Source organism: Geosporobacter subterraneus DSM 17957 (genome assembly GCF_900142145.1).
Classification (GTDB): Bacteria; Bacillota; Clostridia; order Peptostreptococcales; family Thermotaleaceae; genus Geosporobacter; species Geosporobacter subterraneus.
In genome coordinates this window covers 1-41,850 of the sequence record NZ_FQZV01000036.1, presented here as the reverse complement: position 1 = coordinate 41,850, position 41,850 = coordinate 1, and the positions used below count along the sequence as shown (strand labels likewise).

Below are 41,850 nucleotides of genomic sequence, written 5' to 3'. Positions count from 1 at the left end.
AGTGACCTGCATCGTTGGCATATACATCACCGAAGGTTCTGTCTAATTCTTTTAATGCTACTTCTACTGCTCTTCTTGCATCGGATACGTCTTCTGCTCCAAATAGGATTAAGCAGCCATGGCCTGCGCCGCCCTTTGTATCTCTTGCCAATTCAATTTTGATGATCTCTGTGTTTGTAGCTTTTACTGCCTCATCAGCAGCCATGATATGAGGACCTGCTCCTGTACGGGCACCAATAATTCCGATAGAACGATATTTCTTATCTAAACCCATGGCTTCATGTACTTGATTATCCACGTTTGCAATTACCAATCCAATTGTATCGCCAATAGCTGTACCTACAAATTCAGTTAATGAACAAGTTTTCATTTCACACTTCACCTCTTTTTTCTCTTCTACTTTAGCACTATCTACCTTTTTCATTACTTCTTCCATGATCTTTTCGATTAATTGCTCTTTCATCAGCCTACACCTCCTTCAGAAAATCGTTTATTATGCTTTAGGTAATATTTTTTCTACGTCAGTGTGAGGTCTTGGGATGACGTGTACGGATACAACTTGACCAACCTTTTCAGCAGCAGCTGCACCGGCATCTGTAGCAGCCTTCACAGCCCCTACATCCCCTCTTACCATGATTGTGATCAGACCGGAACCTATTTTCTCGTAACCTACTAAGACTACATTTGCAGCCTTAACCATTGCGTCTGCTGCTTCGATGGCACCTACGAGTCCCTTTGTCTCAATCATTCCTAATGCTTCCTTCATCATGTTGAAATCCTCCTTTATCATTTATTATTAAAAGCATATTTTGCTTTTAAATGACTATATCTGGGCGGGCATACGCATTTTCAGCAAGCGTTTTCCATCTGATGTAAAAAAATGCATCCAGCCTTTCTTTCTGATGCAGCGATCTGTAGTTTAAATATATCATCCTTCACCCTTTTTTCACTGACACTATCTTGTGAAGCTGTTATAAATACGTGACATTCCATCAGAGAATAATTTGCAGGATATTATATGAGGAAATATCATTTTTAAAAAAAATTATAATCCGATGAGACTTTTTTGATTTCGAATGATATTTTTTATATATTCTAACAATTTAAAAAAGTCCAACTGTTTTTCACAGTTAGACCTTCGAAGAGTAATTATTTGCTATTTACCGTAGGCCTCTTGGAGGATTTTCACGAAATCTCCCTTTGAAGCTCTTCTTGGATTGTTGATCGTGCACATATCTGCCGAGGCATTGCTTGCCATTTCTAATAAATGCTTTTCAAATACATCGTTAGCGATGTTTGCCTCCGCAATTGTTAAGGGAATGACTAGCTGTCTGTTTAAAAACTTTACTGCTTCTATCAAGCTTGCGATGCCCTCTTCAATATTGGATGCTGGTAGCCCTAGCCCTTTAGCCAAAGCTGCATATTTTTGTTCAACGCCGTGATTTACGGCATTAATCGTTCCTAACCCCGCATTAAAGCGAATGACATAAGGTAAAAATATTGCATTGCTCCTGCCGTGGGACAAGTGGAATTTTGCTCCTAAGGTATGGGCCAAGCTGTGATTTATCCCTAATGATGCGTTGGTAAAAGCGATTCCAGCCATACAGGAAGCACTATGTAACTTTTGTCTTGCCTCCATATCATTTCCATCCTTATATGCTCTTAACAGGTAGCGAAATACGTGGTGAATGGCTTTCTCTGCGTAAATATCTGTAAAGTCATTAGCCAATGATGAAGCATAGGCCTCTATGGCGTGGGTTAATACATCCATCCCCGTATCTGCGGTCACATGGGGTGGTACCGTTTTTGTCAAGGCACAATCCAACAGAGCCACGTCAGGCATCATGAGATCTTCGCTCAATGGAATTTTCAAATCCTTTTCACGATCGGTGATCACTGCATAGGAGGTAACCTCAGACCCAGTTCCGCTGGTAGTAGGTATGGCCACAAAGCAGGGTTTTTTAATGTTTTCAATATCTATGAACTTTTCCTTGGTGTGGATGCACAGCATCATAATAGCCTTCGCCGCGTCAATGGATGAGCCACCTCCAATAGCAATCATGACGTCAGGCTTCATTTTCAAAATGCACATGAGTCCCTTTTTTACGGTCTGTAAGGATGGATCCGGTTCAACCTCTGAAAATATCTCATAGGCTACCCTATTTTCATCTAATAACTGGGTGACTTTATCAACTAATCCCAGCTTCACCATAAATGGGTCCGTTACGATAAAGGCCCTCTTTCCATTGATTTTGCGCAAATAATTTATCGAGTTTTCTCCGAAATAAATCTCCGGTCTAACCACAAATTTTTTCATACATATCCTCCTAACTCTATCTCCTTTATAGTATCTATTGATTTATACCAATATGCTTGTCCTGGTGCTATAGATAGGCTCACCTGCATATCTATAAATGCTTATTCGCCATTCCTTATCTTTAGCCTTGATAAGAATTTGTTTGCTGATGACAATATTTTGTGGTGTATAATAGGAAGAGTACGACGTAAGGCGGAACCCCGGGGGCGTGGTTCCCTACCATTGAAATATGTCATTCATGCGTAGTGGCGGGTTTCCATGCCCGCCATTGGGTTTTCAACCCGGTTGGTCACGGAGACCCAACCCTACTTTATCATCCTCATAAAGTTGTCACCCTGAGCGGAGCGAACGGGTCTAGAATTTTAAAGGTCAGATCCTTCACTCCGTTCAGGATGACAAATCATAAAGCGGGTTGCAGGAATCTTGCTGCCCGGGTGGACAGGGTCCTCCACCCCTACAACCTAATTCCAATACATATTTGGACGGGTGCACACTGTTCGCCCCTACATCCCTCACTATCATAGAGATGTCATCCTGAACGCAGTGAAGGATCTTTGGTTTCTGTTTTAAAGATCCTTCGTTTTACTCAGGATGACAACCATATAGAACCGTACTATGACGCATTTTTCTGCATATATGGAATAAAAAAGACCCACTGCCTGTGCTTCGCTAGGGGAACCTAGTTCCCCTTCGACGGCTGCAAAGCAGCCTAAGCACCCCTCTTACTACGGCAGGGGATTTCATCCCCTACAACCCCTGCTTTTTTCTACCATTGCTCCTGATTTCTTCTATCATAATGTTTATATTTGTCTTAACCGATTGATGTTGATTTCCGATACCCATAGGTTGTCAGATAATGCTGCCTCTGCAATAGTTTGGGCCACATCCTGCGGCTTCATGAATGCTTCAATATTATACCCGGACCTGCTATCATTCCAGAAGGATGTTTTCATGCCCCCAGGATAGATGTTGATAATATCTATATTGGTATGGGTTAATTCATCCTTTAAGAATTCCAGAAATCCCCTGGCGGCCATTTTACCGCGTTATAAATAGTCTCATTTTTCTTACCTTTTAGTGCCGCTGTCGATAATACGCTGACGATTCTTTTTTTCATTTTTATGGTTTATATTTCTGAATGATCTTCTCTGCTGCCTTTATGCCATCTACAGCTGCCGATACGATTCCTCCTGCGTATCCCCCGCCTTCTCCTACGGGATAGAGTCCTGCCACATTTAAACTCTCCATGGATTCCTCGAAGCGTTCTATGCGTATGGGAGCTGAGCTTCTTGTTTCTACCCCGGTCATTAACGCATCAGCTAGTGCAAAACCCTTCAGTTTTTTATCCATCTCAGGGATAGCCTCTTTCATAGCTTCTATTACAAAATCCGGCAGACATTTGCTAAGATTTGTAGGAGTAATTCCTGGCAGATAAGAAGGCTTTACTGCTCCAATTTGCGAACTAGGAATACCCTCTAGGAAATCACCTACCCGCTGGACCGGGGCGTAATAATTGCTTCCTCCCAGTTTGAATGCCTCCTGTTCCCATTTCCGTTGAAATTCTACTCCCTGCAGAGGGTGATCCCCGCCAAAATCTGCTGTATTGACCTGAACCAAAAGAGCACTATTGGCATTTTCCCGATCTCTAGCATACTCACTCATCCCATTGGTTACCACCATTCCCGCTTCAGAGCTTGCCGCTACCACCATACCCCCGGGACACATGCAAAAAGTATATACTGCTCTCTCCTTTGTACTTTGATAGGTTAAGCGATAATCTGCAGCCCCCAGCCTTGGATGTCCTGCAAACTTTTTATACTGGGACTGATCGATCAATTCCTGGGGGTGCTCAATACGCACGCCAATGGAAAAGGGCTTTTGTCTGATCTGTACACCCCGTCGATAAAGCATTTCATAGGTGTCCCTTGCGCTGTGACCGATGGCCAGTATTACATTCTCTGTGTGAATCCATTCCTGTTGGTTTACTTCCACTGCTTTAATTTTTCCATTTTCAATCTGCATATCTGTGACCAAGGTGTCAAAACAGATATTTCCTCCATACTTCTCTATCTCCAATCGGATATTCTTCACTACATCCTTTAAAATATCGGTTCCGATGTGGGGCTTATAGGAGTATAAAATCTCCTCCGGTGCACCCGCTGCTACAAACTCCTCCAGGACCTTTCTAACCCGTATATCCTTGATTCGTGTGGTAAGCTTGCCATCAGAAAAGGTGCCTGCCCCGCCCTCTCCAAACTGTACATTAGATTCCGGCTGGAATTTTCCTTTTGTCCAAAAATCCTCTACATCTTTGCTTCTTCTATCCACATCCCGGCCTCTTTCCAGAAGAATGGGTTTATATCCACGCTGGGCTAGTATCAAACCGGCAAACATGCCTGCAGGCCCTGTACCGATCACAATTGGCCTATTTTCCAGTTTTTTTTCGCCCCTTGGGATTTCCCGATACTCTGCGGCTGGGGCAGAAGTAAGGTTCTTATGCTTTTTTAAGACCTGGGCCTCATTTTTTAAAGCAACATCGACTGTATATACAAAAAATATTGCATCTCCTTTTCTTGCATCAATAGATTCCCGGTAAATCCTATAGTCCACCAGTTCCTGAGGCTGTATTCTAAGCTTTTTGATGATTTTTTCCCTGATACTATTTAGATCCTCATGGATGGATAATTTAATTTCGTTGATCCGAATCATTTGCTATACTTCCCTTCTTGTTATCCTCCACCCTATTATACCACAGGGAAGAAGAAAAAAATCCAGAGAAAAAGAGCAGCCTGGAAGACTGCTCTTAGATATCTTACATAATAGATCTAATAAATACTATGAGGATAGCCACTGGTGCCACATACTTGATTAGGAAACTCCAGAAACCGGCTAATCCAAACTGAATTCTTCCATTGTTCGTAGCTTCTGCAAGGGCTTTATCAATTCCCCAGAACCAACCTACTACAAGGCTCAGCATCAAGCCCCCTAGAGGAAGAAAAATATTGCTGGCAATAAAGTCATAGGTATCAAAGAAACCTCTTTCCCCTAAAACTTGAATGTGTGCCCAAGGGCCGTTAGACAGAGATGCAGGAATACCCATCAAGAATATAACTGCAGCCAGGGTAATAGTTGTAATCTTACGGTTCCACTTCCACTCATCTACTACATAAGCAACACATACTTCTAATAGAGAAATTGATGAAGTTAATGCGGCAAATAATACTAGTATAAAGAAAAGGATTTCAAATAATCTGCCAAGAGGCATTTGTGCAAAAACCGCCGGCAGTGTCACAAACATTAATCCGGGTCCTTGTCCAGGCTCGAATCCGAAAGCAAATACTGCAGGCAGGATAGCCAAGCCAGCCAACAATGCAACCCCAGTGTCTACCAATGGGATAACGATGGCACTTTGTGGAATATTTTCTTCCTTGCTAAGGTAGCTTCCATAGGTAATCATACAGCCCATCCCTAAGCTTAGAGAGAAAAATACTTGTCCCAAAGCATTTAATATTACTTCCATATTTATTTTTGAGAAGTCCGGTGACAGCAAGAATCGTACGCCTTCAGATGCACCTTCAAAGGTTAGGGATCTGATGGCAAGTATGATCATCATAACAAATAGGGCTGGCATCATGATCTTGCTGGCTTTTTCTATACCTCCGCTGATTCCTCCGAATACAATAGCCAAGGTTAAAAACATAAATACTCCGTGATATGCAATCGGTTCTACTGTTCCTCCCACCAACTGGCCAAACATATTTCCAAGGGCAGCTGTATCCGCAGTATGAAGAGCCCCAGTAGCCGACTTAACTACATAGTTGATTACCCAACCGCCGACTACACTATAGAAGGATAAAATCAAAAACCCTGCCAAAACCCCAAGTACACCTACCCAGGTAAAGGCTTTGCTGATCTTTCTATAAGCACCAATGGCATTTAGCTGCGTATGTCGCCCTAACACCAGCTCTGCTAACATCAAAGTAAATCCAACTAGGAACAAAATGACAAAGTACACTAAAACAAAGGCTCCTCCTCCATTTTTACCTGCCATGTAAGGAAACTTCCACAGATTCCCCAATCCTACCGCCGACCCTGCTGCAGCAAGGATGAAGCCAATTTTAGAGCCCCACTGCTCTCTTTGGCCGTTTACTTGATTAGAATTCATCCAATCGACCTCCTCTTAGATTTTTGGTTTTAGGATCAATACGCGTATGTTCTGATATAATATCATAAAATTCTCATAATTCCTATATATTTTTTGAAAATCATATGTAAAAAATGTATGAATTATATTAAATATTTTGTATATATAATAGTCATCCCCCCATAAAAGGGATGACTATTATATATATCCATATTAAAGAAATCTTTATTTAAAAACCTCTGCCAGCACCTCCGCCGCCAGAACGGCCTCCCCCACCGGAGCTTCCACCGCCAAAGCCTCCGCCTCCACGGCCTCCACGGCCTCCAAAGAGGATCATGCGGAAGAACATTCCTAGGAAGAATCCGCCCAAAAATCGATGATCCAGCCAAAGCAAAAGCAGTATAAACAGTATTCCCATAATGCGAAAGATCGCAGGTACACCCCGGTTTTCAGGAATCCTTTGCCCTGCAGCTCCCTGATTGATTTCCGTTGGTGGATAGGTACCTAAAATCGCACCGTTCTCATAACCATACTCCTTATTGGTCTCCTGACTGAGAAGATAAAAGGCTCTTAGTAAACCTTCTGAATAATTGCCTTGGGATAGAGCGGGCACGGCTGCGTCTAGTATTTCTCCTGCTTTCCCGTCGGGAATGGCACCTTCCAAACCGTAGCCTACTTCGATCCATACACGGCGCTCTTCTAAGGCCAAGAGCAATAGTACGCCATTATCATAGCTCTTATTACCGATGGCCCATTTCTCAAAAAGACCTACAGCATACTGATTGATTTCTAAATCTTGTAGGTTTGGGACGGTTGCCACTACAATCTGAGGCCGTTCTTTCGTTTTTTCATAATTCAGATTGGCTCTAAGAATGGCATTCCTCACCTCTTGAGACAATACACCAGCAAAATCTGCCACATAAAACTCCCGTGTAGGCTCCGGATATGCCACATCTGCAAAAACAAACATTCCGTTGAATAAAATCATCATTAACAGCAGTCCGCTTAACCATTTCATTTTTTTCATGAATTCACCGCCTTCCGGGAGTTTTAGTATCTTCTTGTATTGGTTTTCTGCAAGATCCCAACATTTACCGGAAGGGCACAAGGAGAGATCTCTGAAAAAGTCCTGGTTTTTGTCATTCTGAATGAAACGAAGTGAAATGAAGAATCTTTGAAGTGGCTTAAATGCTCAGATTCTTTGCTGCGCTCAGAATGACAATCCTGTAGATACAACGTATTATTTGACTTTTTCAGTGACCTCCACAGGGGCCCTACCCTACGTCCTCATATCTTTTAATGAATCCACCTCAATATCTATCTCTTTTTTCAAACTGATTAATTGGAAAAATTCACCTGTGGTGCCTGCTGCGCCCCTTCTGCCGCCTCAAAGTACCGTCTCGGCTCAAAGCCCATCATCCCTGCAAATAGGTTTCTTGGGAAGGTTCTAATCGTTTGATTGTAGCCTCTAACTGCTTCATTATACCTGTTTCTCTCTACATTGATTCGATTTTCAGTGCCTGCAAGCTCATCCATTAGTCGGGTTACATTTTCTGCTGATCTCAGCTGCGGGTAGTTTTCCATCACTACCAACAGTCTCCCCAGTGCCCCTTCTAATGCATTGGATGCAGCAACCCGTTCATCTACGGTAGTAGCCCCAGCCATTCTTGCTCTAGCATCGGCGATGCGACCGAAGACCTCTTGCTCCTGAGCCATAGCACCCTTTACAGTTTCCACCAAATTGGGGATCAGGTCAAATCTGCGCTGAAGACTGCTTTCTACAACAGCCCACTGGGCATCCACCTGTTCTGACCTTGCAACCAGCGTGTTATAAGTACTGCCAAATAACCCTCCTAATACTAAGAGGATAGCAACTACTGCTATAATAACTTTTAACGTTCCCTTCAAGTTCATCCCTCCTAAAAAGTCTGTTGTCATTTATTTTTAGAATACTCATAATATTATTCTACTAGACTTCTAATTATTCATCAACCTCAGAGGCTATGGCAGCATAGAGGACATAGCGGAAAATTCCACTATGTCCTCTATGCTGCCTGCTCATCTTCTATATCTCTCGTCGATTTCGCACATTAGTTCAACCTTTGGCGTTGAACCTCCCCCTTGAAATTCCGATGCCAGCCATGCATCCACCAGTTTCTTAGCCAATGCCACACCTACAATCTCGGCGCCCATGGTCATGACCTGAGCATTGTTGCTTTTTCTAGCTCTTTCTGCAGAATATACATCATGACAAACTGCAGCCCTTACCCCTGGAACCTTGTTGGCGGTGATAGCCATGCCGATTCCGGTTCCACAAAGGATAATTGCCCGTTCATAAGTCCCTTTTGATACCTCTTCTGCAATTTTTAGCGCCACATTTGGATATAATACAGACTCTCCTTCATGGCTGCCAAAATCATCATAGGCAATACCCATGTCATCAAGATGCCTCATGATTTCAACCTTAAGTGCATAGGCATTCTGGTCGCATCCAATTGCAATTTTCATCTATTTTCCCTCCTTTAGTTACATTTATTATCCATAGTTGTTTTAACGATTTGATAAAAGTTTTCTGAGCTTAAGCCAAATCTTCCGACAAACAGTCCATCTACATTTTCCTGCTTTGTCAGCGGCCCGGTATTATCAGGACTTACAGAGCCACCATAAATGATGCGGATCTCTTGGGCTACATCCTTGCCATATTCCTTTTCCACAATAGAACGGATATATCCATGGATATTTTCCACATAATCTGCACTGGCCGCTTCTGCCTGTCCAATGGCCCATACCGGTTCATAGGCTAAGATAATTTTTTTCATTTCCTCAATCTGCAGGCCATTTAGAGCCCATAGGATCTGGGTATGCACTCTCACATTTCCTACATGCTCCCGCTTATCCTCTTCTGTTTCACCGATGCAGATTACCGGAGTCATATCATATTCTAAGGAAAGTCTTATTTTTTTATATACATCCTTATCGGTCTCACCAAACATGGCTCTTCTCTCTGCATGGCCGATCTCAATATAGCTGCAGCCAAGCTCCTTTAGAGACAACGGTGGTACCTCCCCCGTAAAAGCACCGCTTTCCGCTATGCAAATATTTTGCGCTCCCCATTTAATATTTCCCGATTTAAGCTTGTTTGCAACCTTAGAAATCAGAGGGAAGGTAGGTAGTACAAACATATCCACCGCTTCTATATGACCTACAGACCGATGCATGGCTTCGGCTAATGCTTCCCCCCTGTAAATAGAGTGAATATGCATTTTCCAACTGGTACCCACGAGTGGTTTTCTCATAAAATTCTTCCCCTTTACAGGAACAATCACTGGCCGAAAGGACAGTGATTGTTCCACCATAGACTCACTATTATGGCATATTTTTATAAAACATTTCCAAAATGATACAGCTTGACGCCGCCCCCGGATCTACATGACCAATGGCCCTTTCCCCTAATCGCATTGCTCTGCCTTTTTTAGCGATCAGCGGAATGGTAGAATCTCTTCCAGACTTGGCACTGTCCAGCATTTTTTCAAAGGCGGTTTTCGGTTCCACGCCTTCTTCTATCGCCCCTGCTAAAGTATCCAAGGCAGGTCTTAAAGCATCTACCATAGTCTTTTCCCCGACAACAGCCTTACCGCGCATTTCAACAGCTTCTATGCCTACCTTTAGCATATTGTAGAATTCATTGAAGTCTACAGCATCTTTTCCTGCTGCAGGCTCACCCATTTTCATAAATAAGCTGCCGTATAAAGGACCGGCAGACCCGCCGACTTTTCCAAGCAACGCCATGCCGATCTTTTTCATGAGGATCGTCAGGTTTTCCTTCTGCCACTCGCCAAGGTTTTTGGTTACTTCTCTAAAGCCGATACTTAGGTTTAAGCCGTGGTCCCCATCTCCTATGGCAGAATCCAATCCTGTCAAATAGTCTCTCTGCTCTTCTACTATGGCAGCCAAGTCTGCAATGACTTTTACAAAATATGCTTTGTCCAGTACATAGTTTTCGTACATTGACAGTCCCTCCCTTGCTGAGTATTCTTGCCTTATATTATTATTTATTTTTGAACAAAATATGGTGTATCACAAGGATAATCTAACAGTTCCTTTAACTCATCATCTAATTTAAGCAGTGTAACAGACATACCTGCCATGTCCATAGAAGTTGCAAATGGTCCTACAAAAGCCTTATGAACCTTAATGCCCTTTTCTTTCAGAATTTGAGCTACTCTTCTGTAGCAAATATGTAAATCCAAAAGTGGAGTGGCACCTAAGCTGTTCACCAGTACACTCACCTCATCACCTGACTCATAAGGCAGGTCAGGCAGAATATGCTCCATGATCTGATCAATCACTTTATCAGCTGGCTCAATTTTACCTCTTCTTACTCCAGGCTCTCCATGAATACCCATACCAATTTCCATATCTTCTTCACCCATCTCGAAAATTGGCTTTCCGGTAGATGGCAATGTGGCAGAAGATAATGCAACACCCATAGATCTTGTATTGGCATTTGCTTTCTCAGCAGCCGCTTTTACCTCATCCAGGTCTGCTCCAAGTGCAGCTTTTGCAGCAGCAATCTTAAATACATAGAAGTCTCCTGCAACCCCTCTTCTGTCCTTGATTTCTTTAGAAGAAACTACATCATCTGTAACCAATACGGTTTCAACTCTAATTCCGTCCATAGATGCCATTTCTGCACCCATATCAAAGTTCAAAACGTCACCGGCATAGTTTCCATACATGTATAAGCAGCCTTTTCCAGCATCAACTGCTTTTACAGCATTGTAGCATGGCTCTGGAGATGGGGATGTGTTGATGTTTCCGATAACGGCGGCATCTGCAAATCCTTCCCCTACATAGCCTAGGAACAGCGGCTCATGGCCGGATCCTCCACCAATAATAATACCTACTTTGTTTTCAACAGGTGCCTTCTTGCTAACAACCACACGTCCGTCATGCTCTAACAGCTTTACATATTGCTCGTGGGCTTTTACATACCCTTCCAGCATTTCCTCTACCACGTCATATGGATCGTTGATCAGTCTTTTCATTCTTTTTCCCCCTTTTTCTTATTTCACACAGTTTCACTTAAACCTACAGCATCATCAAGAAGCAAGCTATCACAACTATAATCCATTTTATTGTTATGAATTATAGATTGTATCTTTTATAGGATAAAGGATAATATTAGAGCTCCCAATGTACCCCCAATCACTGCCGAAATAAGTGTAGGCATTGCTTTGCTTAAGCTGGCTCCTGAATAAACGGCTCCTGCCAACAGACCAAAAGCTGCTGCCCATGCCATATCAATCCATGCCCCACCGCTCTGATGAATCAGACCTACACCGTGATTTAACGTCCAAGTGGTACCAACGATAAATGCGGCTGCCAACCATCCTCCGGCAGGTCCAAAGGCATCTACCAGCCTCCCCCAACACATGCTGATCATAAATGGGAATATGAACCCTCCCACGAAGGTTGCAATCATTAATCCAGGCGTCATCGATTCTCCCCCTTTCATATCCTTCTAATCAATCGTCTATGCTTCCTGTTTGGACTCCTCCGCTTGTTTTGCCAGGTCATTTTGAAACATCACTGCCACTACACCGCCGGTCATACCTCCTAAAATCACAATTACAAGGGTTGGTATGGATTCTATCAGTGGTTTAATAGAGCCTGCAGAAAAAACAGGTCTTAAAGTCCCACAGATAGCAATACCCAAAGCCATATCTACAAAAGCCCCTGGATTATCAATAATTCCGATAAAGTGATTTAAGAACCACATGATGCTAATGATTGCAAGAGCAGCAAACCATCCCCCGATTAGTCCATAAGCACCTGCTAAAGCTCCCCACACGCTCATAACGAACATACCTGCGATGGCAAATCCTACAATTGAACGAAACATTTTCATCTTGTCCCCTCCCTTCATTTATTAATATTTTCAAGATTAGTATTTCATGCGCTTTTCTTTTTAAAATCCAATAATTTATTAATGCAATCATTATGCCAAGCAATCGGATTTACATTTCCACGATTGCTTGGGGATTTTCCTGAATTTTCAGTATTCGTTCCCATTAGCTATTGGGGAATTTTTACCCATGGGGAATTTTTCCCAAAATCAACTTTCCCAATGATGCAAACTTTACAGTATTCCTAGTAACTCCTCAAGAGCCTGGGCTTCATCCTCTCCATCAATAGATAAAATCATCGTTTCTCCCTTACTCAAGGCAAGACTCATCAAATTCAGGATGCTTTTAGCAGATATAAGTTTTTCGTTTTTCTTAATATAAATATTGCTCTTATACTTGTTGGCCACTTTCACAAACTCACTTGCCGGCCTAGCATGAAATCCATCTTCTCTTTGAATAGCAACTTCCATCTCTATCACCTAGTATCCCTCCTCAAGGGCTGTTAGATTTTATTTAAGTCTTTGCTTGCTACAGCAGTTCGAATTATATCCTCAACATCATCTGAAATTGTAGCTTGTATAACGGCGGCAATAACACCTTCTACCAGAGGAGCATTCACGATAGTAATTTGCTTCTTGATTTCGTTATCCACTAGATCAATGGCCAATTCTGCATTCATAATGGCACTTCCCAGATCTGCAAAAACAAGTACCGGTCCTTGATCATAGGCCTCTTCGATAGCAGCCTGTATTTTCAGAGGATTCGTTCCAATCCTGTCTTCATCAACGCCACCGGCTTCAACAATTTTTACCATTCCATTATTCATTTGCTCCGCAATGTCTTTAACTCCCTGGGCAACCTTCTGGCTGTGAGAAACCACAACAAGACCTAACACTTTCAGCACCCCCTTTATTATTTATTCATCTACTATCTTTTCATCATTTCACTTAGTTATATGCAAGCATCGTGCCATTGAAAACAGTTATAAAGCTCGGTTTGTTCCGAGCTTTAAATCAAATTATATTTTCGTGCCTTTGCTGCAACTGTCTTGTGATTAATGCCCAGGGCTTTACCTGCACGATGAAAACTCTTATGCTTTTTTAGCGCCAGAGCTAGTAAAGATTTCTCTACTTCCTCCAGGGTAGGTATTTTATCTCCATCTTCCCCAATTGTAACGGCTGTTTCCCTAAAGCCTGCTTCTCCCTTCTCTATACCTATATAAGTGGGGAGATCCCCTACAGTAATCATCTCGTCTCTTGTGAGAGTTAATCCTCTTTCTATTATATTTTCCAGCTCTCGAACATTGCCGGGCCAGTCGTAGGCTTCCATACAGGCAAGGGCTTCCTTGCTGATACGTTTTTGGCTGATCCCATATTTGCTGCATATTTTATGAATAAAGTGCTCTACGATGATTGGGATATCCCCTTTACGAAGACGCAGGGGCGGAAGCATGACAGGTATGACATTAAGACGATAGTACAGATCACTGCGAAAGGTTCCCTGCTCAACCATTTCTTCAAGATTGCGGTTAGTAGCCGCAATTACACGCACGGATATCGGAATTGTTTTTGTACCGCCTATCCGCTCCAATTCTCTCTCCTGCAGCACACGTAAAAGCTTAGCCTGCATTTCTTTATCCATGTCCCCAATCTCGTCTAAAAAAATCGTTCCTTCATCTGCTAATTCGAACTTCCCAAGTTTTTGTTTAATCGCACCGGTAAAGGCCCCCTTTTCATATCCAAATAACTCACTCTCCAGTAGATTATGAGGAATAGCCGAACAGTTTACACGAATAAAAGGTCTGTTTTTTCTGCTGCTGGCATAATGAATGCCCTTGGCAACCAGTTCTTTTCCTGTGCCGCTCTCTCCGCGAATCAATACGGTGGCATCAGTCTCTGAAGCCTTAGAAGCAATAGATAGTGCCTCCAAAAGTACTCCGCTTTTTCCCACAATGATATCAAAGGATTTATTAATCTCATGCTTTTTACTGAGTTCTTCCTGTAGATATTTGGTTTTAGCCGATAATTCCTCTATCTTTTCTGCCAGTCTTTTGATTTCTGTTATTTCCTTCGACAGGGATACCACCCCGTTCATTTCACCATCAATAATAATGGGACTGACATTGGCAATTATTTCAGTACCATTTTCTTTGCGTATGATCTTGCCATATTGAGGGGTTTTTTCCTTTAATACCTGCATCCGTATCCCTGTAGGCGATACTTCACGGATATGCTTATTGACCACTTCTTCCTGCTGAATCTTCATAATCCTTTCATAGGCGGGATTGACATAGGTTATCACCCCGTTCCTATCCAGCATGCAAATGGCATCATCAACATTTTCCAATATATGCTGAAATCTTTGCTGGAGGTCCTGTACACTGCGAAGCTCCGAGGACAGGGATTCTAGCTCAGAGATATCCTGAAAAGTAGCAACAGCTCCAATAATTTTCCCATCGGCAATAATAGGCGTCCGATTGGTCACAATGGTGCTGCTCCCAATTCTCTGTTTGAATGCAATCTGCTCAATACCTGTCTCTAATACTTCATAGAGCTTAGAGTTGTCGATAATATCATTAGCTTCCTTCCCTAAAGCCTCCTTAGCTGTTATACCGGTAATCCGCTCCGCTGCTTTGTTAAATACGCTGATTACATTGTTATGATCTACTACAATCAAACCGTTAACAATACTGTCAAATACTTTTTCACTGGCAAGGGTATTGTGTTGAATAATATTGTCAATCTCATCAAGATTGCACTGCTCCAACTGAAAGGACCCGCCTAAAAAAGCAGCAAAGGCCTCAACGGCTTCTTCTGTCCGGTCCTGATCACTAAATACATAAATAATTTCTCCTTCTGTAATTTTCATAGAAACCAAAGCCAGCATGCTGTTTCCCGGTATCACGCTATTATCTCTTTCTCTTCTTATAAATAATCTGCATTGATATTTTTTCATAAGTTCTTGGCATTTCTGCACAATCATTGCAGCAACTCTCGTATGAATTCCCTTACTATAGGTAATTTTGACTTGAATTTCTTTTCCCATAATGTCCGCCCCCGATTAAATACAAATGGTTTTTATTAAATATTCTATCTTTTCATACTTTTTCCTTGTCTACCGCTGCCTTTTAATAGAATTTTCTGTGAATGCATACTAAACCAAAGCTTTAGACATGCTATTTATTAGATAAAATAAATGAATAACCATAAGGAGATGATGAAATGCAATATGAGCGAGCACAACAAATACTGAGCTCTGAAAAAACTATCCCTGTATTCTATGAGGGCAGCCCCATTTGGATTGAGAAATTAAATGCACAGGATCAAACGGCTGTAGTAACCTTAGAATCCGGTCAAATCACTGTTCCAGTAAGAAGTTTGGAGGAAGGTCATCTTTCCTAGTATAAAAAAACACTGATTGCTCAGTGTTTTTTTATTGGATAAGAAAATATAAATTTATTTGTGCTTCAATAAAAGTAATTTCAAGACTTAATGCGTTTTATAGCATTATTAAGACAATAAAAAAAGCAGGGGTTATAGGGGATAAAATCCCCTGCCGTAGTAAAAGGGGTGCTCAGGCTGCTTTGCAGCCGTCGAAGGGGAGCTAGGTTCCCCTAGAGAAGCACACGCAGTGTGCCTTTTTATAGCTTATTAATCATGCTGGCCATGTAGCCTGCACCAAATCCATTATCGATATTCATCACCGCTACACCGCTGGCACAGCTGTTCAGCATACAAAGCAGGGCTGAAAGTCCATTAAAATTGGCTCCATAGCCAACACTGGTAGGCACCGCTAAAACGGGCTTATCTACTAAGCCCCCCACCACACTGGCTAAGGCGCCTTCCATCCCTGCTACTGCAATGATCACCTTGGCGCCAGTTACACGGTCCAGGTTTCCTAGAAGCCGGTGAAGTCCAGCTACTCCTACATCATAAATCCGCTCTACGCGATTACCTAAAAACTCTGCTGTTATCGCAGCCTCTTCAGCTACTGGTATATCGGAAGTTCCTCCCGTCACAACAGATATATAGGTTTCAGGCAGTTGAATTTCCTTTCTCTTAATTGTAATTATTCTAGCTAGCTTATGATATACTGCGTCTTCACATACCTCTTTTACCGCTTCATATACTTCCGGATTGGCTCTTGTGGCCAATATATTGTTATTTCTTTTGAGCATTTCTACAATGATATGCTGGATATGCTCTAGCTGCTTCCCCTCGCAGTAAATTACCTCTGGATAGCCGTTTCTCAGCTCTCGATGATGATCGACTTTAGCGATCCCGATATCTTTGTAAGGAAGCTCCTTCAATGCCCCCATCGCCTCTTCAACACTAAGGCTTCCATTCTTTACCTTCTCTAAAAGTCTTTTAATCTCTTGCATAATACAGCTTCACCTCACTATTCCATCGTTCATTTTACCGGTTCTATAGCCTTCCAAATCTAAAGCTGCGTATTGAAAGCCCAGTTCTTTAAAAACCTGGTTGATTTGCTCCAGCTTGTGTATTTTAAGGATCTCTGCAAATTCCTCCTTAGCCACCTCTATACGGCCCATGTTTCCATGCAGTCTTACTCTAACCTGTCGGAAGCCTAAACTCATCAAGTAGGATTCTGCCTGATCAACCCGCTGGAGATCTTCCTCCTTGATCTCCTGACCGTAGGGAATTCGTGTCAACAGACATGCATAGGGTGGTTTATCCCAAGTGGTAAGTCCCATTTTCTCGGACAACTCTCGAATCTCCTGCTTCGTCATACCAGCTTCCAGTAAAGGGCTTCTTATGTTTAATTCTCTTAAAGCCTGCATTCCAGGGCGATAGTCTGCAGCATCGTCCTGATTGGTACCATCAGCCACCCACTGGTATCCATTTCTTGCTGCGTAGTCCTGTATATCGCTAAAAACATCTTTTTTGCAGAGATAACACCGATTGACCGGATTATACTTTAACGCCCCATTTTCTAAGGTTTTTGGCAGCATGATATGCTTTGCCCCAATTTTAACTGCCAGTTCCCTGGCTTCCGTCTCCTCCCATTTGGCGTGAAAAGGCGAAGTAATGGTTACGGCAATCACCCGATCCCCCAAAGTATCCTGAGCAACTTTTAGCAAGAGCGTGCTGTCTACGCCTCCTGAAAAAGCAACTACTACACTTTCCATATCTTTGATGATCTCAACTAATCGATTGTATTTCTTCTGCATATAAACTATTTCCTTCCATTTTTTTTAATCATAATGGCCTCTAATACACCACCTGCTATATTCCTTGCCTTATCTGAAATACTATTAACATATTCGAAATTTCCCCTGGGGTCCACATCACCTATCTTCATACCGGATTTCACGTATATACCTTCATGGATCAATCCCCGTATCAGGCCTTCTATTCCTGCCTGAACTGGCTGTTCGCCCACAAAGGAAATCACCTCTGAAACAGAAACCCTATCCCCTATGTTTTTCATATGTCGGATAAAACCCTCTTGGGGAGCCCGGAGTACTCTCTCCTGAGTATATCCATCTATATCCCCCGGAATACCAGTGTCTGCTTCAGCACTTCCCTCAAAATATATTCTCCCTAGGTTATGGCCTCTGTTGGTTTCAACAACAATATCCACATCCTCACCTGCCGTAAAGCCCGGTCCTAATCCAATAACTACCTGGGCATCCTCCTTTTTAGTTCCAGTGTTTTTCTTTGCCAATATGGCATCTACAAGGTAGGGCGCCTGCAAGCTGACCTGTATGCTGCACTGGGGATCAATGATAATAGGTATTCTTCCCTTACCTAATATCTGCATGGTTTCTTCCAAGGATTCACCAGCCTCCGCAGTAATCCCTTCTACACTCCATGTTTTCTCATAGATTGCACTGGCAAAGGATACTTGCCGCCGCACACAGGTAGGCTGTGAAACTTCTGTCATGATGACAGAAAATCCGGATCGAAAAAGCTTATGTCCTACGGCCGTTGCCAAATCCCCTGCCCCTTTTATGATAACCAGTTCTTTAACTCTCATGTTCATTATCCTCAATCCTATTTAAGACTTTTTATATGTTCCAGTTTTCCCTGATGTCAGGTCAACTGTATTTCAGCCAGAATGCTAAAGGCAATATCCATAGGCGTCTCTCCTCCCAATTTGAGCCCGCCTGGTGCGTATACAGATCCTAAAACTTCTTTAGAAATGCCTTTTTGCTGAAGATTGGTCATTACATGCTCCTTTTTATTTTTGCTGCCTACCATGCCAATTTAGGCAGCCCCCGATTGATCACGGCCTCTAAGGCAATCTCATCTTTATCCTCTCCCAAATGAACAATTTGGATAATGACAAGGCTCACATCTTCTACACAGGCCTCCATTAGCCAGCCTGATAATATCTTCCTTACGAATTTTTTCGCCTGCGGCTACCCTTGGATACACCAAATCCAGTATTGTTACCTTTGCGTACATTCCACAGGCAGGTATACCAATCACGGGTGTGTCATCTTTCATATAAGCCATGAGAAACATGGCCCCAGGCAGCACTGGAGACCCATATTTGATAACCTCCGATACAGAGGCAATGGCTTTTGGCGTCACATCATCAGCATCTACAGCCATTCCGCCTGAAACTAATACTACATCGCATTCCGCTGCCGCTTCCAGGATTTTGCTTTTAATCACTTCTTCATCATCGGGAACAAAGCTAACGAAGGTTACTGTTCCGCCTAGCCTCTCTATCTTTTCCGTCAATACAGGACGGAAAGCATCTTTGATCAAGCCTTTATAAACTTCGGTTCCCGTAATAACCAGTCCGGCCTTTAAGGGTTTAAAAGGAAGAACCGAGACAATTTCTCCAGCTTCCCTTCTGATTTTATCTGCTTCTTTCAGAATATTCCCTTTTACCGTCAGCGGGGTTACCTTTGTCCCGGCAATCATCTCTCCCTTGCCTACAATGGTGTAGTTCGGCAGAGTAGATGCAACTACATCATCCAAGGTGTTCAATGCAATCAAAGCATCTACATTTACCTTTAGCAATCCATTGACTGTAGAAAATAGGTTTACTCTGCTTTCTGAAGGCTCTGAGGCTTCTACATTCCTTCCAGCTAATATCTTGCCTAGAAATATACCTGCTTCATCCTCATGGACATCATCCTTGTCCATATCGATCACCTGCAGATGGTTTTTGCCAAGCCTTCTAAGTTTATCTATGTCCTCTGCAGTAACTTTATGCCCTTTTTTAAATGCTCTGCCTTTCTTTTCTCCCGGCACAATCTCCGTAATGTCATGACATAGTATTGTCCCAACGGCATCCTCAACTTTTACCTTCTTACTCTTCACTGGACTACCCCTTTCACCAAACCCCTTACTTCAATACCTGCTCTTTATACGCATAAATCATGGGTTTTTCATATGTATTACCTATCATTACTCCTTTCAACATTGCTCCTGCCCCTTCCAGCAATAGGTCTCCAATCATTTTCGCTTGTTCCAGATTCTCTTCTGTTACTTTGTTTAGAAAAAGAGTTTTGGAAATAGCTTTAGGCAGCTTCCCGACCAATCCTTTGGGATGGAATAATATTTCTACCCGCTCCTGAAGGGAATAGGAGCTTATATCTGGAAAGGATTTTTGCAGAAGGAAATAACGATGCGCTTTTTCTGCAATCCTGCTGCAGGTAAAGGCATCCATTCCTGTTAATATGATTATCCTATCCGCTTCAAAAGGAAGACAGGGCTCATGGTCATCATAGAGCTTAATAGATTGTCCACGACAGCCATCGGCTTCCACAAAGATACCATAGTCGGAACATACTTGCTTCAGCATTGGGAACCATCCTATGGGAAGCCCCAGCAGTTTGCATTCATCTTCTAAGGTATATGCCGCTGCCGCTGTAATCAAAGCATCTCCTGCCTTTCGAAGATCTTCTGCCAACCTATGCAGATCAGAACCCAGAATAATCTTTCTTCCTTCTGGTGGGTAGATTTTTGTCGTTGTTGTGTGCAGTACCGGCAGGCCTTTATCCATCCATTCTGTAATAATCCCTTCGATCAGAGAAGTTTTTCCTCCACATCCTACGAAAGCAATCACTTCACCGACTTTAGGCGGGAAAAAGTCAATAAATTTATACAAAATCGCATTTCACATCTCTTTCTTAGACGTTCTTTTCTTTATTATATCTTTTTTTCATTCTAAATGAAATCTGTAATCATAATATATAAGAATATAACCCCTGATTATAGTTTTTTCTACGAGAAACATTTCCGCATCCTATAATTCCAAATTTATAAACTTTCTCGGTCTTAATCAATACACCCAAACCTCCCCAATTTTAATCACGCCTATTATTTTATTGCCCCATCAGCAGTTTGGGTACAAATAACGTCAGCTGTTTTCTCCTCAAATATCACTGACAAGATTCATCACAAAAAACTTCTTCCTGATCCAGTTGGATCCCTATGTGCTTTGCACTGGAATAACACACAGGGATTTTGGGAAAATAATTTTTCTTGTACATAGCTTTCACAACATATGTAAAATGAACTATGTTCCATAGTTCATTTTACATAATCTATTAACATAACTCCATTATGGATAGGTCATGCTCTTCTATTTTCCAAGCTGCTCTAGATGCCTCCCAATATGCTTTCTCAAAGCTTCATCATATTCTGCTTCATGCTGTTCAAGTGTATAAAAAAAGTCCTCGCGGAATAAATATTGCCCTGATGCATCCTTCGCCTGAAGCAGTATCCCATAGGTTATATGCAAGAGCTGTCGTGCGTTGTTTTCATTCATATATTGACTCAGTTCATGATCATTTACTTTTTCCAAAGGAACAATCCCCTCAATATCTGTAGTCACATGATAATAAGCCCTTGCCTCGTCAAAATGTTCCAAGGCATATTGATGCATTTTTCTATAGAGATTTGGATTTTTCTCTGCAACTACCCTCACGGCCTCCAGCCAATTGGTACCCGCAGTCTTCACATGAAATCTGCCCTCGGTGTATCTGCCTATAGTCTGAAATACAGAGAACTTATCACTTCCGGAATGGATGCTGATCTTATATCCAAAATGGTCAGCAATCTCTGCATGCACCTGGAATTCCTTTTCAAATTGATGTATGTCACCGATATAGTCTATACCCTTTTGGAATTCACCGCAGAATCTTGGAGCCATGCTATTGATATCCACCTGCCGGTCATAGATTTCCCTGGCCACAAAGTAATGGGCCTCCGGTGTAGTAGGCGTTACCGTTTCATCGATTGATACTTCAAAATCTATTTTTTGATCTCTGTGTTTGATTTGTTTTTCATAGATTGCTACAATAAAATCAGCAGCAGCACCGTAAATCAATACATTTTTCATTAAGTTTTCTTTACTGAAGCAGATTTTGCTGTTCCTAAGTTCGAAGCATTTATCTAAGTATCTGGTTTCATATCGCTCTCGAACTGATTGAGGCAACTGATAATATTTTTCTTCAACCTCAGTATCTGTTAGTTTATCTATGGTATTATCTATCATTTCTGAGCAGTCAAGGGTGATCATGGTAAAACCTAAATCTAACGCACTTTGAATATCCTCTTCTGTCTTCAGATGATCACCATCTGCGCCAAAACCATCCTTATAACCCTCTTGGAAAACAGCAAAACAGGCAGCATCCAATACATTTCTATAGGTTCTGTTAGTTAAATTTAACTCCCGTATACTCTGCTGGGCTAAGATTGGCCTTATTTCCCTTCCTTTCACTGCTTGAATATGGCCAGGTGACGCAATCCCGAGGCGGTCTCCCAGTCCAATCGTTGCAATCTCCTTTCCAAAAGCACTTGGTTTCGTATAAGGAAGATATTTATTTAATACTACCCGATTTAGATGACTGCAATTACAAACCTTGTAATCATCATAGGCTTCTCCCTCTAGCTCCTGGAAAAGGGGCCCGCTCCCTTGGGCTAAGATTACTTTTTTTTCTGCAGCTTTTACCATAATCATCTTAACCATATCCACTTCAACATAGGATTGAGGGTAAATTTTCACCCCATCCAGTTGAATGTTATGTCGATTATCTTTCAGGGCAGCTGCAATTTTTTCATAAATATCCATTTTTTCTTCCTCCTTCGGTTTAATTTGCATGTAAACATATTGTATTTCTCGTATTGTTAACGTGTGCATTTCTTGTTGAATTTTTCCGGTTCAGAAAAATATATTCAGTACATTTTCTTCTTTTGTGCTAATCATATCACAGAGATGCACACGTTAACAACACTTTTTGTATTTTCGGGCAATTTATCAAAAAATCTTGAGGATGCCCCCAAGACTTTTTATCTGTTTATTCTATTTAAAATCCTCTCGCTGAGGGGTAAATGCATCTACGGCAACTGCATCCTCCAATGCTGTCACACTGTGAGGCATATTGCTGGGTATGTATATGCTGTCTCCCTGTTTGACTACCTTGGTCTCTTCTCCCAAAGTAAATTCAAAACTCCCTTTTGCAATATAAGTAATTTGCTCATGAACATGGGCATGTACAGGCAAGCTTACCCCTTTTTCAAAGGTCACCTCTGTCATCATTAAGCCGCCGCCATAGCTAACCACCTTCAACACAACACCTTCAGCAGGCTTTCTGATCAATGCTTCCTCATTTCTAAAAAACATGTGAGTCCCTCCTTTTTCCTGTAATAATGTATATCTCAGAGTAAATATATCAGATTTTTACTATCTTGCATAGGGTCTTTAAACAAAGATAAAATCCCCCTTCTGCCAGTTGAAGGGGGTATTTAGGGGAGGAGCTTGAGGTGGAAAACGCTCCTTGTTCCTGATTAGTAAAGAGGCTCTGGTCTTTGAATAAAATGGAGGATATTTCCTTCAATATCTCTAAAGAACACTGTCCCAACACCATTGGGGTTGATCTTTAATTCCTCAACAATCTCCACCTGATGCCTTTGAAGATTTTGGTATTCCTTTTCTATATCATTGGTACCAAAAGCCAGGTGTCTGACGCCTTGGTGTTTATTTGTTCCCTGTTCTGTCGAATGTTCAGCAGGGTATATTTCAATCATGCTCTGATCCTCTAAGAGCAGGAAGAATGTCGGCATTTCCTTTTGATTGTTATATACAATCTTAAAGTCAAATACTTTTACGTACCAATCCTTTAATTTCACTGTATCTTTAGCACAGATACCCACATGTTCTAAAGTTAGCATCTTCTCATCCCTTTTCCGATGAATTATTATCGCTGCACTCTTCCGGAAGCATCGCCCTTCATCAGAGTCTCTACTTCTTCTATGGATACTAGATTGAAGTCTCCCTCAATCGTATGCTTTAAGCAAGAAGCTGCAACTGCATATTCCAAAGCATCCTGATTGCTCATGCCGGAAGACAATCCATAGATTAGACCTGCACCAAAGGAGTCTCCTCCTCCTACACGGTCTACAATACGAACATCATATCTTTTTGATTTATAGAATTCTTTCGTATCATACATCATGGCAGACCAACCATTGTCAGAAGCTGAGAAGCTCTCTCTTAAGGTAATGGCCACATATTTTAATCCAAAACGATCTGCCAGTTCCTGGGCAACTTTTTTGTATCCTTCATCACTTAAATGTCCACTGGTAATATTTGTTTCTTCCGCTTTGATACCAAATACTTTTTCAGCGTCTTCTTCATTGGCAATCACCACGTCACAATATTTTACGATTTCTCCCATAACCTTGCCGGCCTTTTCTGTGGACCAAAGCTTTTTTCTATAATTTAAATCAACGCTTACGGTTACGCCGGCTTCCTTTGCAGCTTTTACTGCTTCAAGGGTAATCTCAGCACAATTATCGGATAAAGCTGGTGTAATTCCTGTAAAATGGAACCACTCCGCTCCTTCAAAAATTTCTTCCCAGTTGAAATCTTCTTTTTTCGCTTCTGCAATCGCTGAATGCGCTCTATCGTAGATTACTTTAGAGGGTCTTTGGGATGCTCCCTTTTCACAGAAATAAATCCCTACACGGTCTCCACCTCTAGTAATCAAGCTGGTGTTTACACCATATCTTCTAAGTTCATTTACTGCAGATTGGCCAATTTCATGCTTTGGCAGTTTGGTTACAAAATATGCATCTTTACCATAGTTTGCTAAAGATACAGCAACATTGGCCTCTCCGCCTCCATATACTACGCCAAACTCTTTGGACTGCACAAATCTGTCGTAGCCTATAGGTGCCAATCTCAACATGATTTCTCCGAAAGTAACAAATTTACCCATTCTAATTTCCTCCTTATTTTCCTCTTGCCTTTTTAACTTCTTCTACAAACTTCGCAGCCGTCTCTGTTACTAATTCATAATTTCCTGTTTTTGCACCTTTTGTTAAATCACCGCCAGTACCTACTGCTACAGCACCAGCCTTAATCCAATCCTTAACATTGTCCAGGTTTACTCCGCCTGTAGGCATGAAGTTGCCCTGTGGAAGAGGTCCTTTGAACGCACTGATAATAGAAGGTCCGAATGCACTGCCAGGGAATACCTTAACGATCTCTGCCCCTAGCTCCAATGCTTCTACAGCTTCCTTAACTGTCATGATTCCAGGCATTACAGGTACTCTATAGCGATTGCACAGTTTTACTGTCTCAGGATTTAAGCTTGGACTTACAATATATTCAGCCCCTGCCAAAATACAAGCTCTCGCAGTTTCAGGGTCTAGTACTGTACCGGCACCAATAATCACATCTTCATCCTTATAGGCCTGTGAAAGCTCTTTGATTATATCCACTGCCCCCGGTACTGTCATCGTAATTTCTAAGGCCTTAATACCGCCGTTCTTCACAGCTTCTACGATTTTCATACCCTCTTCTTTCGATTCAGCTCTGATTACAGCAACTACGCCACATTCTACGATTTTTTTGATCGTTTCAATTCTTTTCATATACTACACCTCCATATAATTTCCGGGAGAAAACGTTGTCTGATGTCTTATGGCTTTATTGTATCGAAAAACACTCCAAAATGCAATAGGTTTTTGTATGAATTATTATTTTTTTCTTCTGTCAATTATTGTTTTCGCTAGGGAAACTTATAGTTCCCTTCGACGGCTGCAAGTCAGCCTGAGCACCCTCCTTAAACCAGCAAAGGGGCTTCCCCTTTGCAAACCCCATTGTCTAGGGAATTTACTGTTTTATAAATGATCTGCAATTATAAAACAGTAAATTCCCTAGACAAAAAAAGGTGCTGATCAGCACCTTTTTTTATTGGATAACTTATTCAATTTGTTACTATAGCATTCATCTAAAGGAACAGTATCTACTTGGCAATTTTCTACTTTCTCGATATTTGCTCCATACCATTTAAGATATGTTCACGCATATAATGTTTGGCCTGTTGAGGGGATTTTTGGAGAATGGCCTCCAATACTTTCTCATGGTATATAATTACCTTTTCTCCGCTTTCCGGAATATCCTTAGTCTCCTGGTAGCCTTCTTTAATGGAATCGTTAATAATCGGTACAATTCTTTGAATAATAGGATTTTGCGTACTCTTCGCAATAATGTTGTGAAAGCTTATATCCGTTTCTGTATGATCTTTACCTTGCAGGATTTCTTCTTTCATTTTGTGGAATACCGTCTGCAGCCTGTCCAGATTCTTTTGTGAAGCCCGTTCAGCAGCCAGCGCTGCCATCTCAGGCTCAATAATCAGCCTGGTTTCAAACAGGTACAGGAGCAGATCCTTCTTATTCATGAAGGTAACCCCTAATGGATCGGCTGCAATCCCAGGCTTTTCACAAACAAAAGTACCCTTTCCTCTACGGATCTCTAAAATATTCATAGAAATAAGAATTTTGATCGCCTCTCGAATAGTAGATCTGCTAACATTGAGCTTTTCTGCTAAATCTATCTCATTTGGCAGCTTATCACCGGGCTTTAGTTCATGATCGATAATCATCTTCTTTATATTATTCGCTACTTTCTCTGACAGTAGTACTTTTTCGAACATAGTTTTTATACACTCCCTGCATGCTTTACTCTATAGGTAGTATATCATAAATTAGCAGGCATGCATGCATTTCTTTCGTGTAGAATCATGGTGACTTCTAATCATTTCCGTAATAATATGCTAAAAGACTGCAGATTTTACTTTTTCTGCAGCCTTTTTTTACAACTCTTATTGGGCTATGTTCCCATACATTTCTACAATCTCCCCATAATATAAGGTATGATAGGTTTTTTCAGCTACATCCTTTGGATAGTGGGCTGCCAATATAGATGGATCTAATGCCTCTGGATTCATTTCCTGTTTATATACAACCTTACATTCCATATGTAGAAAGGCTTCTTCAATGACAGGAGAATCTACAGCCTTTGCTTTGATAGGTGTCAAATTTGTCTCTTTAAACTTGTCATAGTCACGACCTGATTTTGTTCCACAAAAGCCCATAGCTTTGTTGTATCCTTCATCGAAGAAATTTACTGTGAAATGATTGCTCTCCTCTAAGAGCTTATAGGTATGTCTGGAATCTCTGACCATCGCCACAAATATAGGTTTACCCCATGCAAACATGATGCTGCCCCATGCAATGGTCATGGGGTTAGGCTTCCCTTCATGTCCCTGTGCTACTAGCAGTACCCGGCCGCTTTTTAGAACTTCCAATAACTTCTCTGCGTGCTGCGGAAACTCAATTATTCTCTTTTCCAAAATCCCTCAACTCCTTTATATATTCATAGGACAAGTCCTGTATTTATCTATATTCATTAGACTCGTCATATTCATTTCTACCCGAAAAATCCCAAGATATATCTTAATTTATTCTTCCTAATAAGAACTTCTTTGCATAGGTTGTCCAAAACACTGGCAATGCTTCCTTTAAAACCAGTATACCCATACCAAAAAATAAAAGTCCCGCCACTGTATGAAGTATAGGAATTGGTACATATCTAGTGATGTAGTTACCGAAGTATGCAGCAATAAATGTTACCAGCGTCAAAGCCAGAGATGCACCTATAAAAATCGGCAAGGGCTGCTTATGCTGGGTCGTCAGGGTAAATACAGCTAACTGTGTCTTATCTCCCAGTTCAGCTAAAAAAAGCATTGTAAAGGCCACAAAAGAAAGCTTCCAGTTCATGTAACATACCTCCAGTATTGTTGATTTCTTTTAAAAATGATATTTCTGATAAAGATACAAGAAAAGACCCTTAACCTGAGGCAAAAAATAATGCACTCACGTTAAAGGTCTCGCATCCATCCAGTGGGATAAAGCCAGGCACATCGCCAGCATGTTGACTTTATCTAGTGAAAATCACTTGCTACTCCCCTTTATCGTCCAATCGGTTGTATTATATCATAGGCTTCCCTGTTTTGCAATGGATGCTGAAATGGATATTTCTTTTATAGTGTTTCTAATATGGATTCATATAAATCCTCTGGAGAATCGGCTTGTACCATTTCATCATCTACAAAAACATAAGGCCCCGAGGCACAATCGTCACAGTATCCCCAGCAGGCCGCTACTTCAATCTCAATCTCAGGTCTTTCATCTTTAATCTTTTCAATTACTTCATTCGTGTCATAGCCATAATTATTTTGACACACTTTAATCTTTGTCATTATTTTCTCTCCTTTTTAATGAAGCTTATTCTATAAATATTATTGTGTGTAGGGCAGTTATTATACAAGGTTCATGAATTAAATTCTTATACTTAATCTTTTCCCATGAACACAACAAAGCACTTTTAACTTGGAGTATGAACTTCTGTCTTTTACATTTCAAGTAATTACTTGAACAACATTTAAAAAAATACTAGTTCAAAAGCTGACTTCAAAAGTAAAAGCTTTTAAACCAGTATTTTTTTCTTATGCTTCTTATGCTAGATCTCAGGTTCTATTGGGTTTAACATCACCTCGATCAGTTCCTGGGCCCTACACAAATCACCTTCTCGTACATATATTTCTACATTATTCGATACTCCCGTTACGATTTGTAGATAAGAGTCAATTCCTCGCTGTTTTGTGAAAGGAGGTATGTTATTGTCACTTAACAGGCTAACCATCAAACTCGCTTCTACTCCATGGGCTGTAGTTAACAAAACCCAGTTCCCGTTCCTAGTCGGCGTAGACTCTTTTTTTATTATTGGCTCATCCTGCACCAGTGACACCTTACAATCATGACATTTCTCATACCCATTACGGTACTCGGTACTACACTTCGGACACCAAGGCATAGGCCTTTCCTCCTCTCCGTTTACAATACCTTAAGCGGATTTTTTAGTTGCTGCAGACAGAAATTCTTTGCTTTTTAAGATATTTACCCTGGGATACTCATGTCAATCGTAAATGGGATAACTTATATGGCCTATGCTTTTATAAGTATTAGGTTCTACCTAGAAATGTACATGCACCAGCCAAAATTTGATTCCTTTATCGCTCCACCCCAAATCCCATGGAACTCTATACCTGTCTGTATTATGAGAATTAACCAGTACAGAGCCTTTTGTATCCGCTCCTGATATTACAGAGATATGTATTACTTTTCCACCTTTCTCATAGGCTACAAAATCTCCAGGCTTTAACTGATAGGCTGCCTTATAGACTTTTTCATAAGTACCATGGGCAACCAAGGATGCTCTTCCGCTGTAAAGCATGTAGTTTTTGAATGCCTCCGCGTTCACCCAGGCCTTACTGCCGCCTTTCTCATAATTCCAGGCAGAGGTTTTCTTAAATTTTCCTCCTTCATATAGAATTTGGGAGGCATAGTTGGCACAGTCTCCGCCGTAGGGATTATAATTTTTATATTTTTTATTATATCCAAAATCACTTTCCTTTGCTGCCCCTGCGTATTGGTCCGCATAAGTCATAGCATTAGCTCTTCTTTCCATTAAAGGCGTCGGATCTGGTTTTTGTGCAAGGATATACTCACGTATATTCTCCCTTTTTTCTTGCGCTAAATACAATGAATTGGAAAAGGGATCAGAATACCATTCTTTTCGAATAAGCCATTGCTGGTTCTCATTTTTAATCATATCCAGCGAATGATAGGTGCCAATTCGAAAAGTGTTTACAGTTAAAGGATCATCCACATATACATATTGATAGGTTGTAGACACTAAAAGATTGCACTTGTATATGGATTCTTTTTCTTTGACACTTCTGAGAACTGTCTTCGCTCCGATATTAACAAATCTCACACCCTGCTTATCAGCCCAGTCGTGAAGATACTTCATCTTTTTCTTTTCAAATTCCAGTGCCCATATGCCAAGCTTCGTATCCTGGTCATATAGGGTTTCTAGAGCAGTTTGATCTTTTTGAAGCATAGCCTGACTTCTTCGAATGAAAATCTGCATAATTACATCTTCCAACTCTTCTTCTACTTCAGCAGATACCGCCTGTGTGAGCCTATTTAGATAGTATCCCCCTGATGTCAACACTGCTAAGACAGTGAAAATAAGCAGCAGCCGAGCTAACGGTTTTTTTCTGTATATTGATAAGTACACTACATTCCCTCCTTTGAATCCCTATAAGATTATATGTGGAGATTCATCAGGCTAGGATAAAAATTAAAAGTTTCTGTAAATCTTTACAGAAACTTTATTCAAAGAGTTCTATTCCCAGCGTATTATAAAATTCTTCATCAATATCATAGCTTTCCTGCATTCTATTGTCTTTCCTGAATTTCTTAACTAGCTCTTTCATATTCTCCCCGTATATCCCGTCAATCTCATGGGGATAATAACCTGCTTGCTTCATCTGTTTTTGTACTGCATATACATCGGCACCGCGATCGCCCGGTTTTATTGTACGGAAGCCATGATCAAAGGGACCGAACACACCACCATGAACAAAAACAGTAGTACCTACCTTAATCATACTGTACAGTTCTTCTACATCTGCGTTGCCCATTTGAATACATCCACTGGCAATCACGATACCATCGTCGGATGCATTGGTAAGACCATGTATTCCATAATTACCCCAGGGTACATTTAGGCCCATCCACCTTGGGCCGAATCCATCTTTCCATTTACCTTTTGCTTCTACTTGCCACGTTCCGATCGGTAGTGCAGCGGAATTGCTGTCAATGGCTATATCGTATTCTCTTAAGATCTCGTTTTTCTCATAGTCAAATAGAGTCAGCGTGTTTTCATAAATATCCACGAATATTGCTAGAGCATTATAATCGGGATTATCACGTATAACCTGTTCTTCCCAAGCTACATATTCATTTTCTTGAGAGATTCGAATAGGAATATTCAGCTTTACTTTATTCCCTGTATATGTAAAAAACTTGCCACTGTATAATAACAATGTTACACAGGTCAGACAAATCATTGTCCACAAGAACCACTTTTTCAATTGAATCCCTCCTCTGCATATTTCATTATATGCGAAGGAATTCTATTGCTATTACTATGAATTCTGTGCTACAGGCATGTGCTCTCTATTCGATAGATTTACCATGCAGTTGGATACATTTTGAAGTTAACATCATATATCCATTAGACTCTTGATATTAGGCTAGTTCACAGCTGTTCGATATAATAGAATGGACGTTTATGCAGTTATAAAAAGTAAATGATCAGCCATCATATTTATTATTCTGCCCTGTAACTGCGACATTTAATGGGAATAATGCGGCATTAGCGGTCGGACCGGGTCCACCGACCCTACAGACCAGCAGAATAGCAGGGTTCTGATGTAGGGTTGGGTCTCCGTGCCCAACCGAATAGATAAAACCTTGATGGCGGGCATGGAAACCCGCCACTACCCATAAATGACATATTTCAACGGTAGGGAACCACGCCTCCGTGGTTCAGCCTTATGACGCACAAATAACTAGAAGCACTTTTTTCATCATTGCACCCTGCAAAATAAGGATAATTCTTATTACACAAAATTCTATTCTTTATTATTTTTTGATCTAGAATTTGCCACATTGGCAATAAAAATGGTAATCATAGCATAGAACAGCATAACAGCACTTCCGATTGGCATTGCCCTAACACTTGAAAATAAAAGGTTTATGAAAGCAAAATTCCTCCCGCAAGGATTCGTCCTATGATTATTACAATAAAGAAGTGACAGAAAACCTTCATTCATTCCTGTCTAGCTTTTTATCAATTTGATTTAACTTAAGTTCAATTTCCTGAAGATGCAATTTTAATAGGTCAACTTTATCTTCAAGTTTTTTAATATCTTTAGGCACTCCGAAGGCCACCTTATAAATCAGATAACCTATGCCGATTATGATTAAGAATATCTCTGCCATCTCAATCTCTCCTCATCCGTGGCTTATTCTGCTGTTGTCTAGTACAGGATACAATTAAAAACTCCGGTATATCAACTTTTAAGTTTGATTCCCTTTTCCTATTTCTTGATAAAGCTTTAGGAGCATATTTGTTGGGAACAAACGCTGTTCAAACAGAACAATTATCGATAAAACAGCTTCTATTACCCCGATGATAAAGAATAATGCATGCAGAAAATGGACTCCCTTCAGCATGATACATTGGACAACAATCCAAATGACTAAAGCCCAGCTGAAAATACTGCTTATATAGCCTTGAAAACCTGATCTAAAAAGCATTGTTAATGCACTGCCGATATTTCCAAGGCCAATAATCGTAAATAAAATAATTCCCGGTATTAAATAATCGGTAAAAGGCACATTTTTCAAAGCCTCAACCGGCATTCCCAGCGGCTCCTGAGGATTAAGAATAGCAGCCATACCCCCAAATAGGGCTCCTACTCCTACAAATATATGTAACGCAAACAGCAAAGGATATACCAGCTTCATCTCTATTCTCTCCCTCCATTGCCAAGCTTAGAGCACAAGATCCTTAGGATTAGTCGTCTCTTGACTCAATTCCTTAAAAAAATTACTGTAAATACTGGTTACCTGTCCTAAGACTTCTAAAGTTATGTACGAATATAAGTTTGTAAAAATTGATCTCAGTACTTGGGGAAGAAAACCTAAGGAAGACCATCACGAGGTAATTGAAAGGCACGCCAGGGAGGGTTGGCGTCTGGTTCAGGTATTTGCGCCTGCTACATCCGGCTATGGTGCAGCAAACCATTGTGAATTGATATTTGAAAAACAAAATAATATCTATTTCGCTGGCATATGATCTAAAAAATAGCTTTAGATTCCCATGCCTTAGCTAGAATCCTTTTGTGTCTTTTTTCTTAAGAAAACCTGCTAAACCACTGCCTAGCAACGTTAATACAGAATAAATAAAAACCCATATTAAAAAAGTCTCATTAAACACTAAAAAAGTTGCCATTAGCCATCCTAAAAAGCTTATACATACCGGGATATAGATTTTTCTTGTCAGTATTTGACCTATGATTCCAAATATAAAAGATAAGACAGGAAAGATCAGCATCACCATCAAAAACTCCATTTCATATCACCTCATAAATTGATATTGCTTGTTTCTCTTGCAGTACCTAAAAAATACAATCAAATATATTATCGATAAATTTCTCAATTTTTTCTCTATTGGCAAAATCTATACCCGTGTGTTTTTTTATCACATTATTTCTCAAAAATGCGACCTGCATTGAAGACATGAGCATATGCATAATCATATAGATTTCTTGATCAGTCTTAGATTCACCATAGGCCTCTTTTAGGATTTTCAAATATACCTTGGCTGCCTGATCGCTATTATCTCCAATAAAACCTGCCGTTAAATCATTTATCATTGAAATTCTAGATATTCCTGGATTTTCTACGATAAACGAAGCCGCTGATTTGAAAATACATCTCAACCTTTCAATGGGTTCCATATCCAGGCTATGGGATAAGGGTTCAAACTGATCTATCAACTGGTTTACAATTCGTTGTACACAGAGCTCTATAAGCTTTTCCTTCGTTTGAAAATGATAATTGATCAATCCGATGCCGACTCCTGACTGCTCAGCTATATCGCGGATTGTAATTTTGCTGATATCTCCATACTGTTTAATAAGCTCTGTGGTGACTGCAATCATTTTTTCCCTTGCTTCTAATTCACTTTTTGCCATAAATACCCTCCTGTGTGAAGATGTTCAGTATCCTTTGAGGCGAGCTTTTGTTTTAAAGCAGATCTTCCTCTATGAAGCCTGTTTTTTACAACAGACAGTGAGCAATTTAAAGTTCTGGAAATCTCATGATAGGACAATGCATGGATATCCCGCATAATAATAATATTACGCTGATCCGTCGGAAGTTCTTTTATTGCATCTATTACGATGCTCCCTAGCTCCTTGACATCCATCACTTCTTCAGGAGTTTTGGACGGATCCATAATCTCTATTTTAGTGCATCCTCCTGTAGTTTCTAATTCTCTGTCTAAATAGTAATACTTATGCCTTCCTTTCTTTCGGATGAAATCTATACAGGCATTGACCGTAATACGACAAACCCATGTAGCGAAAACAGCGCTTCCCTTAAAACCTACTGCGGATTTGTAGACTTTTATAAATACCTCTTGTGTTATATCTAAAGCGTCATCTCGATCACCCAACATACTGTAGGCAATATGATAAATCTTCTTTTCATATAGTTTTACCAGCTTTTCAAAAGCTACAGGATCACCGTTTCTATAACCTTTCATCAATTCCTGTTCATCTCTATTCACAACCAATGCCCCCTTGTCTGCTTTATACCACCTACATCTCTCTCATATCTTATGATGCAGTAAAAACACCTGTCTTTATCTCTTGTCTCAAAACTGAACAATGTACAAAACACCGTTCAGTAAAATGATATCATCATCCTGTATAGCAGTCAATAGGTTGCAGCTCCACAATATTATCTAAATCAAATAATTTAACCTCTCTTTATCCTAAATCTCTAAATTATTTTTTTGTAAATGAATAAACTTCTATTATCTGGCCAAAATATAGTTAGTGAGAATATAGTGATGAGGCATTTTAGTCCCCCTTTAGTGCCACAAAGTCACTGTATTCTCATTTTTATTGTGTTCAAATCAATCAGGCTGAGCAGTCTGTTCAAAGGATTGCTTCACTAAAACCATCTTTAGCAATATTGAGCCATGGTCTTCCCATGAAAGGAGAAGCGCTCGGCCGTCACCTGGAGATGCTGGTGCATCACTTTAGAGAGATGGCAATCCAAGAGCATGGCCGTTTTGTAGACAAACAATAACCCATGTATAAAGTATCACTGAACATTATTTCCTAAGCTCTGGGCAGATAGGGTTTTTATGAAATTTAAAAAGAGAAACGGCAATCTTTATAAAACAAAGGGAACTCTAAGATGAATTCCCTCTGTTTTATCTATGAGGCAGCAAGCTCTCTAAAAAATAACTAAAGCACACTGCCTTCATTTTATGAATATTTGTCTCCATCTATACATCTTTTTTATATTTAATCTCTCCGTTTATAATAGTCATCAATACCTCTACATCCTTAAGCTGATCAGGATCAATCGTGAAAATGTCTTCTGATAAAACGGTGAAGTCCGCTGCCTTTCCAAGTGATATTGAACCCTTGAAATCCTCTTCGAAGGAAGCATAGGCTGCTCCCATTGTAAAGCCGTGGAGTGCCTGTTGAACCGTCAGACGCTGCTCCGGCATCCACCCAGAGGGTGGATATCCGTTCAGATCCTTTCGTGTTACTGCAGCATAGATACCAGGCATCACATCTAAAGGCTCTACGGGACAATCAGAGCCACAGGCAACATAAACACCCTTTTCCACCATGGTTCTCCAATTATAGGAAGTCTTTGCCCTTTCTTTTCCAATCCGCTGTTCTACCATATGCAGATCATAATGTATAAAAATGGGCTGTATGTGTGCAATTACTTCTAGTTCTTTATATCTGTTTAGCAGTACTTCATCGGTAATCTGGCAGTGTATGATGCCATGCCGGGTGTTCTTCCTAGGATTGATCTTCTGTGCTTTTTCGATGCTATTGAAAGCCATATCCATAACCCTGTCTCCGATACAGTGGATGGCTACCTGAAGCCCTGCATTATGCGCAATCAGTACCAGTTGATCCAGTTCATCCTGAGTATAAACACTGATTCCGCAGGTTTCAGGAGCATCGGCATAGGGTTCTCTTAAATAGGCAGTCCTAGCACCCAAAGAGCCGTCACACAGCAGTTTTAGAGGACCAATTTTAAAAAACTCATCTCCTTTTCCCGTACAATACCCCAGCTTCAGGAATCTCTTCAAGTCCTCAAGATTTGGCAGCAAGCACTGCTCGTATATTCTTATTGGCAGCCTTCCTTCTGCTTGCAATGCTTTATAAGCTTGTATAACCTTTTCAAAGTCCTTTGCTGCAAGAGCACCAAAATCATCGGTTTGAACAGAGGTAATTCCCTGCTTCAGGGCTAGGGCTGCAGCATCCAAAATCATTTGCTTAATATCCTCAAGCTTTGGCTCCGGTATATGTGCATCAATCAATTGCAGCGCATTTTCTCTAAAAATCCCTAGGGGTTCCCCGGATTCATCCACATCAAAATGACCTCCCAGGATTTGAGGTGTATCCTTTGTGATACCCATGACTTCTAATGCTGTGCTGTTCACGATGGCCACGTGTCCACAGACTCTGGCCAGTCGGATCGGATATTCAGTGCTGATCTGATCTAAATCATATCGTGTGGGGAATCTGTGGTTCGTAAAATAATCCTGATTCCAACCTCTTCCCTCCATCCATCTATTAAGACTAAAGCTTTTTCCTTCTGCGAAATCTCTGCATCTCTGAAGGATGTCCTCTATGGATGCTGTGCCTGAAAGGTCTATTTGCTGCAAACTCGCTCCAAAATGCAGCAAGTGCATATGACTATCGTTAAATCCCGGTACCATCATTTTATTTTCTAAATTGACCATCTCTGTGTGCTGATCTTTTAACGCCATTACATCTACACTCTTTCCAAGCATTACAATCCTGCCATTCTGTACTGCTACTGCTTCTACCTTTGGATTTTCTTCATCCATGGTTACAATATTGCCGTTATAAAAAATCCGATCCATGCTTCACCTCCTATTCTGAATTTCTACGTACTCCTATCATACCTATAGAAAGAAAGATTTACAAGGCATAGATGTCAGAGAATTCTATATCTATTCTTTCTACATTGATCTCCTGCACTACAGCAGCCTCAGCTTCTCCATTATCCTCTCTTGTGATCAGTACTGCCGGGAGTCGGATGATAAATTCACTGCCTTTACCCACAATGCTCTTAACTGCGACAGTTCCCCCATGAAGCTCCACCAGAGATTTCACAAGGGATAGCCCAATTCCGCTGCCTTCCTTTTCCCGGCGCAAAGACCCATCTGCCTGTCGGAATCTTTCGAAAATGATATCCTGCTTATCTTGAGGAATCCCTATTCCCGTATCCTTTACGGTAATCACGACCCAATCATCGCTATCATGAACCACCACTTCTATTTGCCCCCCTGAGGGAGTAAATTTAATAGCATTGGATAACAAATTCATCATAACCCTTTCCAGCTTATCGCCGTCACAGGCAATAATTTTTTCTTCGATATCCGTGTCAAAGATTAGGGTAATCCCCTTTGTTTCCACAAAGTCAGCAATGGATAGCGTGATATCTTCCACAATACGGACAATATCGCTATTGACTGGATTTAGCCGCATGAACCCTGAATCAAGCCGGGTAATATCAATGAGATTGTTGATGAGCTTTAGTAACCGATAGCAGTTTTGCATCATGATTCGAGTATACTTATCCAGAGAAGAACCATATGCACAGTCTGCATTTACACTGGTTCTCATTTTCAACAGTTGGACGCTGCCTAATATTACATTAAGGGGTGTCTTCAATTCATGTGAAATCGTAGAAAAGAATTCAGTTTTTAAGCGGTCATATTCTGTAGCCTCATCTAACAGGCGATCCTTTTCTATCACTGTTTTTTGCAATCTCTCCGTCTTTTTTCGCTCGCTGATATCCCGAACCACGCTGATGATATACATCCCGTCCTCTTGACGGAAGGATGTTCCACCTATTTCAACATCGATGACAGTACCATCGTGGAGAATAAGCTTTTCTTCGATAAAGTCTACAGTGGTTTCCATAGCAGTTAATTTTGCTAATCTTTCTGCAGCCCGCTCTTTACAATCGGAATGGAGGTTGAAAAACAAATGGGTTTTTATATCCTCCACATTTGTACAATTCATCAGTTTGAATGCTGCACTATTTGCCGCAATAGGCTCCTCCCCTTTGTGCAAAATCACAGCATCCGGCAATAATTCAATCAGTCTGCGGTGATACCTTTCGCTCTCTCTTAGCGCTTGCTCTGCAATCACCTTCTCGGTGATATCCCGATGACTCCATACCTTTCCATAGAAAACTCCATCCAGGATCAAAGGTCTGGATACCCTTTCAATTAATCTGTTATCCTTTGTTTCTAAATAATCGGTGAACTCATTGGGCATATCCCAAATCTGTTTTGTTATTTTCTCAAACTCATCAGGATCAATAAACTGTTTTTTACCGATCTCTACCAACCCTATGCAGCTTTCTGTATCAAACATATATGGGAGGTTAAACATTTTATAAAAAAGATTATTTGAATGTATGTGGGTTCCATCTTTATGGGTCACGATAATTCCGTCTCCAACTGCATCTAGAATCCCCTTCAGCTCCTTCTTTTCCTTTCTGAGCTCCATCTCTGTTTTTTCCCTTATCATGACCTCTGAAAAAAGTCTCTGATTCGTTTGATGCAACAGACCATAGGGTTTCCTTAGGCTGGATTCCACTAGGGCTTTGTACATACAGTAGACCGCTGTTACTTTAAAAATATGTCCTGCTAGATGCGTAATGTCCCCCATTTCCCCTGAAAATAAAAAAGTGATCTGTGCAGTATGTGTGGCCAAAAAATACCTTATCATATATTTTGAAATATTTTCTGACATTTCCTTTTGATTCATTATAAATAGCAGGAGGGCAAAAATAGAAATGCCGAGTAATAGGTATTCAAGCATATATTGGAAAGCCGTAAAACCTATGCTATTGATATAGCTTTCGGGAATCATATTCCCTCGGTATACCAGCAGCAGCAATGCTGTGGAGATCCCTAAAAAGCTTATGAATACTTTATTAAAATTAATTTTGCACCTTAGGTATCTCATGCAAATCAACAGGGATATATATTCCATCCCACTGCCAATTAACCAAAACTGGGAGGACAGATTGTAATGATACACATAATAATAATTGGATTCCATGAAAGTAATAATGTGCAGAATGAAAAATATGGCTACAAATCCTTGTGCAATCCCTAAAAAAATCAGCCAGTTATTCTCATTGATATGATAGGTATTGAACGCTATAGTGGCCATTGTAAAAGCAACAACTGCCCCGGTCAACTCTATCACGCTGTGGTAGAGTCTATAATCATATAAGCTTAAAGCAATGAATCCAGCCAGCAATAGAGCAGCAGGAAGCTGCCTGAAGATTTTTCCTTTGCCAGCCTGATGTCCTTCAATCCACTTGTATGTATCATTATATCCAATATAGCTTCTTTTCTTTTCTGTATCTTCCATGGTTGTTACTCCTTTCCCCGCCAAAGTGCAAATATTCGTATTTTGACCAGATATAGGAATAATTCAATAAATTACATTTTTTCCCTTCTTTCACCAAATTAACCAGTCTATTAATTATTTTAGATGAGATGCAATACATAAAAATATCCATCTGCATAGGTATGGGGATACCAGGCTGATGGATCATTTATTCTAGAATCTTTACTTCTATCCATATTCTAAGAATATCTGTTAAGTGGATCTTTTCCACGAATAACTGGTACTCCTTTCCGTTAACCTTCATAATTCTACGGTCGATAATCGCTTCAATGAGGTCGATATCTATATCCTTCACTTCTTTTCCTATAAGTTTTACATATTTTTCTTTTATATGCTTTTCTAAAGTAATTGCATCCATTTCGTTACCTTCAAAAACCAATTCAACCTGGATTTCCTTCAGGATAATTTTCTGTTGGTTGATGGATTCTTCCAGTTTTTCCAGCCTTAAATTCTTGTCTTCTATCGTATTCTTCAGCTCCGTGATAATCTCATGATCCTGATCCAGCCGATAGCTAACGAATGTACTGATGCTCAGGATTCCAATTAAGCCTCCTATAATCATCCCCGTAATAAAAACAATAAAAAGGGCTGTCCCTCTGTTCTTTACTCTCCCCATAACCGAGTACACTCCCGAAGCAGTTTAATGAATATGCATCCCAGATTGGCGCCGGTTAGCGCAGTGAAAATATAGATAATCTGTTTGATTACCGATTTCATTTCACCTTTTATGATTCCTTGCTCTATCACTTCAAAGGAAGGAAAGGTTCCTCCCAAAGCTACTGCTACAGCCCAAATCTTGATAGATTGGGAGACATCTATCATGGTATTAAGCGGAGGATGATTGTTGAGTAACGCACTAAGTCCTGCAAAGACACTTGCGCCTATAACGACTCCAAAGGCAATAAAAAAATTATATATAAGATTGGCGGTAAAATGAAACATCTCAAAACCTGCCTCTCTAAAGTCTGTTAGTATAGCATATGACTGTCAGCGGTATCTTATCACAAGACATACACAAATTACAAAACCGGAACGTTATTCCGGTTTTGTTTGTTCCAGCTCTTTTATTCCTATTTTGATGATTTTTGGTGCTGCCAAGTAACGATCTGTGGAAACCACTTCTGAGCGAACCACTTTTCCATCTTGGTACACTGTTTTAACCAACTGAGATCTGTACCCTATCTGTCCCTTTTCTTTGACAACTTCCTTACCCATCTCAAGGGCAGCATCCTCTTCATACTTTGTGGTTGGTTCTGTTTTACTTAAGACTGTAGAAGTCAATTTCACTTCTTTTCCTGTTTTTGTGCTGAACAGATCAAAGGTAACGCTATTTTTTCCAGCGGCTGCCCGTATATAAATATAGGCGTCTGTATTGTTTTTAAACTTTAGATCCTTACTTCCCCAGTCAATAGCAGCGTCCCGGCTTAGAGGTACATAAGGTACTGTCAAGCTGTGGCTGCTGCGCTCCACGACTTGCAAATCCGCCATTAGCACTGCGTTGTATAGAGTTGTGGATACTTGACAAATCCCTCCGCCAACGCCAGTATCCAGCCTTCCATTTACATATATCCCTGCCTCCTTAAATCCACGGGCAGTTGTTCTTTTACCTACAACTTCGTTAAAGGAAAAAACTTCACCTGGAGCAAGTACCTTTCCATCAATAAAACTTGCAGCTAATCGTATATTGGAGGATCGTTCTACTTTTCCTGCATCAAAGGTAGTTGTAAAGCTAGCTACCTTTTCTTGCACACCCTGTTGCCGCAGCATATCACCTGAAATCTGAGGCTGAACTTCTTTTAATGTCAGATAAAAGGTACTGTTTTCTTCCTTTAGTGCATTTTCCATAATCTCCGCTGCTAATTTTTCCCGGTCAAAAGCGAAGCCGGTTGTACCTTCTTGAATAATAATCTTTCCCTCCTGATATACAAAGCGTGCATCCTTAGGCTTTGTTAGAGTTGAATCGTCAAATGTCTTCATGGCTTCTTTAAATAGATCTTCATCAAAGCTATAAGTTATGGTAAATCTTTCACCCTTTTCTTCTATACTTCTGTATTGACTAAATCTACTTAAAAGTCCCATCTCATTATCCAGAATCGCCCCTATTTGCGCCTTAATATCTTCTGTATCAAAGGCAAATCCCAACTGATCCAATGTAAACTCCCGTTGTTGGTTCTCCGGTACGCCTTCAAAGATGATCATAATCTTTTTGTTTAACTGTGTCTCTATTTTTTCATCAATAGCCTTTTCCACATCCTCTAAAGTCATTCCCCCCAGATGCAGCTCCTCGATCCAAACATTTCTCGGCAAAACAGTGCTCATCCGACCAATGGTTTCTATACTATACCCGTATGCGGGAATTGCCAGACTAACGCACAAAATCAATATTAACAGTAAAATATTCTTTTTACTGACAATCTTTATCATAAACTTATTCCCCTTTCCTCTATTTTTCTTTCGATTGCTTCACAACCTGTACTTCCTGTCCTATCATGTATATTTCAGCTGCACCTATAAATATGAATCATTCGTTATTCTTTCTATATTATTTTTATACCCACTATTTATTAGACGAAAGAATATAAACATTATTACAGATTTTATTCAAAAAATCTCAGACCAATTTTTTCTTCTTCAGCTAAAAAAAGAAAAACATCTTTACCAGTTGAGGATATTGCATAATTCAAAAATTGAAATTGTGGATAAAAATCTGTGAAAAATCCCAAATTGACCCTAAAAAAGGTTAGACAACCCCTATAAAACTAAGTTATCCACAGTTTTTTCAATTTTTATTATGAATGCATCCCTCCCATTTTTACATTGTTAGTTTTATGCTGCATGATTCAATTTCTTATCAGCCTTTACCATCTTAGATGCGATGATGGCAATACAGGTTAAATCCATGAATACTTTCGATTTTTTAATCCCTGAAACTCTAAGATTATTCAGGGCATAATGTTCTTTGCCATCACCAAAGAAACGTTCTACAGAAGTTCTCATG

The 41,850-nt window shown here is 40.5% G+C and carries 47 protein-coding genes; 2 read left to right on the top strand and 45 right to left on the bottom strand.

All coding sequences use genetic code 11. The annotated features are described in order from the left end of the window. The 17 genes from pduB to BUB56_RS20130 form a co-directional block, all read right to left on the bottom strand. On the bottom strand, nt 1-463 hold a 463-nt coding region (gene pduB / locus BUB56_RS13155; RefSeq protein ID WP_110941421.1), incomplete at its 3' end, for a propanediol utilization microcompartment protein PduB. Nucleotides 464-493: 30 nt separating this feature from the next. Beyond that, nucleotides 494-769: a propanediol utilization microcompartment protein PduA gene (gene pduA, locus BUB56_RS13150; protein WP_069979032.1), complete on the bottom strand. Its 276-nt coding sequence runs from the start codon at nt 767-769 to the stop codon at nt 494-496. A gap of 387 nt (nt 770-1,156) precedes the next feature. Then, the gene (locus tag BUB56_RS13145) at nt 1,157-2,317 is read right to left on the bottom strand and encodes a 1-propanol dehydrogenase PduQ (RefSeq protein ID WP_110941771.1); all 1,161 of its coding nucleotides are present in this window, start codon (nt 2,315-2,317) and stop codon (nt 1,157-1,159) included. An 800-nt stretch (nt 2,318-3,117) separates the two neighbouring features. Further along, a complete protein-coding gene (locus tag BUB56_RS13140) occupies nt 3,118-3,354 on the bottom strand; it encodes a hypothetical protein (RefSeq protein WP_110941770.1) in 237 nt (78 codons plus the stop codon). 82 nt (nt 3,355-3,436) lie between these two features. Then, nucleotides 3,437-5,026, bottom strand: a complete 1,590-nt coding sequence (locus BUB56_RS13135; RefSeq protein ID WP_110941769.1) for an NAD(P)/FAD-dependent oxidoreductase — start codon at nt 5,024-5,026, stop codon at nt 3,437-3,439. 103 nt (nt 5,027-5,129) lie between these two features. Continuing rightward, on the bottom strand, nt 5,130-6,482 hold the full coding sequence (locus BUB56_RS13130; protein WP_110941768.1) for a sodium-dependent transporter: 1,353 nt from the start codon (nt 6,480-6,482) through the stop codon (nt 5,130-5,132). Nucleotides 6,483-6,690: 208 nt separating this feature from the next. Further along, on the bottom strand, nt 6,691-7,488 hold the full coding sequence (locus tag BUB56_RS13125) for a TPM domain-containing protein (protein WP_110941767.1): 798 nt from the start codon (nt 7,486-7,488) through the stop codon (nt 6,691-6,693). Between the two features lie 311 nt (nt 7,489-7,799). Next, the gene (locus BUB56_RS13120; RefSeq protein ID WP_110941766.1) at nt 7,800-8,369 is read right to left on the bottom strand and encodes a LemA family protein; all 570 of its coding nucleotides are present in this window, start codon (nt 8,367-8,369) and stop codon (nt 7,800-7,802) included. A 150-nt stretch (nt 8,370-8,519) separates the two neighbouring features. Beyond that, complete coding sequence (gene rpiB, locus BUB56_RS13115) at nt 8,520-8,969, bottom strand: ribose 5-phosphate isomerase B (protein WP_110941765.1); 450 nt, start codon at nt 8,967-8,969, stop codon at nt 8,520-8,522. A gap of 14 nt (nt 8,970-8,983) precedes the next feature. Further along, a complete protein-coding gene (gene tpiA / locus BUB56_RS13110) occupies nt 8,984-9,757 on the bottom strand; it encodes a triose-phosphate isomerase (protein ID WP_110941764.1) in 774 nt (257 codons plus the stop codon). 70 nt (nt 9,758-9,827) lie between these two features. Further along, on the bottom strand, nt 9,828-10,469 hold the full coding sequence (dhaL, locus tag BUB56_RS13105; protein ID WP_110941763.1) for a dihydroxyacetone kinase subunit DhaL: 642 nt from the start codon (nt 10,467-10,469) through the stop codon (nt 9,828-9,830). A gap of 44 nt (nt 10,470-10,513) precedes the next feature. Further along, a complete protein-coding gene (locus BUB56_RS13100; RefSeq protein WP_110941762.1) occupies nt 10,514-11,509 on the bottom strand; it encodes a dihydroxyacetone kinase subunit DhaK in 996 nt (331 codons plus the stop codon). Nucleotides 11,510-11,625: 116 nt separating this feature from the next. Beyond that, nucleotides 11,626-11,961: a Lin0368 family putative glycerol transporter subunit gene (locus BUB56_RS13095; RefSeq protein ID WP_110941761.1), complete on the bottom strand. Its 336-nt coding sequence runs from the start codon at nt 11,959-11,961 to the stop codon at nt 11,626-11,628. Between the two features lie 36 nt (nt 11,962-11,997). Continuing rightward, complete coding sequence (locus BUB56_RS13090) at nt 11,998-12,372, bottom strand: Lin0368 family putative glycerol transporter subunit (RefSeq protein WP_110941760.1); 375 nt, start codon at nt 12,370-12,372, stop codon at nt 11,998-12,000. A gap of 231 nt (nt 12,373-12,603) precedes the next feature. After that, complete coding sequence (locus tag BUB56_RS13085) at nt 12,604-12,840, bottom strand: HPr family phosphocarrier protein (protein ID WP_110941774.1); 237 nt, start codon at nt 12,838-12,840, stop codon at nt 12,604-12,606. Nucleotides 12,841-12,872: 32 nt separating this feature from the next. Next, a complete protein-coding gene (gene dhaM / locus BUB56_RS13080; RefSeq protein ID WP_110941759.1) occupies nt 12,873-13,265 on the bottom strand; it encodes a dihydroxyacetone kinase phosphoryl donor subunit DhaM in 393 nt (130 codons plus the stop codon). 113 nt (nt 13,266-13,378) lie between these two features. After that, nucleotides 13,379-15,415: a sigma 54-interacting transcriptional regulator gene (locus BUB56_RS20130; RefSeq protein ID WP_110941758.1), complete on the bottom strand. Its 2,037-nt coding sequence runs from the start codon at nt 15,413-15,415 to the stop codon at nt 13,379-13,381. A gap of 176 nt (nt 15,416-15,591) precedes the next feature. Between BUB56_RS20130 and BUB56_RS13070 the strand changes: the two genes are divergently transcribed. Next, entirely contained in the window at nt 15,592-15,771 is a 180-nt protein-coding gene (locus tag BUB56_RS13070) for an H-type small acid-soluble spore protein (RefSeq protein ID WP_110941757.1), read from the top strand. 239 nt (nt 15,772-16,010) lie between these two features. Here BUB56_RS13070 and larB read toward each other — a convergent pair whose 3' ends face one another. From larB to BUB56_RS12975, 20 genes are all read right to left on the bottom strand, one after another. After that, nucleotides 16,011-16,751, bottom strand: coding sequence for a nickel pincer cofactor biosynthesis protein LarB (gene larB, locus BUB56_RS13065; RefSeq protein WP_110941756.1), 741 nt, complete (start codon nt 16,749-16,751; stop codon nt 16,011-16,013). A gap of 9 nt (nt 16,752-16,760) precedes the next feature. Continuing rightward, nucleotides 16,761-17,561 (bottom strand): ATP-dependent sacrificial sulfur transferase LarE, encoded by an 801-nt coding sequence (gene larE / locus BUB56_RS13060; protein ID WP_110941755.1) that lies wholly within the window; start codon nt 17,559-17,561, stop codon nt 16,761-16,763. 5 nt (nt 17,562-17,566) lie between these two features. After that, nucleotides 17,567-18,376, bottom strand: a complete 810-nt coding sequence (gene yqeB, locus BUB56_RS13055) for a selenium-dependent molybdenum cofactor biosynthesis protein YqeB (protein WP_330392642.1) — start codon at nt 18,374-18,376, stop codon at nt 17,567-17,569. A 50-nt stretch (nt 18,377-18,426) separates the two neighbouring features. Beyond that, entirely contained in the window at nt 18,427-18,594 is a 168-nt protein-coding gene (locus BUB56_RS13050) for an XdhC family protein (protein WP_110941753.1), read from the bottom strand. 51 nt (nt 18,595-18,645) lie between these two features. Then, entirely contained in the window at nt 18,646-19,671 is a 1,026-nt protein-coding gene (locus BUB56_RS13045; protein WP_110941752.1) for a molybdopterin-binding protein, read from the bottom strand. 25 nt (nt 19,672-19,696) lie between these two features. Then, nucleotides 19,697-20,461 carry a selenium cofactor biosynthesis protein YqeC gene (gene yqeC, locus BUB56_RS13040; RefSeq protein ID WP_190014502.1) on the bottom strand — a complete coding sequence of 255 codons (765 nt, stop codon included), beginning with the start codon at nt 20,459-20,461 and terminating at the stop codon, nt 19,697-19,699. Nucleotides 20,462-20,938: 477 nt separating this feature from the next. Then, the gene (locus BUB56_RS13035; protein ID WP_110941750.1) at nt 20,939-22,429 is read right to left on the bottom strand and encodes a tagaturonate epimerase family protein; all 1,491 of its coding nucleotides are present in this window, start codon (nt 22,427-22,429) and stop codon (nt 20,939-20,941) included. A gap of 231 nt (nt 22,430-22,660) precedes the next feature. Beyond that, complete coding sequence (locus BUB56_RS13030; RefSeq protein WP_110941749.1) at nt 22,661-22,981, bottom strand: cupin domain-containing protein; 321 nt, start codon at nt 22,979-22,981, stop codon at nt 22,661-22,663. Between the two features lie 164 nt (nt 22,982-23,145). Next, nucleotides 23,146-23,529 (bottom strand): VOC family protein, encoded by a 384-nt coding sequence (locus tag BUB56_RS13025; protein ID WP_110941748.1) that lies wholly within the window; start codon nt 23,527-23,529, stop codon nt 23,146-23,148. Nucleotides 23,530-23,555: 26 nt separating this feature from the next. Continuing rightward, on the bottom strand, nt 23,556-24,578 hold the full coding sequence (locus BUB56_RS13020) for a sugar kinase (RefSeq protein WP_110941747.1): 1,023 nt from the start codon (nt 24,576-24,578) through the stop codon (nt 23,556-23,558). A 13-nt stretch (nt 24,579-24,591) separates the two neighbouring features. Next, on the bottom strand, nt 24,592-25,236 hold the full coding sequence (locus BUB56_RS13015; protein ID WP_110941746.1) for a bifunctional 4-hydroxy-2-oxoglutarate aldolase/2-dehydro-3-deoxy-phosphogluconate aldolase: 645 nt from the start codon (nt 25,234-25,236) through the stop codon (nt 24,592-24,594). A 389-nt stretch (nt 25,237-25,625) separates the two neighbouring features. Then, nucleotides 25,626-26,300, bottom strand: coding sequence for a FadR/GntR family transcriptional regulator (locus tag BUB56_RS13010; protein WP_110941745.1), 675 nt, complete (start codon nt 26,298-26,300; stop codon nt 25,626-25,628). Nucleotides 26,301-26,468: 168 nt separating this feature from the next. Further along, nucleotides 26,469-26,999, bottom strand: coding sequence for a flavin reductase family protein (locus tag BUB56_RS13005; RefSeq protein ID WP_242946356.1), 531 nt, complete (start codon nt 26,997-26,999; stop codon nt 26,469-26,471). Between the two features lie 103 nt (nt 27,000-27,102). Next, complete coding sequence (locus BUB56_RS13000) at nt 27,103-27,426, bottom strand: TMEM165/GDT1 family protein (protein WP_110941744.1); 324 nt, start codon at nt 27,424-27,426, stop codon at nt 27,103-27,105. A gap of 263 nt (nt 27,427-27,689) precedes the next feature. After that, entirely contained in the window at nt 27,690-27,908 is a 219-nt protein-coding gene (locus tag BUB56_RS12995; RefSeq protein WP_110941743.1) for a DUF1450 domain-containing protein, read from the bottom strand. Between the two features lie 260 nt (nt 27,909-28,168). After that, nucleotides 28,169-28,522, bottom strand: a complete 354-nt coding sequence (locus tag BUB56_RS12990; protein ID WP_110941742.1) for a putative signal transducing protein — start codon at nt 28,520-28,522, stop codon at nt 28,169-28,171. Between the two features lie 159 nt (nt 28,523-28,681). Next, nucleotides 28,682-29,791, bottom strand: a complete 1,110-nt coding sequence (locus tag BUB56_RS12985) for an amidase domain-containing protein (RefSeq protein ID WP_242946354.1) — start codon at nt 29,789-29,791, stop codon at nt 28,682-28,684. Nucleotides 29,792-29,885: 94 nt separating this feature from the next. Next, nucleotides 29,886-30,650: a L,D-transpeptidase family protein gene (locus BUB56_RS12980; protein ID WP_110941741.1), complete on the bottom strand. Its 765-nt coding sequence runs from the start codon at nt 30,648-30,650 to the stop codon at nt 29,886-29,888. A 736-nt stretch (nt 30,651-31,386) separates the two neighbouring features. Next, nucleotides 31,387-31,563, bottom strand: a complete 177-nt coding sequence (locus tag BUB56_RS19445; RefSeq protein ID WP_190014500.1) for a hypothetical protein — start codon at nt 31,561-31,563, stop codon at nt 31,387-31,389. Between the two features lie 78 nt (nt 31,564-31,641). Continuing rightward, the gene (locus tag BUB56_RS12975) at nt 31,642-32,091 is read right to left on the bottom strand and encodes a hypothetical protein (RefSeq protein ID WP_110941740.1); all 450 of its coding nucleotides are present in this window, start codon (nt 32,089-32,091) and stop codon (nt 31,642-31,644) included. A gap of 124 nt (nt 32,092-32,215) precedes the next feature. Between BUB56_RS12975 and BUB56_RS12970 the strand changes: the two genes are divergently transcribed. Continuing rightward, nucleotides 32,216-32,422, top strand: a complete 207-nt coding sequence (locus BUB56_RS12970; RefSeq protein WP_110941739.1) for a DUF4177 domain-containing protein — start codon at nt 32,216-32,218, stop codon at nt 32,420-32,422. A 33-nt stretch (nt 32,423-32,455) separates the two neighbouring features. On the opposite strand, the gene BUB56_RS12965 is transcribed toward BUB56_RS12970, so the two are convergent. From BUB56_RS12965 to BUB56_RS12930, 8 genes are all read right to left on the bottom strand, one after another. Then, entirely contained in the window at nt 32,456-32,698 is a 243-nt protein-coding gene (locus tag BUB56_RS12965) for a DUF2651 family protein (RefSeq protein WP_110941738.1), read from the bottom strand. A gap of 46 nt (nt 32,699-32,744) precedes the next feature. Then, entirely contained in the window at nt 32,745-33,323 is a 579-nt protein-coding gene (locus tag BUB56_RS12960) for a TetR/AcrR family transcriptional regulator (RefSeq protein WP_110941737.1), read from the bottom strand. Then, nucleotides 33,305-33,919, bottom strand: coding sequence for an RNA polymerase sigma factor (locus BUB56_RS12955; protein ID WP_110941736.1), 615 nt, complete (start codon nt 33,917-33,919; stop codon nt 33,305-33,307). The genes BUB56_RS12960 and BUB56_RS12955 overlap by 19 nt, the downstream gene beginning before the upstream one ends. Before the next feature lie 729 nt (nt 33,920-34,648). After that, nucleotides 34,649-36,277, bottom strand: a complete 1,629-nt coding sequence (locus BUB56_RS12950; RefSeq protein WP_110941735.1) for an amidohydrolase — start codon at nt 36,275-36,277, stop codon at nt 34,649-34,651. A 58-nt stretch (nt 36,278-36,335) separates the two neighbouring features. Continuing rightward, entirely contained in the window at nt 36,336-38,813 is a 2,478-nt protein-coding gene (locus BUB56_RS12945) for an MASE3 domain-containing protein (protein WP_110941734.1), read from the bottom strand. A 187-nt stretch (nt 38,814-39,000) separates the two neighbouring features. Beyond that, complete coding sequence (locus BUB56_RS12940) at nt 39,001-39,468, bottom strand: hypothetical protein (protein ID WP_110941733.1); 468 nt, start codon at nt 39,466-39,468, stop codon at nt 39,001-39,003. Continuing rightward, entirely contained in the window at nt 39,456-39,794 is a 339-nt protein-coding gene (locus BUB56_RS12935; protein ID WP_110941732.1) for a YtrH family sporulation protein, read from the bottom strand. The genes BUB56_RS12940 and BUB56_RS12935 overlap by 13 nt, the downstream gene beginning before the upstream one ends. Before the next feature lie 93 nt (nt 39,795-39,887). Next, nucleotides 39,888-41,276 (bottom strand): VanW family protein, encoded by a 1,389-nt coding sequence (locus BUB56_RS12930; RefSeq protein WP_110941731.1) that lies wholly within the window; start codon nt 41,274-41,276, stop codon nt 39,888-39,890. Nucleotides 41,277-41,850 lie beyond the last annotated feature (574 nt).

Bases quoted from the DNA above. Each gene is read 5' to 3' on its own strand.
- BUB56_RS13025 (WP_110941748.1), bottom strand. From the start codon at position 23,529: ATGCTAACTTTAGAACATGTGGGTATCTGTGCTAAAGATACAGTGAAA.
- BUB56_RS19445 (WP_190014500.1), bottom strand. From the start codon at position 31,563: ATGGCAGAGATATTCTTAATCATAATCGGCATAGGTTATCTGATTTAT.
- BUB56_RS13050 (WP_110941753.1), bottom strand. From the start codon at position 18,594: ATGGTAGGCAGCAAAAATAAAAAGGAGCATGTAATGACCAATCTTCAG.
- BUB56_RS12990 (WP_110941742.1), bottom strand. From the start codon at position 28,522: ATGCCTTGGTGTCCGAAGTGTAGTACCGAGTACCGTAATGGGTATGAG.
- BUB56_RS12935 (WP_110941732.1), bottom strand. From the start codon at position 39,794: ATGTTTCATTTTACCGCCAATCTTATATATAATTTTTTTATTGCCTTT.
- BUB56_RS13030 (WP_110941749.1), bottom strand. From the start codon at position 22,981: ATGTTTTTTAGAAATGAGGAAGCATTGATCAGAAAGCCTGCTGAAGGT.
- dhaL (WP_110941763.1), bottom strand. From the start codon at position 10,469: ATGTACGAAAACTATGTACTGGACAAAGCATATTTTGTAAAAGTCATT.
- BUB56_RS12965 (WP_110941738.1), bottom strand. From the start codon at position 32,698: ATGGAGTTTTTGATGGTGATGCTGATCTTTCCTGTCTTATCTTTTATA.
- BUB56_RS13015 (WP_110941746.1), bottom strand. From the start codon at position 25,236: ATGAAAAGAATTGAAACGATCAAAAAAATCGTAGAATGTGGCGTAGTT.
- BUB56_RS12960 (WP_110941737.1), bottom strand. From the start codon at position 33,323: ATGGCAAAAAGTGAATTAGAAGCAAGGGAAAAAATGATTGCAGTCACC.
- BUB56_RS12995 (WP_110941743.1), bottom strand. From the start codon at position 27,908: ATGACAAAGATTAAAGTGTGTCAAAATAATTATGGCTATGACACGAAT.
- BUB56_RS12945 (WP_110941734.1), bottom strand. From the start codon at position 38,813: ATGGAAGATACAGAAAAGAAAAGAAGCTATATTGGATATAATGATACA.
- BUB56_RS13125 (WP_110941767.1), bottom strand. From the start codon at position 7,488: ATGAAAAAAATGAAATGGTTAAGCGGACTGCTGTTAATGATGATTTTA.
- larE (WP_110941755.1), bottom strand. From the start codon at position 17,561: ATGCAGAAGAAATACAATCGATTAGTTGAGATCATCAAAGATATGGAA.
- BUB56_RS12930 (WP_110941731.1), bottom strand. From the start codon at position 41,276: ATGATAAAGATTGTCAGTAAAAAGAATATTTTACTGTTAATATTGATT.
- BUB56_RS20130 (WP_110941758.1), bottom strand. From the start codon at position 15,415: ATGGGAAAAGAAATTCAAGTCAAAATTACCTATAGTAAGGGAATTCAT.
- rpiB (WP_110941765.1), bottom strand. From the start codon at position 8,969: ATGAAAATTGCAATTGGATGCGACCAGAATGCCTATGCACTTAAGGTT.
- BUB56_RS13010 (WP_110941745.1), bottom strand. From the start codon at position 26,300: ATGTTCGAAAAAGTACTACTGTCAGAGAAAGTAGCGAATAATATAAAG.
- BUB56_RS13090 (WP_110941760.1), bottom strand. From the start codon at position 12,372: ATGAAAATGTTTCGTTCAATTGTAGGATTTGCCATCGCAGGTATGTTC.
- BUB56_RS13100 (WP_110941762.1), bottom strand. From the start codon at position 11,509: ATGAAAAGACTGATCAACGATCCATATGACGTGGTAGAGGAAATGCTG.
- BUB56_RS12940 (WP_110941733.1), bottom strand. From the start codon at position 39,468: ATGGGGAGAGTAAAGAACAGAGGGACAGCCCTTTTTATTGTTTTTATT.
- BUB56_RS12970 (WP_110941739.1), top strand. From the start codon at position 32,216: ATGTACGAATATAAGTTTGTAAAAATTGATCTCAGTACTTGGGGAAGA.
- yqeB (WP_330392642.1), bottom strand. From the start codon at position 18,376: ATGAACATGAGAGTTAAAGAACTGGTTATCATAAAAGGGGCAGGGGAT.
- BUB56_RS13085 (WP_110941774.1), bottom strand. From the start codon at position 12,840: ATGGAAGTTGCTATTCAAAGAGAAGATGGATTTCATGCTAGGCCGGCA.
- BUB56_RS13130 (WP_110941768.1), bottom strand. From the start codon at position 6,482: ATGAATTCTAATCAAGTAAACGGCCAAAGAGAGCAGTGGGGCTCTAAA.
- larB (WP_110941756.1), bottom strand. From the start codon at position 16,751: ATGCAAGAGATTAAAAGACTTTTAGAGAAGGTAAAGAATGGAAGCCTT.
- BUB56_RS13145 (WP_110941771.1), bottom strand. From the start codon at position 2,317: ATGAAAAAATTTGTGGTTAGACCGGAGATTTATTTCGGAGAAAACTCG.
- BUB56_RS13140 (WP_110941770.1), bottom strand. From the start codon at position 3,354: ATGGCCGCCAGGGGATTTCTGGAATTCTTAAAGGATGAATTAACCCAT.
- BUB56_RS13095 (WP_110941761.1), bottom strand. From the start codon at position 11,961: ATGACGCCTGGATTAATGATTGCAACCTTCGTGGGAGGGTTCATATTC.
- BUB56_RS13135 (WP_110941769.1), bottom strand. From the start codon at position 5,026: ATGATTCGGATCAACGAAATTAAATTATCCATCCATGAGGATCTAAAT.
- BUB56_RS13070 (WP_110941757.1), top strand. From the start codon at position 15,592: ATGCAATATGAGCGAGCACAACAAATACTGAGCTCTGAAAAAACTATC.
- tpiA (WP_110941764.1), bottom strand. From the start codon at position 9,757: ATGAGAAAACCACTCGTGGGTACCAGTTGGAAAATGCATATTCACTCT.
- BUB56_RS13020 (WP_110941747.1), bottom strand. From the start codon at position 24,578: ATGGGTAAATTTGTTACTTTCGGAGAAATCATGTTGAGATTGGCACCT.
- pduA (WP_069979032.1), bottom strand. From the start codon at position 769: ATGATGAAGGAAGCATTAGGAATGATTGAGACAAAGGGACTCGTAGGT.
- BUB56_RS13000 (WP_110941744.1), bottom strand. From the start codon at position 27,426: ATGAACTGGAAGCTTTCTTTTGTGGCCTTTACAATGCTTTTTTTAGCT.
- BUB56_RS12950 (WP_110941735.1), bottom strand. From the start codon at position 36,277: ATGGATCGGATTTTTTATAACGGCAATATTGTAACCATGGATGAAGAA.
- BUB56_RS12975 (WP_110941740.1), bottom strand. From the start codon at position 32,091: ATGAAGCTGGTATATCCTTTGCTGTTTGCGTTACATATATTTGTAGGA.
- BUB56_RS13035 (WP_110941750.1), bottom strand. From the start codon at position 22,429: ATGGATATTTATGAAAAAATTGCAGCTGCCCTGAAAGATAATCGACAT.